This is a genomic window from Flavobacterium sp., from assembly GCF_047602195.1.
Classification (GTDB): domain Bacteria; phylum Bacteroidota; class Bacteroidia; order Flavobacteriales; family Flavobacteriaceae; genus Flavobacterium.
The window spans coordinates 2,595,218-2,650,475 of the sequence record NZ_JASGHW010000004.1 but is presented as its reverse complement, the minus strand read 5'-3'; the positions used below and the strand labels follow the sequence as shown (position 1 = coordinate 2,650,475).

General features: G+C 33.6%; 71 protein-coding genes (2 of these 71 cut by a window edge). 3 read left to right on the top strand and 68 right to left on the bottom strand.

The window, feature by feature from the left end:
* The 3 genes from QM717_RS18055 to QM717_RS18045 all read right to left on the bottom strand — a co-directional run.
* A protein-coding gene (locus tag QM717_RS18055; protein WP_415039621.1) for a hypothetical protein crosses the window boundary here: on the bottom strand, positions 1-326 show its start. The gene continues 574 nt to the left of window position 1, outside the view; only the first 326 of its 900 coding nucleotides appear in the window; its start codon is at positions 324-326; its stop codon lies off the left edge, out of view.
* A gap of 632 nt (positions 327-958) precedes the next feature.
* Positions 959-1,363, bottom strand: coding sequence for a hypothetical protein (locus tag QM717_RS18050; protein ID WP_415039620.1), 405 nt, complete (start codon positions 1,361-1,363; stop codon positions 959-961).
* A gap of 1 nt (position 1,364) precedes the next feature.
* Entirely contained in the window at positions 1,365-1,631 is a 267-nt protein-coding gene (locus QM717_RS18045; RefSeq protein WP_415039618.1) for a hypothetical protein, read from the bottom strand.
* A 499-nt stretch (positions 1,632-2,130) separates the two neighbouring features.
* On the opposite strand from QM717_RS18045, the gene QM717_RS18040 reads away from it, so the two are divergent.
* Positions 2,131-2,352: a hypothetical protein gene (locus QM717_RS18040; protein WP_415039617.1), complete on the top strand. Its 222-nt coding sequence runs from the start codon at positions 2,131-2,133 to the stop codon at positions 2,350-2,352.
* 176 nt (positions 2,353-2,528) lie between these two features.
* Here the strand turns inward: QM717_RS18040 and QM717_RS18035 are convergent, their stop codons facing one another.
* From QM717_RS18035 to QM717_RS18005, 7 genes are all read right to left on the bottom strand, one after another.
* Complete coding sequence (locus tag QM717_RS18035; RefSeq protein WP_415039616.1) at positions 2,529-2,774, bottom strand: hypothetical protein; 246 nt, start codon at positions 2,772-2,774, stop codon at positions 2,529-2,531.
* Positions 2,775-2,778: 4 nt separating this feature from the next.
* A complete protein-coding gene (locus tag QM717_RS18030; protein WP_415039615.1) occupies positions 2,779-3,054 on the bottom strand; it encodes a CPCC family cysteine-rich protein in 276 nt (91 codons plus the stop codon).
* Between the two features lie 177 nt (positions 3,055-3,231).
* A complete protein-coding gene (locus tag QM717_RS18025) occupies positions 3,232-3,633 on the bottom strand; it encodes a hypothetical protein (RefSeq protein WP_415039614.1) in 402 nt (133 codons plus the stop codon).
* Positions 3,634-3,785: 152 nt separating this feature from the next.
* A complete protein-coding gene (locus QM717_RS18020) occupies positions 3,786-4,190 on the bottom strand; it encodes a hypothetical protein (RefSeq protein WP_415039580.1) in 405 nt (134 codons plus the stop codon).
* Between the two features lie 168 nt (positions 4,191-4,358).
* Positions 4,359-5,294, bottom strand: a complete 936-nt coding sequence (locus QM717_RS18015; protein ID WP_415039612.1) for a hypothetical protein — start codon at positions 5,292-5,294, stop codon at positions 4,359-4,361.
* 180 nt (positions 5,295-5,474) lie between these two features.
* Positions 5,475-6,737, bottom strand: a complete 1,263-nt coding sequence (locus QM717_RS18010; protein ID WP_415039611.1) for a hypothetical protein — start codon at positions 6,735-6,737, stop codon at positions 5,475-5,477.
* A gap of 172 nt (positions 6,738-6,909) precedes the next feature.
* Entirely contained in the window at positions 6,910-7,356 is a 447-nt protein-coding gene (locus QM717_RS18005; protein WP_415039609.1) for a hypothetical protein, read from the bottom strand.
* On the opposite strand from QM717_RS18005, the gene QM717_RS18000 reads away from it, so the two are divergent.
* On the top strand, positions 7,345-7,536 hold the full coding sequence (locus QM717_RS18000; protein WP_415039607.1) for a hypothetical protein: 192 nt from the start codon (positions 7,345-7,347) through the stop codon (positions 7,534-7,536). The two genes, QM717_RS18005 and QM717_RS18000, sit on opposite strands and share 12 nt — an antisense overlap.
* Positions 7,537-8,154: 618 nt before the next feature.
* Here the strand turns inward: QM717_RS18000 and QM717_RS17995 are convergent.
* From QM717_RS17995 to QM717_RS17915, 17 genes are all read right to left on the bottom strand, one after another.
* The gene (locus QM717_RS17995) at positions 8,155-8,595 is read right to left on the bottom strand and encodes a hypothetical protein (protein ID WP_415039605.1); all 441 of its coding nucleotides are present in this window, start codon (positions 8,593-8,595) and stop codon (positions 8,155-8,157) included.
* A 186-nt stretch (positions 8,596-8,781) separates the two neighbouring features.
* Positions 8,782-9,075: a type II toxin-antitoxin system RelE/ParE family toxin gene (locus QM717_RS17990; RefSeq protein WP_415039603.1), complete on the bottom strand. Its 294-nt coding sequence runs from the start codon at positions 9,073-9,075 to the stop codon at positions 8,782-8,784.
* A gap of 1 nt (position 9,076) precedes the next feature.
* On the bottom strand, positions 9,077-9,319 hold the full coding sequence (locus tag QM717_RS17985) for a type II toxin-antitoxin system ParD family antitoxin (protein ID WP_415039601.1): 243 nt from the start codon (positions 9,317-9,319) through the stop codon (positions 9,077-9,079).
* Positions 9,320-9,534: 215 nt separating this feature from the next.
* Positions 9,535-10,257 carry a hypothetical protein gene (locus QM717_RS17980; RefSeq protein ID WP_415039599.1) on the bottom strand — a complete coding sequence of 241 codons (723 nt, stop codon included), beginning with the start codon at positions 10,255-10,257 and terminating at the stop codon, positions 9,535-9,537.
* Between the two features lie 637 nt (positions 10,258-10,894).
* Positions 10,895-11,272: a hypothetical protein gene (locus QM717_RS17975; RefSeq protein ID WP_415039581.1), complete on the bottom strand. Its 378-nt coding sequence runs from the start codon at positions 11,270-11,272 to the stop codon at positions 10,895-10,897.
* Between the two features lie 404 nt (positions 11,273-11,676).
* Positions 11,677-12,183, bottom strand: coding sequence for a hypothetical protein (locus QM717_RS17970; protein WP_415039597.1), 507 nt, complete (start codon positions 12,181-12,183; stop codon positions 11,677-11,679).
* Positions 12,184-12,378: 195 nt separating this feature from the next.
* Positions 12,379-12,855: a hypothetical protein gene (locus tag QM717_RS17965; RefSeq protein WP_415039595.1), complete on the bottom strand. Its 477-nt coding sequence runs from the start codon at positions 12,853-12,855 to the stop codon at positions 12,379-12,381.
* Between the two features lie 173 nt (positions 12,856-13,028).
* Positions 13,029-13,658 carry a tetratricopeptide repeat protein gene (locus QM717_RS17960; RefSeq protein ID WP_415039593.1) on the bottom strand — a complete coding sequence of 210 codons (630 nt, stop codon included), beginning with the start codon at positions 13,656-13,658 and terminating at the stop codon, positions 13,029-13,031.
* Between the two features lie 179 nt (positions 13,659-13,837).
* On the bottom strand, positions 13,838-14,338 hold the full coding sequence (locus tag QM717_RS17955; RefSeq protein ID WP_415039571.1) for a hypothetical protein: 501 nt from the start codon (positions 14,336-14,338) through the stop codon (positions 13,838-13,840).
* Positions 14,339-15,856: 1,518 nt separating this feature from the next.
* Entirely contained in the window at positions 15,857-16,438 is a 582-nt protein-coding gene (locus QM717_RS17950; RefSeq protein ID WP_415039591.1) for a nuclear transport factor 2 family protein, read from the bottom strand.
* Between the two features lie 166 nt (positions 16,439-16,604).
* Positions 16,605-17,207 (bottom strand): hypothetical protein, encoded by a 603-nt coding sequence (locus QM717_RS17945; protein ID WP_415039589.1) that lies wholly within the window; start codon positions 17,205-17,207, stop codon positions 16,605-16,607.
* Between the two features lie 169 nt (positions 17,208-17,376).
* A complete protein-coding gene (locus tag QM717_RS17940; protein WP_415039587.1) occupies positions 17,377-17,856 on the bottom strand; it encodes a hypothetical protein in 480 nt (159 codons plus the stop codon).
* A gap of 145 nt (positions 17,857-18,001) precedes the next feature.
* Positions 18,002-18,469: a hypothetical protein gene (locus QM717_RS17935; protein ID WP_415039586.1), complete on the bottom strand. Its 468-nt coding sequence runs from the start codon at positions 18,467-18,469 to the stop codon at positions 18,002-18,004.
* Positions 18,470-18,618: 149 nt separating this feature from the next.
* Positions 18,619-19,206, bottom strand: coding sequence for a hypothetical protein (locus tag QM717_RS17930; protein WP_415039585.1), 588 nt, complete (start codon positions 19,204-19,206; stop codon positions 18,619-18,621).
* Positions 19,207-19,613: 407 nt separating this feature from the next.
* Complete coding sequence (locus QM717_RS17925; protein ID WP_415039583.1) at positions 19,614-19,961, bottom strand: hypothetical protein; 348 nt, start codon at positions 19,959-19,961, stop codon at positions 19,614-19,616.
* Positions 19,962-20,124: 163 nt separating this feature from the next.
* On the bottom strand, positions 20,125-20,502 hold the full coding sequence (locus QM717_RS17920; RefSeq protein WP_415039581.1) for a hypothetical protein: 378 nt from the start codon (positions 20,500-20,502) through the stop codon (positions 20,125-20,127).
* 173 nt (positions 20,503-20,675) lie between these two features.
* On the bottom strand, positions 20,676-21,080 hold the full coding sequence (locus QM717_RS17915; RefSeq protein WP_415039580.1) for a hypothetical protein: 405 nt from the start codon (positions 21,078-21,080) through the stop codon (positions 20,676-20,678).
* A gap of 708 nt (positions 21,081-21,788) precedes the next feature.
* Between QM717_RS17915 and QM717_RS17910 the strand changes: the two genes are divergently transcribed.
* On the top strand, positions 21,789-22,013 hold the full coding sequence (locus QM717_RS17910) for a hypothetical protein (RefSeq protein WP_415039578.1): 225 nt from the start codon (positions 21,789-21,791) through the stop codon (positions 22,011-22,013).
* A gap of 673 nt (positions 22,014-22,686) precedes the next feature.
* Here QM717_RS17910 and QM717_RS17905 read toward each other — a convergent pair.
* The 41 genes from QM717_RS17905 to xerA form a co-directional block, all read right to left on the bottom strand.
* On the bottom strand, positions 22,687-23,181 hold the full coding sequence (locus tag QM717_RS17905) for a VOC family protein (RefSeq protein ID WP_415039576.1): 495 nt from the start codon (positions 23,179-23,181) through the stop codon (positions 22,687-22,689).
* Between the two features lie 178 nt (positions 23,182-23,359).
* The gene (locus QM717_RS17900; RefSeq protein ID WP_415039575.1) at positions 23,360-23,947 is read right to left on the bottom strand and encodes a hypothetical protein; all 588 of its coding nucleotides are present in this window, start codon (positions 23,945-23,947) and stop codon (positions 23,360-23,362) included.
* Between the two features lie 229 nt (positions 23,948-24,176).
* Positions 24,177-24,452 (bottom strand): hypothetical protein, encoded by a 276-nt coding sequence (locus QM717_RS17895; RefSeq protein WP_415039573.1) that lies wholly within the window; start codon positions 24,450-24,452, stop codon positions 24,177-24,179.
* Between the two features lie 609 nt (positions 24,453-25,061).
* Complete coding sequence (locus tag QM717_RS17890; protein ID WP_415039571.1) at positions 25,062-25,562, bottom strand: hypothetical protein; 501 nt, start codon at positions 25,560-25,562, stop codon at positions 25,062-25,064.
* Between the two features lie 186 nt (positions 25,563-25,748).
* A complete protein-coding gene (locus tag QM717_RS17885; protein ID WP_415039569.1) occupies positions 25,749-26,066 on the bottom strand; it encodes a hypothetical protein in 318 nt (105 codons plus the stop codon).
* A 304-nt stretch (positions 26,067-26,370) separates the two neighbouring features.
* Entirely contained in the window at positions 26,371-26,739 is a 369-nt protein-coding gene (locus QM717_RS17880; RefSeq protein ID WP_415039542.1) for a hypothetical protein, read from the bottom strand.
* 166 nt (positions 26,740-26,905) lie between these two features.
* Positions 26,906-27,379 carry a hypothetical protein gene (locus tag QM717_RS17875; RefSeq protein WP_415039567.1) on the bottom strand — a complete coding sequence of 158 codons (474 nt, stop codon included), beginning with the start codon at positions 27,377-27,379 and terminating at the stop codon, positions 26,906-26,908.
* Between the two features lie 169 nt (positions 27,380-27,548).
* Positions 27,549-27,986 (bottom strand): hypothetical protein, encoded by a 438-nt coding sequence (locus QM717_RS17870; RefSeq protein WP_415039565.1) that lies wholly within the window; start codon positions 27,984-27,986, stop codon positions 27,549-27,551.
* Positions 27,987-28,699: 713 nt separating this feature from the next.
* On the bottom strand, positions 28,700-29,644 hold the full coding sequence (locus QM717_RS17865; RefSeq protein ID WP_415039563.1) for an NUDIX hydrolase: 945 nt from the start codon (positions 29,642-29,644) through the stop codon (positions 28,700-28,702).
* Between the two features lie 165 nt (positions 29,645-29,809).
* On the bottom strand, positions 29,810-30,211 hold the full coding sequence (locus QM717_RS17860; RefSeq protein ID WP_415039562.1) for a hypothetical protein: 402 nt from the start codon (positions 30,209-30,211) through the stop codon (positions 29,810-29,812).
* A 213-nt stretch (positions 30,212-30,424) separates the two neighbouring features.
* The gene (locus QM717_RS17855; RefSeq protein WP_415039561.1) at positions 30,425-31,231 is read right to left on the bottom strand and encodes a hypothetical protein; all 807 of its coding nucleotides are present in this window, start codon (positions 31,229-31,231) and stop codon (positions 30,425-30,427) included.
* Between the two features lie 159 nt (positions 31,232-31,390).
* Complete coding sequence (locus QM717_RS17850; protein WP_415039559.1) at positions 31,391-31,678, bottom strand: type II toxin-antitoxin system RelE/ParE family toxin; 288 nt, start codon at positions 31,676-31,678, stop codon at positions 31,391-31,393.
* Positions 31,675-31,923 carry a type II toxin-antitoxin system ParD family antitoxin gene (locus tag QM717_RS17845; protein ID WP_415039557.1) on the bottom strand — a complete coding sequence of 83 codons (249 nt, stop codon included), beginning with the start codon at positions 31,921-31,923 and terminating at the stop codon, positions 31,675-31,677. Before QM717_RS17845 ends, QM717_RS17850 begins: the two co-directional genes overlap by 4 nt.
* 203 nt (positions 31,924-32,126) lie before the next feature.
* Positions 32,127-32,759, bottom strand: coding sequence for a hypothetical protein (locus QM717_RS17840; RefSeq protein WP_415039556.1), 633 nt, complete (start codon positions 32,757-32,759; stop codon positions 32,127-32,129).
* Positions 32,760-32,961: 202 nt separating this feature from the next.
* Complete coding sequence (locus QM717_RS17835; protein ID WP_415039554.1) at positions 32,962-33,552, bottom strand: hypothetical protein; 591 nt, start codon at positions 33,550-33,552, stop codon at positions 32,962-32,964.
* A gap of 187 nt (positions 33,553-33,739) precedes the next feature.
* The gene (locus tag QM717_RS17830; RefSeq protein ID WP_415039552.1) at positions 33,740-33,973 is read right to left on the bottom strand and encodes a hypothetical protein; all 234 of its coding nucleotides are present in this window, start codon (positions 33,971-33,973) and stop codon (positions 33,740-33,742) included.
* Positions 33,973-34,269, bottom strand: a complete 297-nt coding sequence (locus QM717_RS17825) for a hypothetical protein (RefSeq protein WP_415039551.1) — start codon at positions 34,267-34,269, stop codon at positions 33,973-33,975. The genes QM717_RS17830 and QM717_RS17825 overlap by 1 nt, the downstream gene beginning before the upstream one ends.
* A gap of 205 nt (positions 34,270-34,474) precedes the next feature.
* Positions 34,475-34,897, bottom strand: coding sequence for a hypothetical protein (locus QM717_RS17820; RefSeq protein ID WP_415039549.1), 423 nt, complete (start codon positions 34,895-34,897; stop codon positions 34,475-34,477).
* Positions 34,898-35,570: 673 nt separating this feature from the next.
* The gene (locus QM717_RS17815) at positions 35,571-35,765 is read right to left on the bottom strand and encodes a hypothetical protein (protein ID WP_415039547.1); all 195 of its coding nucleotides are present in this window, start codon (positions 35,763-35,765) and stop codon (positions 35,571-35,573) included.
* The gene (locus QM717_RS17810) at positions 35,749-36,306 is read right to left on the bottom strand and encodes a hypothetical protein (RefSeq protein WP_415039546.1); all 558 of its coding nucleotides are present in this window, start codon (positions 36,304-36,306) and stop codon (positions 35,749-35,751) included. Before QM717_RS17810 ends, QM717_RS17815 begins: the two co-directional genes overlap by 17 nt.
* A gap of 176 nt (positions 36,307-36,482) precedes the next feature.
* The gene (locus QM717_RS17805; protein WP_415039544.1) at positions 36,483-36,983 is read right to left on the bottom strand and encodes a hypothetical protein; all 501 of its coding nucleotides are present in this window, start codon (positions 36,981-36,983) and stop codon (positions 36,483-36,485) included.
* 181 nt (positions 36,984-37,164) lie between these two features.
* Positions 37,165-37,533, bottom strand: a complete 369-nt coding sequence (locus QM717_RS17800; protein ID WP_415039542.1) for a hypothetical protein — start codon at positions 37,531-37,533, stop codon at positions 37,165-37,167.
* Positions 37,534-37,896: 363 nt separating this feature from the next.
* Complete coding sequence (locus QM717_RS17795) at positions 37,897-38,595, bottom strand: hypothetical protein (RefSeq protein WP_415039540.1); 699 nt, start codon at positions 38,593-38,595, stop codon at positions 37,897-37,899.
* Between the two features lie 146 nt (positions 38,596-38,741).
* Positions 38,742-39,329: a hypothetical protein gene (locus QM717_RS17790; RefSeq protein ID WP_415039538.1), complete on the bottom strand. Its 588-nt coding sequence runs from the start codon at positions 39,327-39,329 to the stop codon at positions 38,742-38,744.
* A 242-nt stretch (positions 39,330-39,571) separates the two neighbouring features.
* Complete coding sequence (locus QM717_RS17785; RefSeq protein WP_415039536.1) at positions 39,572-40,024, bottom strand: hypothetical protein; 453 nt, start codon at positions 40,022-40,024, stop codon at positions 39,572-39,574.
* Positions 40,025-40,160: 136 nt separating this feature from the next.
* Complete coding sequence (locus tag QM717_RS17780) at positions 40,161-41,006, bottom strand: hypothetical protein (protein WP_415039534.1); 846 nt, start codon at positions 41,004-41,006, stop codon at positions 40,161-40,163.
* Positions 41,007-41,166: 160 nt separating this feature from the next.
* Positions 41,167-41,847 carry a hypothetical protein gene (locus QM717_RS17775; RefSeq protein WP_415039532.1) on the bottom strand — a complete coding sequence of 227 codons (681 nt, stop codon included), beginning with the start codon at positions 41,845-41,847 and terminating at the stop codon, positions 41,167-41,169.
* A gap of 182 nt (positions 41,848-42,029) precedes the next feature.
* On the bottom strand, positions 42,030-42,692 hold the full coding sequence (locus QM717_RS17770; RefSeq protein WP_415039530.1) for a hypothetical protein: 663 nt from the start codon (positions 42,690-42,692) through the stop codon (positions 42,030-42,032).
* Positions 42,693-44,012: 1,320 nt separating this feature from the next.
* Positions 44,013-44,510, bottom strand: a complete 498-nt coding sequence (locus QM717_RS17765) for a DUF6438 domain-containing protein (protein ID WP_415039528.1) — start codon at positions 44,508-44,510, stop codon at positions 44,013-44,015.
* Positions 44,471-44,815, bottom strand: coding sequence for a hypothetical protein (locus QM717_RS17760; protein WP_415039526.1), 345 nt, complete (start codon positions 44,813-44,815; stop codon positions 44,471-44,473). The genes QM717_RS17765 and QM717_RS17760 overlap by 40 nt, the downstream gene beginning before the upstream one ends.
* 342 nt (positions 44,816-45,157) lie before the next feature.
* Entirely contained in the window at positions 45,158-45,616 is a 459-nt protein-coding gene (locus QM717_RS17755; protein WP_415039525.1) for a hypothetical protein, read from the bottom strand.
* Between the two features lie 167 nt (positions 45,617-45,783).
* The gene (locus QM717_RS17750) at positions 45,784-46,224 is read right to left on the bottom strand and encodes a hypothetical protein (RefSeq protein ID WP_415039523.1); all 441 of its coding nucleotides are present in this window, start codon (positions 46,222-46,224) and stop codon (positions 45,784-45,786) included.
* Between the two features lie 80 nt (positions 46,225-46,304).
* On the bottom strand, positions 46,305-47,279 hold the full coding sequence (locus QM717_RS17745) for a hypothetical protein (protein WP_415039521.1): 975 nt from the start codon (positions 47,277-47,279) through the stop codon (positions 46,305-46,307).
* Positions 47,280-47,518: 239 nt separating this feature from the next.
* Positions 47,519-47,938, bottom strand: coding sequence for a hypothetical protein (locus QM717_RS17740; RefSeq protein WP_415039519.1), 420 nt, complete (start codon positions 47,936-47,938; stop codon positions 47,519-47,521).
* A 628-nt stretch (positions 47,939-48,566) separates the two neighbouring features.
* On the bottom strand, positions 48,567-49,637 hold the full coding sequence (locus QM717_RS17735) for a type I restriction endonuclease (protein WP_415039517.1): 1,071 nt from the start codon (positions 49,635-49,637) through the stop codon (positions 48,567-48,569).
* 670 nt (positions 49,638-50,307) lie between these two features.
* A complete protein-coding gene (locus tag QM717_RS17730) occupies positions 50,308-51,108 on the bottom strand; it encodes a TIR domain-containing protein (RefSeq protein WP_415039515.1) in 801 nt (266 codons plus the stop codon).
* A gap of 151 nt (positions 51,109-51,259) precedes the next feature.
* Complete coding sequence (locus QM717_RS17725) at positions 51,260-51,775, bottom strand: hypothetical protein (RefSeq protein ID WP_415039513.1); 516 nt, start codon at positions 51,773-51,775, stop codon at positions 51,260-51,262.
* 185 nt (positions 51,776-51,960) lie between these two features.
* The gene (locus tag QM717_RS17720; RefSeq protein WP_415039511.1) at positions 51,961-52,584 is read right to left on the bottom strand and encodes a hypothetical protein; all 624 of its coding nucleotides are present in this window, start codon (positions 52,582-52,584) and stop codon (positions 51,961-51,963) included.
* Entirely contained in the window at positions 52,547-52,969 is a 423-nt protein-coding gene (locus QM717_RS17715) for a hypothetical protein (protein WP_415039509.1), read from the bottom strand. The genes QM717_RS17720 and QM717_RS17715 overlap by 38 nt, the downstream gene beginning before the upstream one ends.
* 939 nt (positions 52,970-53,908) lie before the next feature.
* Entirely contained in the window at positions 53,909-54,220 is a 312-nt protein-coding gene (locus tag QM717_RS17710; RefSeq protein WP_415039507.1) for a hypothetical protein, read from the bottom strand.
* A gap of 180 nt (positions 54,221-54,400) precedes the next feature.
* Positions 54,401-55,258 carry the 3' portion of a site-specific tyrosine recombinase/integron integrase gene (xerA, locus tag QM717_RS17705; protein WP_415039505.1) on the bottom strand. The gene runs 297 nt beyond the window's last position, so 858 of the gene's 1,155 nt are visible here — the last part of the coding sequence; its start codon lies beyond the right edge, outside the window; its stop codon occupies positions 54,401-54,403.

The following is a 55,258-nucleotide window of genomic DNA, read 5'->3' as shown; positions in this document are numbered from 1 at the left end:
GAAATTTCTAAATTTGGAGTTGGACAACAACAATATGAGGTTTTTTCTGAACTTTCTAATAAATCTTCAAAAGTAGAAATTTGTGTGCTTTCAAAAAGCATTAGTGGAGAAAATGGAGGAAAACGTTCCTTGCTTTTTTTAAGACTATTGATTAAAATTTTGGTACAATATGATTTATTGTCTTCATAAGGTTTGAATACATAATTTTCAGAAATATCGCTATACTCTTCGCTTGTGATTCCATCACTTAAATTTTCTTGTTTTTCTGTTTCCTCTCTACATCCAAAGATTAAAAAAAACAAAAGTATAGATGATAGTTTCTTCATATGCGAGAGTTTTCAAAAATTTCAGCCAACGTTTCGCGCAACTACGCGGGCGCGAAAAAGCGAACTGCGTTCTCTCTGACGAATATAATGTTTCTTCGTGAAAATAGAACGTTATAGCCTTGAAAATCTAGCGCTCGCTTAGTTGCGCTGTTATATGGCGGCGCACCAAAATAAATCTACACGCAATGCAATTTTTTTAAACCTGGGAATTTTAATTTTTAGGAAAAAAGCCCTTTAGTTGACAAATCTTGCTGAAAAAAATGACATAGAAACTCGACAAAGGAATTGACAAAGAAACTCTACAAAAGTAATTCGACAAAGTTTTAATTTTCAATTTACACAATCCAGAAGGAATGTTCTATTTTAAGTAAACTTGCTTGTAGGCACTAAACACCCCGGCTTGGATTCTACGCAAAGAAATTAAAAAAATGACAAAGAGATTTAAGTAGCAACCGATGAGAAATTTCAATTTTGATGACGAAGTTCAGCGCTGTCATATAACGTTTCGCGCAGTTACGCAGGAGCGGAAAAGCGGACTGAGTACTCTCTGCCAAGATAAGACTTTCTTCGTGAAAAACGGACGTTCAACCCACGAAAAACCAGCTCTTGCTTAACTGCGCTGTTAGCGGTAGTTATTCAACAATATCAATGCTTTCGTCGTCTTCGACCCTTTGAGAATTTTCTTCTTTAAGACGATTTTTTATCTTCTTAATTGTATCCGTAAATGAGTCGTTTGATTTTATCCAAAGTATAAAACATACTAGGCCAACCAAAGTGGTTAAAATTGCCACTACTAAAAAGACTATAAATTTTACCAACATTGGCTCTTGATCTTTTGGGAAAAAGTCAAAAGTAAAAATTGTAACAAAAAAGGATATAGCTATTGATAAAAGAAAGATTGCAAAATTTAAAAATATGGAATTTGTCGAACCTCCTTCTATGATGTTTAATTCTTGCTCCGAAACTTCGTATAGAGTTAGCGAATCGAATTTCCCTCTTCTTACTGAATATGATTCATTCTGTTCTCCTGGAGCCATATTACAAGTTTTTTTTAAACCATTCATTACTCGCTTTCGCTCTGCGCCAGGCTGCTTCAACTCCTGATTTTACGATAAATATACGTCCAGTGCTTCCAATAAATTTTTCTAATTCATTTCTTAAGTCTGAAGCCTTTTTTTCAGTTACTATAGCCCAAGATGATTCAGTAATTTTGGCCCAACCAGAATACGATTTTAAGCTTTTATATAATTCGTCGTAATCTCCGTCATCACTAACATCATAAACTACTATATAGCATTTTTTCATTTAAATTTATTGTATTAATTCCTGATAAATATACGGATTCATTCTTAATAATTACCGCTAACGTTAGGCCGCTAAAGCGAATTTGTGAAGCCAGCGGACCGAGTTGCTTCAGCCGAAGATAGAGTTTTTTCGTGAAGAAAAAACTTTCCGCAACTACAAAACGAACAAATTAGCTTAGCGGCGGTTAGCTTGCAGGTTGCCGAGCTTTTAAAACGGCAAATTTTGCGTTAGCCAAAGATTGCAAAATTTAAGTTTGGAAAGCGTCGCAATTTGCAGCTAACGTGTCGCCTGTAAGCGAATTCGCTACCAAGCGGATTGAGTTTTCTCTGCCGAAGATAAAAGTTTCTTCGTGAAGAAACAACTTCCGGCAACTAAAAACCAGCGCAATTCGCTTACAGGCTGTTACATGGCGGCGCCCTCAAAGTGATTAAAAGATTATGCGCAAAACAAAAAAATGCTAATTAGTATTCCAGTCACACTTCTTTAAAATTAATTTCATTTGAAGAATGAAGTTATAAAAAGACAAAGTTTGGGACAAAGTAATTCGACAAAGATTTTCCGCAAGCATTTCGTCAAAGATTTTCGGTCCCAGTTTTGCGCAATCCAAGAAGTGGAAAGTTTCTACTTTGAAGAAACTTGCTTGTGTGCACAAAATTCACCGGCTTGGTTCAGCGCAAAGAAATTAAAAATGGCAGAGAAATTCGACAAAGAAACTAAATGAAAGTTTCCAGTTTTGACAAATGTTGCTTGTTTAGATCAGCGCTGTCATGTAACGTTAGGCCGCTTCACGACGTTGCCGGAAATGCGGACTGAGTTCTCTCTGCCAAGATAGAACTTTCTTCGTGAAAACCGAACGTTCAACTTGCCGAAATCTCGGCAATGTCGATGAAACGGCGGTTATACGGCGTTTATTATCTCAATTTTATTACAGCTACAGCACCACCAATAAATTTTATTCTCATCTTCGAGTTTCATTTTAGAGAATTTTTTACAATCATCACAATTCCCTTGTTGTGATTCATCTTCTTTAGCAGAATACCCGCATGAACAACCCCAAGTTGTTTCTAGATTGTTGTTTTCATCTTCATCGGTTGTCCAAGTAAATGAGTCGGCTTTGCAATTTGGACAGATTTGAGTGGCCATTTTACTAATCTATTAATTTCCAATTTTTATTTCTTGCTTCATGAGCGCCAGGCTGACGAACATATTTAATCATTTCTTTTTCACACGCTCCAAAGTTTTCAAAATTTATTTGAGCTTGACGTAAAGAAACTCTATTTGCGCCACTAATGTAATCTGGATTTTCTAGTTGAAAGGGATCATCTTCCCAATAACAAACTGTACAAATTGAATAAGTACCGTCTGGTTTTTCGTGAAATGTTTTATAACCACAACAAGGGCAAGCAAATTTTTCTGTTATCATTATAAATTCTCTTTTGATTGCGATTTTCGGAAATGCCGTATAACGTTTCTCGCATTTACGCAGGAGCGGAAAAGCGAACTGCGTTTTCTCTGTGCAATATAATGTTTCTTCGTGAGAAAGAAACGCCCGGCGACCTAAAAACCAGCTCTTGCTTAAATGCGGTGTTAGCGGCTGCCTTTAATTGAAACAAAGCTCAAACTTTTCTTTGTCCATTGACTTATTTTCTTTTTCTCTCAAATAAATTCCTTCATCGTCACAACCAAACCAAATATATCTTTTAGCGTAAACATGATCAACTTTGTTATTTCTATCTAGATTTACCCAAAGCATCGGGTAATTTTTCGAAAAACTTACTGGTCGAGAATATTCCATAACGGTTAACGTTTTTGATTGTCTCACTTTGATAGGTTTACCTAAAATTGAAATAACTTTTTCATATGACATTCCTGGTTCAATGCTTTCAATTTTCTCACGAGTTATGTTTTTAGCCAAATCTGAATTAGTTCCAAAAACTCTAATTATTAAAGAAAAAATCAGCACAATCAGTAAAAACGATAAAATTGCTTTTTTAGTTGTCATATTTAATAATTTGTTGTGAGGTTGCCGCTAACGTTTCGCGCAGTTACGCAGGAGCGTCAGAGCGAACTGAGTTCTCTCTGCCAAGATAAAACATTCTTCGTGAAAGACGAGCGTTCAACTTACCGAAATCTAGCTCTTGCTTAACTGCGCTGTTACCGGCTGGCTTTTTTGCATTTAATTTTTTCAGTTGTCTTATAAATTTCTCCTGGGAAAGCATCTGAAGAATAATATGTTTTCTGTACTTCACATTCACAATTATCTTTTTTCAAATTCAACACAACAATTCTTGGTCCCAATGGATGATTTCCACGTCCCCAATTTGTAATTGTAAAGCCTTTCTTTTTCAATATTTGCACTAGAATAAGCTTTTCATCTTCATCTTTGCTCACAATTTCTTTTGACTTCAAATCATATAAATCCTCAAGTTCTATAAACTTGTCATTAGAATTTTCAATTGCAAAGTCTACAACTTTTTCATTAAATTCTGTTGATTGCTTTTTAGTCTTTTCATTACACGAGAAAAAGAAAACGGATATGAATATTAATATGTATTTCATTTTGAAATGTAGGGTTTAAAGCTTGCCGGTAACGTTAGGCCGCTTTGCGCAGTTGCTGATAAAAGCGGACCGAGTTGTCTCTGCCGAAGATAGAGTTTTTTCGTGAAGAAAAACGTCCCGCAACCACAAAACCCAGCAATTGCTGCAAAACGGCGGTTGGTGGCAGTTTCAATTGGTTTTTACAAGATAACTTTTAAAATTACTGAAATTTTCTTCTACAGTAACTGAATACTGTTTGTTTGAATTTACAATTTTAATTTCAAGACTGTTATTAGTTTTTGAATATTTAAACTCATTAATTATATCACGATCATAAAATTTGAATTCTCCCTTTAATTTACCTTTTAAAATTTGGCTATTGTGACCTTCGTCACCCATATATACAGTTGTTTCGGTAATTTTTGAAATTTGATTTTGTTCGTTATAGTATATAAAATTATTTTGAATTAACTTGTCATTTCGAGTTACATTCCCAAATAAATAGCTTTTAATCAAATTGTTTTTTGCATCATATTTAAAAAATGTGATTACTTGGTCTTCACAAGTTCCAGATTGAAAATTGCATTTTCTTTTCCAAACGCACTTAACAACTCTTCCATTTTTGTCATATTCAAAAAGGCGCTCATCAAAGATTTCTCCATCAAATGAAAAATTTCTTATCCGCTCAATTTGAGAATTACCGTTGGTTTTAATTTTATTATATTTTGATTCTCCTAAATATTCATCACTATGATTTTTTAATGTGTCAATTTCGGACCGGCTTAAAAAGTTTGTTTTTTGGGAATTCAAATCAAAATAGGTAGTAATAAGTTTATTAGTTGGATAATCTTCAGTAGAATACTTTCCAATAAATATCAATTTACCTTGATCATCTATACAATTATATTGTAGAAGAGAAGGTTCGCGTAATTTCTTGGCTTCAAACTCAAAATAAATCTCCTGCTCTTTTATAATAATTGACTGGTTTTCATCTTGGAATACTAAAAGATTTAGAACAGAAAGTTTATCATTTAGGATTAGAGAATTTATATAATTGGTTTTTTTGCTTTGTGAAAAGCTCAATATTGGAATTAAAATAAAAGCTATATAATATTTAATCTTCATTTGTATTGAATTTACCCGATTTGTTTGGAAATTGCCACCAACGTTAGGCCGCTTTGCGCAGTTGCTGATCAAAGCGAACCGAGTTCTCTCTGCCGAAGATAAAGTTTTTTCGTGAAGAAAAACGTCCCGCAACCACAAAACCCAGCAATTGCTGCAAAACAGCGGTTGGCAGTAGTGATGCTAGAAATTATCTAATAAAAACTCATGTAAAAAATTTGCGCTCGTATGACATGCATACTCTTGCCTCACTATTGGTGCTTTGCATTCTGGTGAATAATTTGGGACATGTTCAGCATAGTCGGAAATAGATTTTATGGAGGCAAATTTCGGTTGATTTTCAGTTAAGGTGTTAGTACAAGCATAGTAAAAACCATAGGTTTCCATATCGAGTCCAATTAAACCAGGATTTTTTTGAGCGATTTCTTCAAATCGTGTAGCTGACCGTAATAATGCACTTCCTGAAACCGTTTTGCCAGAATATGCTTTAAGTTCGTCTGGAAATGCGGCATTATTAGCATGTTTTGATTTTATATCGTTCAAAGTAACTTGAATCTGTGAAAACAAATTCAATCGCGTTTTAAGCCATGAGTCAATAAGGATTGAAATTTTTCTGTCTTTTTCCTCTATCACTTCTTCATCTCCTTTGCGTTGAATGATTTCTGTTTGTTGATAGTCAACGCATTCGTCACAAATCAAGATATGTCCAAGTTTATGAGTTCGTTGTAAAGCTGGATTGCCAGCTTGATGACCAATCATAAAAATAAATTTTGGCCTATATTTAAGTATTAATTTTGTAGTGGTAGTGGACGCGGCTGGTAATCCTTGGTGATGAGTTTTTGTTACAACAATTGGAATACGTTTGTCATCTTTCTCAAAATAACCGGAATAATAAACATTTGAATCTTGAGGATCATAACCCTCGTCTTTTTTTTCTTTCAAAAGATTAATGACCGCATCAAATTCCGTTTGAGTTGCTACAATAATTCCAAATTTATCACCAAATGTAAGAGGCTCGGGTTTTTCAGCATCTAAATCTTTAGTTGCTAATTCTATCACTTCAGAAAGTTTTTCTTTTGCTTTTAAAAACAAGTCATAAATAAGCGTTTCCGCCAAACCAATGATAGAATCTTTATGAGCCTCGAATAAAGGGTTTATTAACAACTTTTCGGCTAGTTCAAGATAATCAAATGAACCCCTAAACGAACTTATTATTTCAGTGTCGGTTGCGGGATGAGATTCGGTGAGTTTAGGATATATTCCTTCGTATAGCTGGCCATGCATGTTCTCAACTAACACATAAAGCTCATTTTCGAAATAGGGAATTTTCCAACCTTCGCCCGGTTTGATTGATCGGTACAAACTGTCATAATCAGTTTGATAGTAGTCTAGGAAATTTTTAAATTCTGTTATTGATCGACGTATTTTTGTGTTGCTAGAAGCCATTTTGTACGATTAGGTTTTTATCATTACTGCCAACGTTAGGCCGCTTCACGCCGTTGCGGATCAAAGCGAACTGAGTTCTCTCTGCCGAAGATAATCTTTCTTCATGAAATAGGGATTTCCGGTGATGAAAATCTCCGCAATGGCTTGAAACGGCGGTTATGCGCGCCCGGTTTTAGTAATCTCCCCAACGATAATAAAGAATCATTTTATTTTTATTTAAAATTATAAAACAATTCTCTTGCGTTGATAAATTTTCATCTTCATGAATAGTTAATAAATCAGTTTTGAAAATCAAGATTCGAGAGTTTTTATATTCATCTAAATCAAATTTGTCACTTAAAATTCGAGAAGACAGATTATTTGCTTTCTGTATCTCGGCGCTATTTTTTTCACCAACAAATTTCCAGTTATTTTCTTCAGCGAATTTTACTATCTCTGACTTTTTAAAATTTTCATTACTTTTCCAAATTATCTCGCTAGTTCCTCCATATGGACCATGATCAAAATTTTCAGTTTTGATTTCTTTAGATTTAAAGTCTTTCCAAAAGTTTCCAGAAATCGAATTTCCACAAGAAGTAAATATTAAGATTGAAAGTAAAACAGTTAAATGTCTTTTCATGTTATCGACGAATTTTCTCTAGGGTTGCGCATAACGTTAGGCCGCTTTGCGCAGTTGCTGATCAAAGCAAACCGAGTTCTCTCTGCCGAAGATAGAGTTTTTTTTGTGAACGAAAAACGTCCACAAAACCCAGCAATTGCTGCAAAACGGCGGTTAAATGATGGTTTTGACGTTTTCTAATCCATATACCAATATAGAATGTCAGAGAAAAAAATCACAATTGAAATTAAAAAAGATAGGCCAGCAAATACAAATGGTTTATCAAAACTGCTTCTTCTATTTTTGATAACGTAAATTATTGAACAAATAACCCAAACACAAAGCGCATATCCAGTTGCTACAAAAGTCATCAAAACTATTGGAGAATAAAATGAATTAATTTCTAAGTTTTTAGGATCATTTAAGCTAGGAATAGGTAAGTGGTTTAAAATTGTAGCTGTATGAAAGTAAAAGGAAAGGATCGAGATATTGAATAACAAAGGAAAAATTCCTAAAAGATAAAATGTAATTTTCCAAAGTTTCAAGTTCATTTTTCTCTTTTACTTGGAAACGGAAAAACGTTTTGGTTATTACATCTCGTCAACAAAACTATCATTTAACGTTAGGCCGCTAAGCGAAGCGGCGGAAATGGGAGCAGAGTTCCCTCTGCTAAGATAATATTTTCTTGGTTTTGACAAACGCTCAACAACCACAAAACTAGCCGGTTCGCTTAGCGGCGGTTGTAGGCAGTTGCGTTCATTTACATTAATCCCAATAATGAATTGCTATATGTAATAATAAAAAGCTTATCTCTATTCTTTACTTTTCTCCCATTTTAATACTATCTGAAACTAATCCAGAAGATATTAAATATTCCCGCTTACGATTGACATAAATGTATTTATACTTTTGTGCAAAATTCCTTTTTACAATGATTTTTTTTCCAGTTGAATTGTCAGTTATTTTAGTGTCATATAAGTTATTTATTCGAATGTATTTTGCGTGACCATAATTCGGATTTGTATTTAAGATACTATCGTAAATTATCTCGCGATTATTTATAATTGTATATTTTTCTCCCGAGAATCCATTACCAAACTCCAGCACTGAATATTTCGATTCTTCAGCATTATAAAAATTCAGGAATTTCTTTTTGACATGATCGAAAGAATCACCTTCATAATCTTTAAATTCATTTCTATAGCTTTTGCAGTTACATAAGAAAGCTAAAAAGACAAAATATGACAAATACTTTTTCATATTACTTTTTTGAAGATTTCGTTTTTACACGGATTTTCAGCAATTGCCTACAACGTTAGGCGCATTTGCGCGGTAGCGACAAAGCGAACTGAGTTGTCTCTGCCGAAGATAAATGTTTTTCGTGAACTAACAATTTTCGGCTATAAAAATCCAGCTACTGTGTAAATGCGCGGTTATGTGAGGTTCCTAGATTTTACTTTTTAAATCCATCATTCCGTGCAAAACTCTAGCTACCTCAATTTCATTTTTCGAAATTTCTCTGTAGAAAATAATATGTTCACCACATTTATAGCCAAGAATATCTATCGAAGTAATTTTATAGGATTTCCCAAGTTGTGGATTATTTGCCAAATCCATGCAAGAAGCCATTATCAAATTGTAATATTTCTCAGCCTGGTTTTGTGACCATTCTTCAACTGTATAATCCCAAATATCAATTAAGTCGTTCAGCGCTCTGTTTGTAAAATGATATTTTGCCATTTTACTTTTTTCTAGCTTTCAGTGATTCCAGGAATTTTTTAGGATCAAAATCTTTGGCGATTCCGCTATCAATTCCTTCTTGAAGCGCATTTCGTAAAGCAACGATTTTATTTTCTTCATCTTCTAGCAGACGTAAACCCGCCCGAACTACTTCGCTTGCGTTATTGAATCGACCATTACTGATACTATTTTCAATGAAATCTTCGAAATGATTTCCTAGCGATATTGATGTGTTCTTTCCCATGGCTGAATAAATTTTAGGCAAGTTACCAAAAAATGGTAACAAGCGCAATTTTCAACGTAAAGTTTTTCGGAATCTCACATAACGTTTCGCGGCTTCGCGTCAGTAGCGGCAAGTTAAGAAAAAATAGTAAGCAGAAGACAAGGTTTCAGGAATCCGTTAGGATTCCGGCGCAATGCTTGCCAGCTATTGCGCGAAACCGCTGTTAGCGGTAGTTATTATAATGGAATTGTATGCTTCTCAATAATTTTTTTGTTCTTTCTATAAAAATCATCAATATACTCATTTTTTGAAAAAAATATATTTCTTACGTCATTGAATATTTCTTTATATCTTGAGATGGCAGTACCACGATTAAGGTAGATAGCAAAAATATCAGATGAGTTTAATCCTTCGTAGTTATTCATTCTGATTAGGGTTTCTAAATAAGTTTCGTCCAATAGATTCAAAATTTTTAACCAATCAACTTCTATTCTATTTATAACAGAAGTGTCTGAATAACCAAATATTTGATGCCCATTCACTCCTTTAATTTTTTGGGAGTATTCATTACAAAATGTTTTAAGAATTGGATTTTGATAATAGTTATCTATGCCTTCGCAAGTTTCTCGTAATTTATTTAGGCTATGTGAAAAATTCTTTACATCGATGTTTGGATTATATGATAATAAAAACAATTTCAATAGTTTTTCTATGCAATCGCCAGCAGTTTTTACGAGTTTACTAATTATGAAAAATTGATTTCCAGTTAAGTACAATGCTCTGAATGTATAATAATCTTGATAAGCACTTTCTGAAAAATAAATGCTTTTCATATAAGGTTCTAATTCGTGATTTGTATTATCCTGAAGAGTTATTCTTAAAATTGGATTGCTGTCTTCTGATTGTAAAACAATGTCTTTGGGAGGTTCAGATTTTTTTATTGTTGACGGAATTTTCATTAATAACTGTATTTGAATTTTGAAACGGTGAAATAATTACCGCTAACGTTTCGCGCAACTACGCGGGCGCGAAAAAGCGAACTGCGTTCTCTCTGACGAATATAATGTTTCTTCGTGAAAATAGAACGTTATAGCCTGGAAAATGTAGCGCTCGCTTAGTTGCGCTGTTATATGGCGGCGCACCAAAATAAATCTACACGCAATGCAATTTTTTTAAACCTGGGAATTTTAATTTTTAGGAAAAATGCCCTTTAGTTGACAAATCTTGCTGGAAAAAATGACATAGAAACTCGACAAAGGAATTGACAAAGAAACTCTACAAAGTAATTCGACAAAGTTTTAGTTTTGAATTTCCGCAATCCAGAAGGAACGTTCTATCTTAGACTAACTTGCTCGTTGGCACTAAACACCCCGGCTTGGATTCTACGCAAAGATTAAAAAATTGACAACAAGATTCAAACAACAACCGATGACAAATTTCAATTTTGACGACGAAGTTCAGCGCTGTCATATAACGTTATGCCGCTAGGCGAAGTCGCGGCCATGCGGACTGAGTTCGCTCTGCCGAAGATAACATTTTCTTCGTGAATACAAAACGCTGACGCTACTGAAAACCAGCCGGTTAGCTTAGCGGCGGTTAGCTGCTGCCACTTAATTTCAATAAGTCTTTAATTTCTTCTGACGTTTTTCTATCCCTTTCAAGTTTCTTGTGCAACTTTATCAGTGTGTCTAAATCTTTATCCGCTAAAAGTAAATCACTATTTTTTAAATCTACGTCTGAATTAGCTAATATTAGTTCTTTCTGTATTAATGTTTTTATTTCATCAATTGTATATTGTTTTTCAACTTCTTGTTCAGCACTTTCAATTTCATCAATTTTATAGTGTCCGAGCGATTTTTTTACTAGTAAACGAACAAATGCTAAAACAATGAAAATGCATACTAATAAAAATAAAATTATTGTACTGGTTCCGTTGTCATAAACTTCGTCTCCTCTAGACATTCCTTCGTGCATACTTTCTATTTTTTAGTTTCTTCCGTTGCGGTTTCTCGGTGGTTGCAGCTAACGTTAGGCCGCTAAAGCGAATTTGTGAAGCCAGCGGACCGAGTTGCTTCAGCCGAAGATAGAGTTTTTTCGTGAAGAAAAAACTTTCCGCAACTACAAAACGAACAAATTAGCTTAGCGGCGGTTAGCTCGCAGGTTGCCGAGCTTTTAAAACGGCAAATTTTGCGTTAGCCAAAGATTGCAAAATTTAAGTTTGGAAAGCGTCGCAATTTGCAGCTAACGTTAGGCCGCTAGGCGCAGTCGCGGCCAAGCGAACTGAGTTCTCTCTGCCAAGATAATATTTCTTCGTGAATAATGAAAGTTCAACTTACCAAAAACCAGCGCACTGCGCCTAACGGCGGTTATGCGGCGGTTTATGGTAAATCTTGTAAGCCTATCTTTTTATCGCCACAATTTACATCATAGCCATTTAAAGGATTCTTGTTTCTGTTATAAAAGAACTTTATTAAAACGGATGTGTATGAACTTGAAATCTCATAACAGAACTTTTTTCTTTCACAAAAATCTAAAACTTTGATAATTGCTTCATCCAGTTGTTTTCTAGTAGATAAATCAAGTATTTCAAAATTGTCTTTTTCTACTAATACAAAATATACTTGTTGATGGCTTGCTAATGGAGCAAACTGGTAAAGACCATCTTTTAAATCTCCTTCTTTTTGTTGATTTATTGATCCAGTTAGAATAAAAGTATTGTATTCTCCAGATTTATATTTTTCAGCCATTTCAAGTTGCATATTTTTATTCGCAACCATAAAATCTATGACTTCGTTCTTAAGTTCATTGAAAGTCAATTTTTCAGATTTTTGACTTAAACCAGAGAAAGTAATCATGAAGACTAACGCAAGGGTTATATTTTTCATACACATATTTTTTGAAAAATGTTATTCCTACTGATGGAGTTCTAAACTGTCGCATAACGTTATGCGCATTTACGCAGCCGCGACAATGCGGATTGAGTTTTCTCTGCCGAAGATAGAACTTTCTTCGTGAAGATGAAAGTTCAACTTACCGAAAACCAGCGCGCTGCTTAAATGCGCGGTTATGCGCTTTTGAAGCTAATCCTCATCTTCGGTTTGATAATGTTCAATCATACTCATCAATGAATCTGGGAGATAAAGATAGATTTCATTTTGATCATAGAAATATCCATCATGCATTGCTCTATTCCAATATTGCCTCGCTTCTTCATAATATGGTATAGTTAATCTTCGCATTAGTTCTGCGAATTCCGCGAAATCTGTAACTTCGGGGCCTGAATAATCCCTTTCATGAAACCTTCCAACATCTAATAAACTTGCTAGGTGAACAGCAGCTTTTGCGCCAACAAATTCACGAAGTGGTAAATCAGCACAATCAGGATGCTTTGCTAGTTTTTGGCAAGACATTTTATGATGACAGATTCTAAAATTTGTACTTCTTCTTTTTGGTACAGTACCATCATACTTTGAAAGCCACTCAATCCAGCCTTGATCAGGATTTTCGATTACACCATGGCATGTGTCACATAAAAATTGGGTTAATGGTTGCAGCATATTTTTAATTTTAGGTGGATGTTCAATTCAATTGCGCATAACGTTAGCTCGCTAACCGAAGTGGCGGAAATAGGAGCAGAATTCTCTCCGCTAAGATAATATTTTCTTGGTTTGAACAAACGTTCAAGCCACAGAAAACCAGCCATTTTGGTTAGCGAGGGTTACCTGCAGTTTTAATAATTAAATACTTTTTTTAGCCAAGTTTCTTTGTCTTGTAGAATTCCCAATTTCTTATGATAAGTAAATCCAGAAGTTTCCTCGCTAGCATTTTTCTCAGCCAATTCAGCATGAATTTGAGCTAAATTATTTATTCCTTGAAATTCATACATTACTGATAAAATAAAATTTACTTTAAACTTTTCAATCGGAAAAACCATCGTATTTTGTCTTTCAAGTAATATATTTTTCAGTTGGTCATATTGTGAAGTGTAATTAAGTTTGACAATTAATTCTGCGTAATTTAAATATGCTTGAGTTTTTACATTTGGGTAAATTTTTTCAAAATCAATTGCTCTTTTATAATATTCAATGGCGATATTCTCGTTTCCAATTTTACTATAAATGTCACCTAATATTTTTAATGCTGTACTTTTATTAAAACTGTCATCAGGATATTCTGTCAACATTTTATTTAATAAGGATTCGGCAACCTTTAATAATTTTTCATTTTCAGTTTCGACTAACTCAATTGCTTGTATTTTTAAATATTGTGCTCGGCCATCTTTTCTGGTTTTTGAAAGTTTTGCAAAGAATTCTTCTTCGTCGATTTCTGTCCAGGTTTTTCTTCTATACCATTCTGTCATGTTGTTAGTTGTTGTAAGCGTGTTCAAAAATTGCAGGTAACGTTAGGCCGCTAAGCGAAGCGGCGGAAATAGAAGCAGAGTTCTCTCTGCTTAACTGAGCGAAGTTATGAAAACTTCTCGTTCAATCACCAATGAACCAGCCGGTTCGCTTAACGGCGGTTGTAGGCAGTTGCGTTCATTTACATTAATCCCAATAATGAATTGCTATATGTAATAATAAAAAGCTTATCTCTATTCTTTACTTTTCTCCCATTTTTAATACTATCTGAAACTAATCCAGAAGATATTAAATATTCCCGCTTACGATTGACATAAATGTATTTATACTTTTGTGCAAAATTCCTTTTTACAATGATTTTTTTTCCAGTTGAATTGTCAGTTATTTTAGTGTCATATAAGTTATTTATTCGAATGTATTTTGCGTGACCATAATTCGGATTTGTATTTAAGATACTATCGTAAATTATCTCGCGATTATTTATAATTGTATATTTTTCTCCCGAGAATCCATTACCAAACTCCAGCACTGAATATTTCGATTCTTCAGCATTATAAAAATTCAGGAATTTCTTTTTGACATGATCGAAAGAATCACCTTCATAATCTTTAAATTCATTTCTATAGCTTTTGCAGTTACATAAGAAAGCTAAAAAGACAAAATATGACAAATACTTTTTCATATTACTTTTTTGAAGATTTCGTTTTTACACGGATTTTCAGCAATTGCCTACAACGTTTCGCGCAACTACGCGGGCGCGAAAAAGCGAACTGAGTTCTCTCTGACGAATATAATGTTTCTTCGTGAAAATAGAACGTTATAGCCTTGAAAATCTAGCGGTCGCTTAGTTGCGCTGTTATATGGCGGCGCACCAAAATAAATCTACACGCAATGCAATTTTTTTAAACCTGGGAATTTTAATTTTTAGGAAAAATGCCCTTTAGTTGACAAATCTTGCTGGAAAAAATGACAGAGAAACTCGACAAAGGAATTGACAAAGAAACTCTACAAAAGTAATTCGACAAAGTTTTAGTTTTGAATTTCTGCAATCCAGAAGGAACGTTCTATTTTAGACTAACTTGCTCGTTGGCACTAAACACCCCGATTTGGATTCTACGCAAAGAAATTAAAAAATTGACAACAAGATTCAAACAATAACCGATGACAAATTTCAATTTTGACGACGAAGTTCAGCGCTGTCATATAACGTTTCGCGCAACTACGCGGGCGCAAAAAAGCGAACTGAGTTCTCTCTGACGAATTTAATGTTTCTTCGTGAGAAACAAACTTTCTTGCCTGAAAAATCCAGCGCTTGCTTAGTTGCGCTGTTATAAGCTGTGCCTTTTAATATATCTTTCAATGCTTTTATAAATCAAAATAGCTAATAACAGAATAATCGATAAATAAGCACAAAGTTTTAAGATAATTTGAAAAAGATAACTTGGTGTGGATTTATTCAGGGCATAATTTTCTGCCTTTGAATATACGGATGATTGATCAATAAGTATGTAAGCAACAATCAGTACATTTAAGACAGCAATTAAAAAATGTATTTTGAAAAATTTTGAAAAAGTATGTTTAGGGCTTACCCTGTCTAATACAATCTTTATTAATAAAGGTGAAAGAAATATAAAGCATTCGTACCATATAATTGAAAATTCTGTAACTCTTATTGTATAATCATGATTTGATAGATATGTTTGATTACTTAGAGCTATTAAAATTAATATTGAACAAATGCAAGTTGCTGAGTATTGTATTATATCGTTTTTCAAATTTTGCATAGAAAAATATGTTTGAAGCAGATTAGTTCTTTGGCATTGCTTATAACGTTAGGCCGCTAAAGCGAATTTGTGAAGCCAGCGGACCGAGTTGCTTCAGCCGAAGATAGAGTTTTTCCGTGAAGAAAAAACTTTCCGCAACTACAAAACGAACAAATTAGCTTAGCGGCGGTTAGCTCGCAGGTTGCCGAGCTTTTAAAACGGCAAATTTTGCGTTAGCCAAAGATTGCAAAATTTAAGTTTGGAAAGCGTCGCAATTTGCAGCTAACGTTAGGCCGCTTTGCGCAGTTGCTGATCAAAGCGAACCGAGTTCTCTCTGCCGAAGATAGAGTTTTTTCGTGAATAAAAACGTCCCGCAACCACAAAACCCAGCAATTGCTGCAAAACGGCGGTTGGGCGAATTCTTGCTAATCTAAAAATCATTTTTCTAAGCGATAGTCAATTGCATGGGCTGATTTAATTTTCCAATTGTTGTTTTCTTTTATATAAATATCAACCCAGGAGATGATTTCAGATTCGATTTCTTTGGTTTTCGAATTGACATTTTTGATACTGTTTTTATAACTCAGAATAGCAAGATTATCGTTTATAAATTCAAGGCAAACATTCTCATATTTTACAAATGTTATTTTCCAGTCATCGGGTTTGACTCTGTTTTCAATGTAGTCTTTTCGATTGAAGAACTCTCCAATTCCTTTGAATGTAAAATCTTTTGCTAGAATGGAATCAAATTCCGCTGGATTTTGAGATTGCATAGCTAAAGGCCATTTTCTCTTTACTGTTAGAATTTCTTTGGCTTCGTTTTTTAAATCATTTTCAGAGTTTTCAATCAAAGTGAATTTCTGAATGTCGACAGTTGGAGTTGAATTTTCAAGTTGAATTTCTGAGATTGAGAATAAATTTCGTGATTTTTGAATTCCACTTTTATTTTCTATCTGATTGTTGTTACATGATAGAGTAATAATTGAGATTGCGATGCCGACAAATTTCATTCTAATCATGATTTATTGATGTTGTTTTGAGAGTTCGCCCAACGTTAGGCCGCTAACCGACGGTGCGGCAAAGCGGGCTGAGTTCTCTCTGCCAAGATAAAACTTTCTTCGTGAATTCCTGATTTTCAACTTAGAAAAATCCCGCACTGTCGGTTAACGGCGGTTATGGGCTGGCTCAAGTTCCTATTTTTACTAGTTTAGGAATGCCAGTTTGAAAGTTTAATTTATAATGAAGTTTTCGTTCGCCATTCTGAAAATTAAATGTTCGATCCTTTATTGCGAATTTATAAGTCACAATAAATTCTCCGTTGTTTTTCAATTTTGTGATTTTAGCTGTAGAATCATAGTTATTTGGGCTAGAATCTATATCTTTTTCTTTCCAGATTGGAATTTCTTCAATTATATCTGGGGAAATTATAAAATCGTTCCATTCGTTTGAACTCATATCACCAATTATAAGTTTGTCAGAATTTCTAGAATTTTCTGTATGTAAAATTGTCCATTTTTTGATTTGAATTAGTTGTTCTTCTTTATTCCATCCCTTTTCAAATTTCCCTGAACCAAGATTATAATTAATTCCGTTTTTATCTACATAAGTATATTTTATTTCATGTACTGCTTGTTGGAAATCATCCCAATAATGGACATTACATATTAATTTTCCACCAATCTTTTGTGGTAAAGTCTCCACGTACGTTTTATCTTGTAACAAATCTTCAACTTTTCCTTGGCAGGAAATTAATATTGATATAAATAATATTGAAATATATTGTTTCATGTTTCTTATGATGATGTTTTCGGAGCTTGCCCATAACGTTTCGCGCAACTACGCGGGCGTGAAAAAGCGAACTGAGTTCTCTCTGACGAATATAATGTTTCTTCGTGAAAGTAGAACGTTGTAGCCTGGAAAATCTAGCGCTTGCTTAGTTGCGCTGTTACTGGCTGTGCTAGTTATTAAACTTTTTAAGAATAAATGTTTTTTCAAAAATTCCTTCATCACCAACTTTCATTGTGCTCCAATCAGCTTGTGGTAAATCTTCCACAGAGACTTTTTTTTCTGTCATTGAGAATGATAAAGAGCCATCTTCTAGGAGCTCAAATTTAAATATCCTGAATTGTGTTGATGGAACTTTTTCCCATTTTCCTTTTGACCAAGCATCTATAGCCGAAAAATTTTTTACCCACGAAATCAAAATTTTATTGTCATTGATTTTATACGGTTTGATAAAGAAATAACTCGCATTTTCATTTTTAGAATAAGCCCAATTTTCATTCTTGTTTAACAAAATCATCTTACCGCATTGTAATTCAAATCCAAAATCTGGATTAGCCCATTTTCCAAGGAAAATTTCTACGGGGCAATCATTTTGAGCATAAGCCGCGCTTACAAATAATAAGGTTAAAAAATAAAATTTGATTTTTTCCATAGGTTTTGAGGCATTGCCAGTAACGTTAGGCCGCTTCACGCCGTTGCCGATCAAAGCGGACTGAGTTCTCTCTGCCAAGATAATGTTTATTCGTGAAAACGAATGTTCAATTTAAAGAAATCTCGGCAATGGCTTGAAACGGCGGTTATATGCCGTTTCTTCTTCTGGGATCATTTTTTTTAACTCCTCTTAATTTCTTTTTCAGTTCCTCTTTGGTTAAATATTTTGTGTATCCTGTTTCCAAATATTCTCTCCAATGTCTAAAATTTTCTAATGATAAAGCAAACCCCATTTGTGGGTTATCCCAATCATAAATTACTTCTGCAATTAATTCATGTTCCTTTGTATTTCCACCCCAAACGAAAAATTCAGAAAAAGATAGGGCAGAAGCTATAGTGTTAACATCTATGGCTGAGAAATTCCCATCAATAAAATCATCACAAATTTTAATCAAATGAGTTTTCGTTATTTCAAATTCTCCATCTTCAATTTGCTCAATATAAATAGAACTTACATCATAACTCGTTTGCTTTTGGCTGCCATCTAAATCTTTAAATAATTCTTCGGCAGTTATTAAATTTTCGAAGTATTCTTTGAGTTTTTGTTCTTTCATATTGCGGTTTTTGAAATGGCATATAACGTTAGGCCGCTTCACGACGTTGCCGAAAATGCGGGCTGAGTACTCTCTGCCAAGATAAAACTTTCTTCGTGAAAACGAGCGCCCAACTCACCGAAATCTCGGCAATGTCGATGAAACGGCGGTTAGCGGCTGGCAATCTTTCTTGTTATAAATCTCTTTCTCCAAAAGCTTAATTTCAGATTTGATATAATCTCGAAAATAAGTTTGTTTCGTTCCTCAAATTGTAATTTTCTATTTTCTAAAGTTAACGATGCAAGCCTAACCTTTTCAAAATCTATAGTTTTATTGAGTTGTATTACTTTTAAAATTCTCGGATAACCGTTTAAGACGATTGTTACATATTGTTCATTTTTTAAAAAAGATAAATTTTGACTTTGTATAAAATCTCCATTTGCATTGTAAAAAGGCAACCAATCTATCATTCCATCTATCCATTCAATTGCGACATCAACAGGTAAATAATTTTTTTCTAAATAAAATAGTTCTTCGTTAACCAAGTCAATGTACTCGAAAGCAAGTGTTTCATCAGCTTCGCCATAGCATTTTAGAAATTCTCTAAAGTCATTTATACATTTACTCATTGTAGAAAAATGAATTTGCTTTTTTGACCAGGCATAAGTAATCCATATGCCAATTAGTGAAAAACTAGTAATAATATATGATATAAATTCTATTAAATCTTTATAATTGTTAATTCCAAAGTTCATCATGTCATGATTATTTCTAATTGCTTGCCGCTAACGTTAGGCCGCTAAAGCGAATTTGTGAAGCCAGCGGACCGAGTTGCTTCAGTCGAAGATAGAGTTTTTTCGTGAAGAAAAAACTTTCCGCAACTACAAAACGAACAAATTAGCTTAGCGGCGGTTAGCTCGCAGGTTGCCGAGCTTTTAAAACGGCAAATTTTGCGTTAGCCAAAGATTGCAAAATTTAAGTTTGGAAAGCGTCGCAATTTGCAGCTAACGTTAGGCGCATTTGCGCAGTCGCGGCAAAGCGGTCTGAGTTGTCTCTGCCGAAGATAGAGTTTTTTCGTGAAGAAAAAACGTCCCGCTACCTAAAAACCAGCGCACTGAGTAAATGCGCGGTTATATGCCGTTTCTTTAATTGATTTTGTATAGTTTCATTTTACTTTTTTTAAGTAAAAACTTTTGCTGTAAACTATTCCATTTTTTTCGAGAAACATTTTCTTTCCAATAATTTTCAAAATCAGAGTATCAGCTGAAAATCCGGTCTCTGTTGGTTGAAAATAGCAAGTTACCTTTCCGTTTTCTTTTTTCCACGTTCCTTTGGAATCAATTCTGATTGTATGAATTTCATTTTTCTCAACAGTATAATTTGGATTCAATTTGATTTGAAACAATGCACTTCTATCTTTTGAATGTTCAGTATTATATATTCCATAAATGCTTTTATTGCATGAGGTAAGCATAAGCAATACAAAAATAGTAATTGGAAGCTTTAGTTTCATTTTCAATGGAATGTTGAGTTTCTAGGAAATGGCATATAACGTTAGGCCGCTTTGCGCAGTTGCTGATCAAAGCGGACCGAGTTCTCTCTGCCGAAGATAAAGTTTTTTCGTGAGGAAAAACGTCCCGCAACCACAAAACCCAGCAATTGCTGCAAAACGGCGGTTAGCTGCTGCCACTTAATTTCAATAAGTCTTTAATTTCTTCTGACGTTTTTCTATCCCTTTCAAGTTTCTTGTGCAACTTTATCAGTGTGTCTAAATCTTTATCCGCTAAAAGTAAATCACTATTTTTTAAATCTACGTCTGAATTAGCTAATATTAGTTCTTTCTGTATTAATGTTTTTATTTCATCAATTGTATATTGTTTTTCAACTTCTTGTTCAGCACTTTCAATTTCATCAATTTTATAGTGTCCGAGCGATTTTTTTACTAGTAAACGAACAAATGCTAAAACAATGAAAATGCATACTAATAAAAATAAAATTATTGTACTGGTTCCGTTGTCATAAACTTCGTCTCCTCTAGACATTCCTTCGTGCATACTTTCTATTTTTTAGTTTCTTCCGTTGCGGTTTCTCGGTGGTTGCAGCTAACGTTTCGCGCAGTTACGCAGGAGCGTCAGAGCGAACTGAGTTCTCTCTGCCAAGATAAAACATTCTTCGTGAAAGACGAGCGTTCAACTTACCGAAATCTAGCTCTTGCTTAACTGCGCTGTTACCGGCTGGCTTTTTTGCATTTAATTTTTTCAGTTGTCTTATAAATTTCTCCTGGGAAAGCATCTGAAGAATAATATGTTTTCTGTACTTCACATTCACAATTATCTTTTTTCAAATTCAACACAACAATTCTTGGTCCCAATGGATGATTTCCACGTCCCCAATTTGTAATTGTAAAGCCTTTCTTTTTCAATATTTGCACTAGAATAAGCTTTTCATCTTCATCTTTGCTCACAATTTCTTTTGACTTCAAATCATATAAATCCTCAAGTTCTATAAACTTGTCATTAGAATTTTCAATTGCAAAGTCTACAACTTTTTCATTAAATTCTGTTGATTGCTTTTTAGTCTTTTCATTACACGAGAAAAAGAAAACGGATATGAATATTAATATGTATTTCATTTTGAAATGTAGGGTTTAAAGCTTGCCGGTAACGTTTCGCGCAACTACGCAGGCGCGAAAAAGCGAACTGCGTTCTCTCTGACGAATATAATGTTTCTTCGTGAAAGTAAAACGTTGTAGCCTGGAAAATCCAGCGCTTGCTTAGTTGCGCTGTTATATGGCGGCGCACCAAATAGATTTACGCGTAATGCAGTTTTTTTAAAACCTGTTGATTTTGAATTTTTAGAAAAATGCCCTTGATTTGACAAATCTTGCTGGAAAAAATGACAAAGAAACTCTACAAAGGAATTGACAAAGAAGCTCTACAAAGTTTTAATTTTCAATTTCCGCAATCCAGAAGGAACGTTCTATTTTAGACTAACTTGCTCGTTGGCACTAAACACCCCGGCTTGGATTCTACGCAAAGAAATTAAAAAATTGACAACAAGATTCAAACAACAACCGATGACAAATTTCAATTTTGACGACGAAGTTCAGCGCTGTCATATAACGTTTCGCGCAACTACGCGGGCGCGAAAAAGCGAACTGCGTTCTCTCTGACGAATATAATGTTTCTTCGTGAAAGTAGAACGTTGTAGCCTGGAAAATCCAGCGCTTGCTTAGTTGCGCTGTTACATGGCGGCGCCCTCAAAGTGATTAAAAGATTATGCGCAAAACAAAAAAATGCTAATTAGTATTCCAGTCACACTTCTTTAAAATTAATTTCATTTGAAGAATGAACTTGTGGAAAGACAAAGTTTGGTACAAAGTGATTCGACAAAGATTTTCCGCAAAGTATTTCGCCAAAGATCTTCGATTCCAGTTTTGCGCAATCCAGGAAATGGAAAGTTTCTACTTTGGAGAAATTTACTTGTGCGCACAAAACCCACCGGCTTGGTTAAACGCAAAGAATTTAAAAAAAGGCAAAGAAATTCGACAAAGAAATTAAAATGAGAATTTCCAGTTTTGACTAATGTTGCTTGTTTGAATCAGCGCTGTCATGTAACGTTTCGCGCAACTACGCGGGCGCGAAAAAGCGAACTGCGTTCTCTCTGACGAATATAATGTTTCTTCGTGAAAATAGAACGTTATAGCCTTGAAAATCTAGCGCTCGCTTAGTTGCGCTGTTATATGGCGGCGCACCAAAATAAATCTACACGCAATGCAATTTTTTTAAACCTGGGAATTTTAATTTTTAGGAAAAAAGCCCTTTAGTTGACAAATCTTGCTGAAAAAAATGACATAGAAACTCGACAAAGGAATTGACAAAGAAACTCTACAAAAGTAATTCGACAAAGTTTTAATTTTCAATTTACACAATCCAGAAGGAATGTTCTATTTTAAGTAAACTTGCTTGTAGGCACTAAACACCCCGGCTTGGATTCTACGCAAAGAAATTAAAAAAATGACAAAGAGATTTAAGTAGCAACCGATGAGAAATTTCAATTTTGATGACGAAGTTCAGCGCTGTCATATAACGTTTCTCGCATTTGCGCGGTCGCGGCCAAGCGGAACGAGTTTTCTCCACCGAATATAAAACGTTTTTCGTGAACTAACAATTTCCGGCTACAAAAAAGCCAGCGATCGCGTAAATGCGGTGTTAGCTGTAGCCCGAATTGTTTTCAGTTTATTTGTTGTTCAATTTTTCGGCAAATGCAATTATGTGTCCGTCAATGTCTGCAAAATAGCAAACTTTGTCGCCCCAATCTCGGTCTTCAATTTCACTTATTAGTGTTGCTCCAATTTTTGTTGCGTTTTCAAATTCGAGTTCAATGTTGTCAACATAAAAATATAATTCACATCTTGGTATTCCGTTTCCTTGGTCTGGATGTGGTGTTTTGTCCGAAAGTATTTTCGCAATTCCTTTGTTTGGCATTAATCCCAATTTGCAGTTTTCGGCAAGTTTGAATTCTGTCATTCCAGGAACATTCAAGTCAGGTTTTTGTCTGAAAAGTTTTGTGTAAAAGTCGGCACTTGCTTGTTGGTCGTTTACGTAAAGAATTGTTTCTATTAGTTGAATATGGTTCATTTTATGTGTTGAATTTTTCTCATTGTTATTTGTCGTTTGGTGGCAACTATAAAAAGCAATTGCAAAGACCATCAATATTATTATTTTCTTCATTTTTCAATTTTGGTACTCGCTCGGAACGGGTTACAGCTAACGTTAGGCCGCTTCACGACGTTGCGGATCAAAGCGGACTGAGTTCTCTCTGCCGAAGATAAACTTTATTCGTGAAACAACAATTTCCGGCTACCTAAAACTCCGCAATGGCTTGAAACGGCGGTTATGAGCCGTTACACTATTGACCTTGTTCTCTTCTTTGACTTTCCTCGACAAATTTTTTATGAAATTCTTCATTATTCGGTTCTTTAATCGTATTGATTAATGCATCACGATATTTTGGGTCATTTCTATATTTAATTTCAGCTAGCATTGTATATGGAACAAACATTAATACAATTCCAATTATTCCAAAAATCATGGACCGATTTAAAATCTTACTATAATATTCTGACTTTTGATTAGAGTTCTTTATAAATGAAATTATACATACAACAGCCAATCCAATTAAGCCGAGCATTAGATTCGCCCCTGAACCCGGCCAAAACATAGCTGTAAAAAGTATCCCAATCATTGTAAGTGAAATTGAAACTCCAGCGCCAACAGCACCAATTATTTTAGACTGGCTTATATTTCTATAACTTTCCCTGTTGAATATTTTTCGAAAACCGATGTTATTAAATATTGCGAACCCTAACCAGAAATACAATATTGAGAGTATCATAAATGCAAAAACAAATAATAGATTTTGTCCAGGAATTGAACTAAAACTTAAAAGGAATGACAGGATTGCAATAATAACTAAAATTGGCTCAGTTTTATTCATGTCTAATTTTTTGGTTGTTGTCTTTAGTAATGGCTCATAACGTTTCGCGCATTTGCGCAAACGCGGCGCAAGCGGAAATAGTTTTCTCTGCCTAAGATAGTGTTTCTTCGTGAATTCTAGAAGTTCAATTTACCGAAAACGAGCGCTTTGAGTAAATGCGTTGTTATATGGCGGCGCACCAAAGCAAATCTACGCGCAATACATTTTTTTAGACAGAAAGTTTGTGATTTTAGGATAAAAGCCCTTGAACTGAAAAAACTTGCTGGAAAGAAATGACAAAAAAACTCGGCAAACTATAGAGAAGAAGCACGACAAAGTAATTCGACAAGGTTTTAGTTTTTAATTTTCGCAGTCCAGAAGAAAACGTTCTATTTGGATAAACTTGCTCGTTGGCACTAAATACTCCGGCTTGGATTCTGCGCAAAGAAACTAAAAATAGACAAAGATATTCAAGCAGCAAACGATGAAAAAATTCAATTTTGACGGCGAAGTTCAGCGCTGTCATATAACGTTTCGCGCATTTGCGCAAACGCGGCGCAAGCGGAAAGAGTTTTCTCTGCCGAAGATACAGTTTCTTCGTGAAATCTAAAAGTTCAATTTACCGGAAACGAGCGCTTTGAGTAAATGCGCTGTTATATGGCGGCGCACAAAATTAGATTTATGCGCAATTCAATTTTTTTAAATTTTGATAGTTTTGACTTTTAAAACAAATTCACTTTAGTTAGATAAACTTGTTGCGAAGAAAGGCAAAGAAGCTCGACAAAGAATTAGACAAAGAAATTCTACAAAGTTTTACGTTTTTGATTTTGCGCAAACCAAGACAAAACATTCTATTTTCGATAAACTAGTTTAGTATTACAAAACACACCGGCTTGGATTGATCGCAAAGAAATTTAAAAAATGCACAAAGAATTTCAAAGCAATTAAAAGAAGAATTTTAATTTTTACGACGAAGTTCAGCGCTGTCATATAACGTTAGGCGCATTTGCGCAGTCGCGGAAATGCGGACTGAGTTTTCTCTGCCAAGATAAAACTTTCTTCGTGAAAATGAAAGTTCAATTTACCGAGAACCAGCGCACTGAGTAAATGCGCGGTTGTAGGCAGTTGCGTTCATTTACATTAATCCCAATAATGAATTGCTATATGTAATAATAAAAAGCTTATCTCTATTCTTTACTTTTCTCCCATTTTTAATACTATCTGAAACTAATCCAGAAGATATTAAATATTCCCGCTTACGATTGACATAAATGTATTTATACTTTTGTGCAAAATTCCTTTTTACAATGATTTTTTTTCCAGTTGAATTGTCAGTTATTTTAGTGTCATATAAGTTATTTATTCGAATGTATTTTGCGTGACCATAATTCGGATTTGTATTTAAGATACTATCGTAAATTATCTCGCGATTATTTATAATTGTATATTTTTCTCCCGAGAATCCATTACCAAACTCCAGCACTGAATATTTCGATTCTTCAGCATTATAAAAATTCAGGAATTTCTTTTTGACATGATCGAAAGAATCACCTTCATAATCTTTAAATTCATTTCTATAGCTTTTGCAGTTACATAAGAAAGCTAAAAAGACAAAATATGACAAATACTTTTTCATATTACTTTTTTGAAGATTTCGTTTTTACACGGATTTTCAGCAATTGCCTACAACGTTTCGCGCAACTACGCAGGCGCGAAAGAGCGAACTGAGTTCTCTCTGACGAATATAATGTTTCTTCGTGAAAGTAGAACGTTGTAGCTTGGAAAATCCAGCGCTTGCTTAGTTGCGCTGTTAGCCGCAGAACTAATTTTTTTTATCCAAATCTAAATTATATAGTTTGGCAGCCTGCTCAATTTCTTCATCTATACTTGAATCAATTGAAAACTCATAGAGAGTCCATTTGTCATTAGGCTTATATAACTTAAAGATAAATCTCATTGGCTGCCTATCATATTTCACCAAATAGGAGTAAAGAATCAAGCTTTCGGAAAATTGTTTCTTTGCAATTAACTCATTGCCATAATATTTTCCAATATAGTCAATCGTATATTTGCCGACCTCGTTTTTTATTTGTTCAATTCCATCTTTGATTCTCGAAGTCCAAGGATTTGTAGCATACATTTCATCAATCGCTTTCGAAAGGGTTTTTAGGATATTCTTTAAAAAAATTGTTGACTATATCTTCGGACTTAGTTTGTCCAATTGAAAAAGATGTTGAGAAAATTAAAATTAGAAGTAATACGGATTTTTTCATGTTTGTTTGATTTTCAGGTTTTGCGGCTAACGTTAGGCCGCTACGCGAGGTTGCGGAAAAGCGGACTGAGTTGTCTCTGCCGAAGATAAAACTTTCTTCGTGAAAATGGAACGTTCAAGCTACGAAAATCCCGCAATCTCGTCGTAGCGGCGGTTGGCCGAAGTTCCTTGACTAATAAGGAATATTTCTAATAACTTTTCCCTCAGAATTTTTTATATTAAATTCTTCTGTAGTCAATTTTTCAATTTTATATTTCCATTTTGAATTTTGATATTCAATAGTAATTTCTCGATTTACTGTATCCAAAAAATATTTAGATTTAATTGTTTCACTAAGTTCCGGAGAATTCATTTGAGTGATTACTTCTCCATTTATTTTATAAGTTGTCTTCTCAGAAATCGGATTGTTTTGATCATTTGTGACATCTCTTAATTTCCAACTATGATTTGTCAATTCTTTATATTGAAAATTATTCTTCTCACATGATATAAGTGTGAAAATCAATATTGTGAGCGAAAATATTTTTGAAACTTGATTCATGTTACGATTTCGTTTTTGGAATTTCGGCCAACGTTAGGCCGCTTCACGCGGTTGCGGATCAAAGCGAGCTGAGTTGTCTCTGCCAAGATAATATTTCTTCGTGAACTAGCAATTTCCGGCTAAGAAAAACTCCGCAATCGCTTGAAACGGCGGTTGAGCGCTGTGGTTACTTTTCAAAATAAGATCCAATTATAATTTCATCTTTTGTCAAAATATCTCTGATACTAGAATTCCATTCAATTAACCATTCTGCCGCATAACTTCCCGCACCATCTGAAAATTGACCTTTAAGAATATGATCATTTGGGCTTCCATGTATAATTCTAAAAAATCTTTTATTCACATCATCTCCAAGCCAAGGATTATACATGTTATCGATTTGAAGATTATAAGTTTTGTCACCAATTTTCAGGATTGCTTTGGAGAGTTTATATTTTGGTATTTCTCCATCTGAGCCAAATAATGGAGCGCCATCAATTCCAATAACATATTTACCATCATAATCTATTTTATGCTCTTTTGGATTAAATACTTCGCGTTTCAATTCTAAAGAGCAATTTTCTTCTAGTTTAATGACGACGGAATTATTTTGGGCTTTGGAAGCTATTGTGAAGAATATTAGTAAAATTATCGTTCTCATGGTTTCTGGTTTTCTGCCATAGCGCTCAACGTTAGGCGCATTTGCGCAGTCGCGAAAATGCGGACTGAGTTTTCTCTGCCAAGATAAAACTTTATGCGTGAAAATGAAAGTTCAACTTTCCGAAAACCAGCGCACTGCTCAAATGCGCGGTTACCTGCTGGCATCTTGTTTAAACAAAAGTTCTTGGTCCACCTTCAAATTTCCATTTTGAAATAGGTTTAGGTATTTCCAAAAACCAATTTTCTGTTTGGTGAATTTCTATTGTCCATTCATAAGTATACTTTTCCATTAACTCTGTTTCCAAATGTATGGTGGCGCTCGTCCAATAAAGTTTCTTTAATACGTCTTCAAATTTATCCAGCCATTCACTCCAATAGTCTTCAACCGATTTGTAAGATGCTCCAAAAACGATTATTTGTTCTCGATACATTTTATCTTTTTCAGGATCGGGAACCAAAAACATATTTCGCGTAATCCATGGAAATACATTATCGTCTGAAGGTAAATTTGAAATGATAGTTTTATTCAGTCTTTGAAGTTTATGATAGTCCTCGGTTTTCCAAGTTGCACCAACAATATTTCCATATACTTTTGTAATATGTCCCATTTAAGTTGTTGTTAGACGTTTGGTTGTTATGCTTGCAGGTAACGTTTCGCCTGTAAGCGAAGCGGCGAAAATGGGAGCAGAGTTCTCTCTGCTCATTGCAGACGAAGTTATGGAAAAAAGTGTTTCGATTTACCGAGAACCCGCCGTTTCGCTTACAGGCTGTTATATGGCGGCGCACCAAAGTTGATTTACTCGCAATTCAATTTTTTAAAATATGAATATTTTGCTTTTTAGAATAAACGCACTTTAGTTAGATGAACTTGCTAAAAAAAAAGACAAAGAAACTCTACAAAGAAATTGACAAAGTATTTCGACAAAGTATTTCGACAAAGTATTTCGACAAAGTATTTCGACAAAGTATTTCGACAAAGTATTTCGACAAAGTATTTCGACAAAGTCTTCACGTTTGATTTTGCGCAATCCAGGAAAATCGTTCTACTTTGGATAAGCTAGATTAATTGTTCAAAACGTACCGGCTTGGATTAAGCGCAAAGAATTTTTAAAAAATTGACAAAGAATTTCAAAGTGATTAAAAGAAGAATTTTGATTTTACGACGAAGTTCAGCGCTGTCATATAACGTTTCGCCGGTAAGCGAAGTTGCCGACCAAAGCGAGCCGAGTTCTCTCTGCCGAAGATAATATTTCTTCGTGAAATCACAACTTCCGGCTACCAAAAACCGGCAATTTTGCTTACCGGCTGTTAGCAGCAGTCGTTAGATGATTTCTGGGAGATAATTTATAAATATTATAGAAATCAGAAGTAAGAGCCACAACAAGATAAATAAATATGTAATTCTGTAGTCCATGCCTCGTCGTGTCTTATCATCTAACATGCTTTTACCAACTTCGTCACTTTGAAAATACTCAATTTTTTGTTTGTATGAAAGCTCCATAAAGTTGTGAAGATCAATAGTTAGTGAATTGGTATTGAAATTTAGGTTCTTGTCTAGTTTATGTAAATGTAGGATACAATACCAAACACCAAATCCTCTTTTTTTAGTTATTCGAAATCCAAAGAATAGTAAATAAATTCCAATTGGAAAAAGTAGCATCGAAAAATAAGGTTTTTTTGTCGTTGCAATGAACACTGCGATAGAGAACAAAATCGATTGAGTCGTTAAAAAAAGAGATCTATAAGTTTGTAATAAAGATTCTTGAACAGACCACAATGAAATCAATCTGGAGTAAATTTCATTTTTTTCTTCGGTTTTAGATATTTTTTCTTTCATATGATTTGCTGCGATTATCACCCTGAAATCTTCTATGTTTCTTAAAGAGACTTCATTGATAAGTGTTTTGAGTGTCATTGAAATAGGTTCGAATTCTGAACTAGATGATTTACTAGTTTTCTCGACTTTACAAATAAAAATATATACTAATTCGTTAGTTATTCCGGCCGAGGTAGTATATTTTCCGATAAATTCATTCTCAATCACGCTGAACCCTATTTCCTCCTTAATTTCTCTTTCGAGAGCTTGTAAAGGGCTTTCGCTTTTTTCAATTACACCACCTGGAAGTTCTAGATGATATGATTTATTATTCCTTCTAGAATTAATTAAAATTACGTCATTGTCAGTTACGCATAAAGCACAAACACTTCCTGGATGAATAATATATCCATTGAAATTTTCTCTTTCGATTTTTGTGATGTGATCCATATCGTTAATGCGATTGCTGCTAACGTTAGGCCGCTAAGCGAAGCGGCGGAAATAGAAGCAGAGTTCTCTCTGCTTAACGGAAACGAAGTTATGAAAACTTCTCGTTCAATCACCAATAAACCAGCCGGTTCGCTTAACGGCGGTTATGGGCAGCCGATTCATAGTCTATTCTGGATCAAGTTGTAAAATTATCCTGTCTGAGTTTTCAATAATTTTGACTTTTCGTTTAAAATGAAAATTTGTTATTGCAGCGAGTTTGTTTGCAAAATTTGTGTCCTGTTCAAAAGAATTAAAAACCATCTTGCCTGATTTGATACTTATTTCATTTTTATGATTTTTCAACGCTTCATCGTATTTTTTCAAAAAAAGGCTACTAGTTAAAGATTCACAAGATCCAGAACTTGAAACTCTGAACATGTAATCGCCTTCAATGAAATGCATTATATAAAATTTACAATTTGAATCAATTTTGATATCGATGAATTTCCAATTTTCTGTGGCGTGCTCTAGTTTATTTTTACAGCTAATCACAATCATTATGCACAAGAGGTATAATATTTTCTTCATGATTTTGATTCTATGAATTAGACGTTTTTAGTTTATGGCTGATTTCGATTAGCTAGGTTGCCCATAACGTTAGGCCGCTTTGCGCAGTTGCTGATCAAAGCGGACCGAGTTGTCTCTGCCGAAGATAGAGTTTTTTCGTGAAGAAAAACGTCCCGCAACCACAAAACCCAGCAATTGCTGCAAAACGGCGGTTATAAGTAGTTTTATTGTGGATTAAACTTTCTTTTCCCGCAATTCAATTTTTTCAATAGTTTTTATTCCATCAAGAATTAATTTGATTTTGATTCCAATAAGAGATAAGTATTTACCTTTTCGGAATTCAGTCATAATCCCAATTAATCGATAATCAATTGACAACTTATTTTCACTTTCATCCAATATCATTAGCCAAACTCCGCAGCCACTGATACCATAAAAGTGTGTTCCTGTTTTTTCAATTTCGCCTGTTTTAATGTTTTCACCTTTACCTTTCATTTCAAACATATAAAAGTGTTTTGGATCAAACTTATAGTAATCATAAACTTTTTGAGAACTTGGGTTGACATAATACGCTTTTGCGACTGGCTCAATTTTATCATCTATGTTTGCTAAACTTTTTTCCGGATAGCCCATCACGCAATAATTTGTCCCTTCAACAAGTTGATTGTGATTTCTAATTTTTGATATAGGTAAAAATATATATGGCTTCTGTAGATCCGGCAAAATTCTTTCGTCAATTTTTACATATGCCAAATCTATTTTATCATCTCTTTCCAAATCAGTTTCTCTCAACTCGCCAACTAGGGAAACATAATTAGTTTCATTAATTCTGATGTAAAGTTGATTTTCATCCGACCAATCTTTCGTGACATGAGAAGCGGTTACGAGAAAATGTATATCGCCAACGACTATAAAGATTCCTGAGCCATGTGGTTGAAGTTTTCCATTTTTATCTTTGACTAATAGCTGACATGTATGACGTAGAATATTTTCACCAGTCATTTTATTAATTAAATCGTCAATTTCTTTGGTAAATTTCACGTCTTGATAAAATTACTTATAACGTTTCGCGCAATCTGCGCCGTTGCGGAAATAGGAGCAGAGTGCTTTCTGCTAAGATAAAACTTTCTTGGCTTTGACCAACGCTCAATTGCCTAAAAACCATCAATGGCGCAGTTGCGCTGTTAGCTGCTGCCACTTTTATAGATGACTTTCAATATCCATCATCTCGTGCAATACTCTTATGATTTCTATTTTTGTTTTCTTTATTTTATAAAAGACAAAATGTGAATTGACTTTTGCGCGCCAATAGTCTTTTCTAATTTTCCCAAAGTCAATTCCCGAATCTGGTTTTAAGCATAAATAATCAAATTCGTCAATTAGCAAATTTAGATACCTATCTGCCTGCTCGATTGACCAATTTTCAAATGTGTAAAGCCAAATCTTTTCCAAATCACTTTCAGCTTCTTTGGTTAAGATGTAATTCATTTGTTCAAATATTTCTTATGCATATCGTTCAAGAAAGTTTCACGATTGAAATTTTCCACAAAACCTGATTTTTCCCCTTTTATAAGTTCTTTGATTAGTTCTGACTTTTTTGTTTCCTCCTTTTCGAACATTCTTAACGCAGCGCGAACAACTTCGCTTGCGGACGAATATTTTCCAGTTTTAACTTGACCATTAATAAAATTGTCAAAATAATCTCCAAGTAGAATTGATGTGTTTTTTGCCATGATTTAAAAATTTGAATCAAATATACCAATTCATGGTATATATTCAAAATTTACTAAGAAGTTTCTGTGGTTGCAGCTAACGTTAGGCCGCTTCACGACGTTGCGGATCAAAGCGGACCGAGTTCTCTCTGCCGAAGATAATCTTTCTTCGTGAAAGCACAGCTTCCGGCTACCAAAATCTCCGCAATGGCTTGAAACGGCGGTTAGGAGCCGTTATTGTAAATAGATTGATCAATTTCTTTAGTTTGAATGTCTTGAGCTTCCCATGTCACTTTCATAAACTTATTTTCAATAATATATTTTAGATATGGTCTTTCAGAGGTTTCGTAATATTCCTTCATAAAGAAATCTTTACATTCTTTAAAATTGCGGTAATCAATTTTTGGAGTTTTTGAACTGAAGCAATAAGTGAGCTTATATATTAAAGCACTTCTATCCTCGGTTTTGTATTCAAAACATTCACAATCTTTTCCTATGATATTTTCATTAGCAATTTTTCTTTTTTCTAAAAAAGCTAATTCTATTGTTGAAGACTTTTTTACATTTTCTACCCCTTTATTTTTGAAGTGTGTTGTCATAATTCCTGTTGTAGGAGAAAATTTTGAATAGTATAATATTTTTCCATTGTTGTCTAAATAATTTACGCTTAAGGAAGCATTTTTAAAATAATACATTGAGATATCCTCTCCATATTTATCAATTAATTTTCTATTCAATTCGATACTATCCTTATGAGTCTCAATTTTAACTTTGAAATTTATTATGCCTTCAAAACTGTTTTGAGAATTTACTTTGAGAATGGAAAGTAAGAATAGAAATTTTAATATCCTTTTCATTTGATTGATAGTGTTCTAAATAATGGCTCCTAACGTTTCGCGCAGTTACGCAGGAGCGTCAGAGCGGACTGAGTTCTCTCTGCCAAGATAAAACATTCTTCGTGAAAAATGAATGTACAACTTACCGAAATCTAGCTCTTGCTTAACTGCGCTGTTAGCGGCTGCCCATATTTTTTATTTAATTAGAGTAATTTATTAACTATTAATCCCAATTAACTCTTTCCCAAATTTCGCCTTTAAAAGTAATGTACTTGATAATTCCGTATTTTTTATCCCAACATAGTATTTCAGGGTCATCATCTGTTCCTCCATTGAATTTTGGTCTTTTATAAACCAATTCATAAACATTATTGAAATTCTTCTTTGACACGGTTAAGGTTTCCGTAGATTTAGTCTCAGTGTCGTTGAAAATCTTGAAATTTGATTTTAGATATGTAAAACTAATGCAATATTTTGTATCATTTTCACCAATGCAGTAACCAAACATTGACTCTGATTTTTCTTGATAGCCAGGATATTTGTATTTACTGTTTTTATAATCGATATTCACACAATGAACTTTATTGTCGTGTCTTAACCAATCGTATTCGTGATATATTCTTTTAGAATAGATAACGCTAGTATCTCTCTCTTTGGTTGTTAGATTTTGAAAAACTAAAACATCATTCGTATTATATACATTAAAAAAATCTAACTCTTCTTTTGTAAAGTTTATTTTTTTTACAAATAATCCACAGGATGTAAAACTGAATATAGTTGCTAAAATTATAAATTGGATTATATGGTTTTTCATGATATTAGCCGTTGAAATAATCACGTATAGTTTTCCGGGGTTGCCGCTAACGTTTCGCGCAGTTACGCAGGAGCGGAAAAAGCGGACTGAGTACTCTCTGCTAAGATAGAGCTTTTTCGTGAAGAAAAAGCGCCAAACTCACTACAGACCAGCTCTTGCATAACTGCGCTGTTAGTGGCTTTGCGTTTTAGATAAACTTAATTTCATTTTTTGAAATCTTCTCAAACATGTGTTTATATTTACTTGAGGAAATTGAAGTTCTAAGTTTTATTTGTTCACTCAATAATATTCCACCTTTTCTTTCCGGAAATAGATTTCGTTTTTCTATTTCTTCAGCAATCTTTTCATACGTTGCAGTTCTATTTGGTTGTTTTATTAAAACCAATATCACAGCTTCATGTAGGGTTAAAAGATTTTTCATTAGCTTTTTGAATTATTTTGATTGATCTTTTTCATATATAGGTCATTCAAGCTTAATTTTTCATCAGTCTTTAATTCAGTTTTATCACTTATTGCGTTTAATTGATTTGGCTGGGTTGTGGTTTGAGAATTTAAAATTTGTCTCAATAAAGAATTTGTTTCTTCTTGAAGCTGAATACTTTTATTAATCTTCCAGTACCACAAAATTAATTCTCTAATGATTAAGAAAACTCCAATGTTGACAGCAATTATAATTAGCAAGACAATAACTAGTTCACCGAAACCAAATGAATTCATAAGATTAAATTTTAAAGATTAATGTTGCTGGTTTTGACAAAACGTTTACGCATTGCCACTAACGTTAGGCCGCTTCACGACGTTGCCGATCAAAGCGGATTGAGTTCTCTCTGCCGAAGATACTGTTTCTTCGTGAAATCGCAACTTCCGGCTACCGAAAACCCGGCAATGTCTTGAAACGGCGGTTAGCTGCTTTAGTTTTGTCCTAGCATATCTTTTCAATGCGAGAACGAATAGCGCCTTTTGTTCTTTCAAAAATTTCACTCAATTCTTTAATTGATTTACCTTGACGAAATAACATTGCTAACTTTTCATCATCTTCGGTTGACCATGTTGCGTATGCTTGTTTATGATTCTTTCTTGCTTTTTGAACAAAGTCAGGGTGTCCAGATTTCTCAAATTTTGGATTGTCACGAGTTGGCTTTCCATATTTTGGGTTTTCAATATTTTTAGATTCCCGATTATTGCCAAAAAAATAGCTAAAAATTCCAAAGGTTACTTTTCCATAGGATCCATTCTTTTTGCGATTAGAAATTGGCATTGAAAATCCTGTTCCGCCATTCCAAATACTTAGACGCGTACCACTTTTACCAAATGTAAAGGGACCAATTCTAAATCTTAAACTCATAATTTGAGATTTTAAATTTCACGATATTTTCTCGTTTTTGGAAACGTTCTGAAAACTATTGCAGCTAACGTTTCGCCTGTAAGCGAAGCGGCGAAAATAGGAGCAGAGTTCTCTCTGCACATTGAAAACGAAGTTATGGAAAAAAGTGTTTCGATTTACCAAGAACCAGCCGGTTCGCTTACAGGCTGTTATATGGCGGCGCACCAAAATAAATCTACACGCAATGCAATTTTTTTAAACCTGGGAATTTTATTTTTTAGGAAAAATGCCCTTTAGTTGACAAATCTTGCTGGAAAAAATGACAGAGAAACTCGACAAAGGAATTGACAAAGAAACTCTACAAAGTAATTCTACAAAGTTTTAATTTTCAATTTCCGCAATCCAGAAGGAACGTTCTATTTTAGACTAACTTGCTCGTTGGCACTAAACACCCCGGCTTGGATTCTACGCAAAGATTAAAAAATTGACAACAAGATTCAAACAACAACCGATGACAAATTTCAATTTTGACGACGAAGTTCAGCGCTGTCATATAACGTTAGGCCGCTAAGCGAGGTTGCCGAGCAAAGCGGACTGAGTTCTATCTGCTAAGATAGAATTTCTTCGTGAGAAAATAACGTGAAGCCACTACAAACGCGGCAATCTCGTCTTAACGGCGGTTGTGCGCTGGCACTTACTTGTCACCTTTTTTATTCTCCGTTTCGGACGATTGATTTGTGGGATTATTGATATTTGATGCGTTTTGATTTGTCAATGTGCTTGGTGGTTGTCTCAAAAACATCGCTTTTTCGAATATATTATCTTGATTGGTTTTTTGTTTAAGAATTTCATTTAATTCTTCATTGCTGAATTTATTTTTGTCTTCCATTTTTAAAAATTTTTATTGTTGTTTTCTTATTTAGCGTATCACTATAATTAAATTGATCTAGAGAACCTTTAATTAAAATTTTTTCGCCATTTCCAATTTCCTTTTCTACCGTAATTTTAGGAGCATTTTTATCATGTGTTTCTTGTCTTTTATTTTCGATATTGATTACACAATATGCTACTAAACAAAGTATTCCAAAGGTAAGCGAGAAAACAACTGTTAAGTTAATTATTGGGATTACTTTATCAACTTTTATTTCTGAAATCCTATCACTGTCAACTTTTTCAATCGATTTAGAAATTTGCCTTAAACTCAAATAATGGCCAATAAATCCTAAAGTCAATGTTATTATAAAAAAAGCTAACGCGAAGTAGAAAAAGATAATACACTCAGATTCCTCGAAGGGAACAATTTCTTTGATAAAAGTTAATGACAAACCTAACGCACCACTACTTATCGCTAGCGACTGACTGTCGAATTTAGACAAGCTATATTTCAAGTCTTCAAATAAATCTTTTTTATATTGATCTTTTTCTGTCATTTGATTTCAATTTGACGTTACTGTTTTTGGTGCTTGCGCACAACGTTAGGCCGCTAAGCGAAGCGGCGAAAATAGTAGCAGAGTTCCCTCTGCTAAGATAATATTTTCTTGGTTTGAACAAACGTTCAAGCCCAACAAAACCAGCCGTTTCGTCTTAGCGGCGGTTGGTGGCAGTTTCATGCGATTGCATTAAGATCATTGCATAAATTATTCAGTTTTGCCTTGATATATTCACAACTTTCATTTGATAAAAATCCTAATGGACAAAAGTTCTGATAAGTCTTAACAAACTCATTTTTTTTAAAGATGAAACCTTCAACATCTGGCTTACTACTTAACATAATTGAAGCATAATATTCCTGTTTGATATTATTTGCGATATTGGAAATTCTAAATAAAAATGGTTCTATCCAAGTCGCCGTATCTTTATTATGTTGCAATGCCCAAAAAGTGTAACTATTAATTGAGCTGCAAATACTAAAAGCTTTAGAGCTGAATTTATCAATGACTTTGAATTCGTAATCATCAGAATTATAATTTAATTCGATGTTTAATCCTAATCTAGAATTATAATCATCAAGATTTTTCGTTCCAATTTCTAATTTTTGTTGTTGAAGTTCAGGGTTTACGAATGACGAAAAGTCTTTCTCAACTTTAATGTTTACACTATGATTCATATGTTTCTTGTTTAGTACGATTTTCCGAAATTGCCACCAACGTTAGGCCGCTACGCGAGGTTGCGGAAAAGCGGACTGAGTTGTCTCTGCCGAAGATAAAACTTTCTTCGTGAAAAAGGAACGTTCAAGCTACGAAAATCCCGCAATCTCGTCGTAGCGGCGGTTGGCCGAAGTTCCTTGACTAATAAGGAATATTTCTAATAACTTTTCCCTCAGAATTTTTTATATTAAATTCTTCTGTAGTCAATTTTTCAATTTTATATTTCCATTTTGAATTTTGATATTCAATAGTAATTTCTCGATTTACTGTATCCAAAAAATATTTAGATTTAATTGTTTCACTAAGTTCCGGAGAATTCATTTGAGTGATTACTTCTCCATTTATTTTATAAGTTGTCTTCTCAGAAATCGGATTGTTTTGATCATTTGTGACATCTCTTAATTTCCAACTATGATTTGTCAATTCTTTATATTGAAAATTATTCTTCTCACATGATATAAGTGTGAAAATCAATATTGTGAGCGAAAATATTTTTGAAACTTGATTCATGTTACGATTTCGTTTTTGGAATTTCGGCCAACGTTAGGCCGCTAAAGCGAATTTGTGAAGCCAGCGGACCGAGTTGCTTCAGCCGAAGATAGAGTTTTTTCGTGAAGAAAAAACTTTCCGCAACTACAAAACGAACAAATTAGCTTAGCGGCGGTTAGCTCGCAGGTTGCCGAGCTTTTAAAACGGCAAATTTTGCGTTAGCCAAAGATTGCAAAATTTAAGTTTGGAAAGCGTCGCAATTTGCAGCTAACGTTTCGCCTGTAACCGCCGTCGCGGATTAAAGCGAACTGAGTTCTCTCTGCCAAGATAAAACTTTATTCGTGAACTAACAATTTCAAGCTACCGAAATCTCCGCGATGGAGGTTACAGGCTGTTACCAGAGGTTGACCTTTCTTGTTCTAATTTTTTCTTTACAAGCAAAGTCGCATTAGATAAGTCCTTTTGAAAATGGTTTTTATAATATTTATAGTAATCGCGGTCACCAATATTTTTATACCCCAACTTCATTTCAAAAATTATCTGGTCTACCATCTCAGCGATTAGAAATTTCATTTCTGGAGGCTTTGGAATTATTGTATATGCTTGTTTATTACTCAATTTTCCATCGAAGTTTACGTAACTGAACATTGCAAAATATACGTCCGCAATCGTGAGCGATTTATTTTTTAAATTTTTTTTGTTTGGCAAATATGCTTTCGTTAAAACATTTAGTCTTGAAACTTTATTTATTAATGTTTGATAATCGAATAATTTTATAAAACTTTCTTTATACTTGGTTAAATCATTCAAATATTTAGATGATTCTTGTTGATTTTTTGGAAACTCCACTTTATGCTCAGTATCTTTAAAGAGCATAAATAAACCTTGATAATGTGATTCTAAAAATAAAAGTATTTCGAGAATTTCTTCGAGTTTGCTTAATCGTAATTGTCTTTTTAAATTTTGCCTTGTAAAGAAAATAGTAGCAATTGAAATGATAATTGCTATTGATGAAACTCCAATAGGTATTGCTTTGTAAAGATCAATTTCCATAATGACATCTGAAGATAAAGTTTCTATCAATCTCTGGTAACGTTATGCCGCTTTGCGCAGTTGCTGATCAAAGCGGACCGAGTTCTCTCTGCTGAAGATAAAGTTTTTTCGTGAAGAAAAACGTCCTGGAACCACAAAACCCAGCAATTGCTGCAAAACGGCGGTTATAGGACGTTTTATCGTAATTCGGTTTTTAAATTTTTCAAAATCTTATTAAAAAGCATAACAAATTCAGTCATTTGTTTAGCATCTATCAATGGAAAATCTGTCTGTCCTAGAATAAACTTTTCTCTAATAGCATTGAAATTTTCATTGATTTTTTGAGACAAATCTACAAGGTTTTCGAAATCATTACAATTGAAATCATATTTGTAGAGATGACCATACTGAAGTTCAAAAGTGGCAATGGAACTGAAAATTTCAGTCATTACTCTTGAATGTTGTCCGAATATTTCTATTTCAAGATTAGCAGAGTCTTTATTTTTTAATTTATGTAAAATATGTGTTGTAACTACCTTAATTTCTTGTACAGCTAAAATTAATTTTGGTACAAATTGAGATAATCGATCATAGCTTTCAATTCTCTTTAAGAGCAAATTAGTTTTTTTATTTTCTGAATTAGCTTGATTTGCTACTATTAAAGTTATAATTGCCAGTATTATGAGACTAAAAAGAGATATTATTGTATTGATAATTCCACCAAAAAAATCAGAAATTTTAGACCAATTATCAATTTTTGATAAATCTGTTTCTTTTACTGTCATTAGATAATATGTGGAAAATATAATTACAATAGTTATTAGTATTCCAAGAGTTGCTAATAAAATTATGTTTACTGTTTTTTCCTTCATAGTTTCTAAAAATGTCCTATAACGTTAGGCCGCTTCACGACGTTGCCGACAAAGCGAGCTGAGTTCTCTCTGCCAAGATAGAACTTTCTTCGTGAAAAACGAACGTTCAACTCACCGAAATCTCGGCAATGTCGATGAAACGGCGGTTAGCGGCTTTAGCCACGTCTTGTAATTAAATTTTCGAATTCAATGTTGGATCTTTTTAAAGCTGAAATTATCTTTTTTAAATCCTCACCAAAATATGTAAGAGCAAATTCATTTTCACCTTTGTCTGATACAATTTTTAAAACATAGTGCATACCTCTTGCCATTTCAAATTCATAGAATACTATTTTTTGAATAAGATCAGTTTTAAATATTTCTGATTTTAGAAAAGGTCTTTTTACGATAAAGTATTCGGAGCCTATCTCAAAAGTTTTGAGAGTTCTTAGAATCAAGAAGATTGACATTGAAAAGCATACACTAAAAATCACATATGCTATAAGTTTATTGCTGTAAGTCTGAGCAAATAAGAATATACCAGGAACTAAAATAATACAGCTACGTAAAATGGCTGTGATAAATTGATTTGATTTTAATTCCGTCTTATGATATATTTTATTATTCATGTGATGTAGGCTATTGCCGCTAACGTTAGGCCGCTAAGCGAGGTTGCCGATGCAAGCGGACCGAGTTCTTTCTGCTAAGATAGAATTTCTTCGTGAGAAAATAACGTGAAACCACTACAAACGCGGCAATCTCGTCTTAGCGGCGGTTGTGCGACGTTTTTATAAATTCTCTAACTTGTTCCTCCTTATCTGGAAATAAATATCCGTATGGTTTAGTTGGGGCATACTGGTTAAAACAATAAAGTCGATCTAAATTGAATTTTTTCTTAGTTCCAAACTTGGTGTATTCGCCAACCATATGAAATAATATAAGTTGATTGGTAATTTTATTTGGAATTAATATTTCCGGACTCATTGATTTATTTTTTCCAACAAAAATATTTTTATTACTGAGAACATTTTTACCTATGTACTGATATTTTCCGGGAGAAACTTCAACTATGACATCAATGGCAAATGTAATTTTTTCACTGGCAGCGTCATTTGAACAGATTTTTATTTCTACACTTTTTGAACTTAGAGTATCTTTAATTTTTTTAATATCACAAATTCCAAAATCAGGGTCATCTCCGTTCATAACATTTATTTTCGCCGAATCTTTGATTATTTTTCTAATTCTAATTTGTGCGTTATTTAATGAATCTTGAATTTCTAAATTATATTTGGCTAGCGCTTCTTTTGTGGCAATATCATTCTTCTTATTTTCACGTTGATTAATCGAATCTCGTCTTTCTAGTTTTTTATTTAGTTGGACTTCATTTTGAAAAGAAATTTTGTTTGTTATTTTTATTTGTAAACATGTACAAATGATAAGTAAAATACCTAAAATCAATAACATATAACCTCGAAAAGAAAAGCGGTTTAATGGCCTTTTTCTTCGATCATACAACGCTTTACTTCCCAAAAAAGGAATAAGCACAATGAAGAATTGAATTATTAAAATAATAACTTGTAAAATAAAATTTTGATTTTCTAAATCCATTGTCTTCTGAAATGTCGCACAACGTTAGGCCGCTAGGCGAATTCTTGAAGCCAGCGAACCGAGTTTTCTCTGCCGAAGATAAAATATTCTACGTGAAAAATGAATGTTCAACTTACTGAAAGCGAAAGCAATTTGCCTCGCGGCGGTTACCAGAAGTGCTCTACTTTATTTGATGAATCTTGTTATAGATATATTCAAGAACATATATTTTATCAAACTTACTTTCAAAACTAGAAATAGGCTCTTTCTTCATTATGTACGAACTTTCACCAGTTTCATTTATTACTAACAAAAGCCAAATTTGCCCATTTACATTTTCTCTATAGCTCGGGAGTTTTTCCTCTTTATTTCTGATTGAAGATAAAATTTCTTCGTCCGATATTCTTTTCTGCCACCAAGCACCAAGTTGCGGATAAATAAAGAAGAAGTCGTCTGGATTCCAATCTATATCATAAATTATTGGATTTTCTAAAGTATTCGCATTTACAATACATTCTCGAATTACATTTTTTACAATTTCTTTTAATTCATTTTTGCGATATAAACTATGATCAAAGTTTTCATGAATATAGCATGTTGCGAAAAACGGAAGCAATTCAGGATTTTCATTTTGTAATTCTTCTTGGGCTAGCACAAATATATTTTTTAAATATCCTTCGCGCTCTCTTGCTTTTGAATTTACGATGATTTGATGTTCAAGTCCAATAATCTCATTTTGCTGTTTTAAAATAAAATCAGGTTTCTCAAAACTTTTTTCTATCTCTAGATTTTCGAAATGACTCAAAAATTTCTCGACATGAATAGTTTCAATCTCTTTTTTTGACGTTGAATTTTTATTCATGTTTTTGTTTTTACGAACGGTTTCTCAGCATTTCTGGTAACGTTAGGCCGCTTCACGACGTTGCCGGCAAAACGGACTGAGTATTCTCTGCCAAGATAGAACTTTCTTCGTGAAAACGAACGTTCAACTTACCGAAAACTCGGCAATGTCGATGAAACGGCGGTTAGGCGATTCCCTAGCAGTTATTTTCTAAAGAACTTTATTTGATTTAATCTTATTTGGGCTTGTTCTTCATCAAATTCTGATTTGTTCAAATGTTCTATTTCTTTGTAATTTCCGAATTTCAATTGTTTTATATTTGGCCCAGTTGAAAGCAAATTATATTCGTTACAGCTATTACATTGAATAATTCTCCAAGAATGATCAGGAATTCCTTCTTGTTTCTGTAAAATATATGTTTCCAATTTTGCGTCACACTTCGTACAATTCTGAGACAAAGTTTCGATAATTTTTTCTTTGCCTTTTAAGAATGAGGTTACTTTGAACAAAGTGTTTAAGATTTTCCCGTAAAGCCAAGTATTTAGATTGTCCTTGAAATCTACGCTTATAATTTTCGAAATTTCAAAAAAATAGTCGCAAATAAATTCTCTTTCCTCTGTGTCATAGATTGAACTGTCAAAATTACTAAGTGCACTTTTTAGGATGCTTTTCAGTCGTTTTGGATTATTGTTATTCTGAATTTCGCTAGCTAGATTATCTAGACAAAGATTGAATTTATTTTCAAGATCAAGGCACATTTGACTATCTGAAGGGTTCAATCCACGATCTTCCCAAGCTGAAGAAGAAAATTTATTTCTACTTCTTAGATCAGATATTTTTTCTAAAATATTTTCTTGTGTATTCATTTTCTCTTTTGGGATTCGCCTAACGTTTCGCGCAACTACGCAGGCGCGACAAAGCGAACTGAGTTCTCTCTGACGAATATAGTGTTTCTTCGTGAAAATAGAACGTTATAGCCTTGAAAATCTAGCGCTCGCTTAGTTGCGCTGTTATATGGCGGCGCACCAAAATAAATCTACACGCAATGCAATTTTTTTAAACCTGGGAATTTTAATTTTTAGGAAAAATGCCCTTTAGTTGACAAATCTTGCTGGAAAAAATGACAGAGAAACTCGACAAAGGAATTGACAAAGAAACTCTACAAAAGTAATTCGACAAAGTTTTAGTTTTGAATTTCTGCAATCCAGAAGGAACGTTCTATTTTAGACTAACTTGCTCGTTGGCACTAAACACCCCGGTTTGGATTCTACGCAAAGAAATTAAAAAATTGACAACAAGATTCAAACAATAACCGATGACAAATTTCAATTTTGACGACGAAGTTCAGCGCTGTCATATAACGTTAGGCGCATTTGCGAAGTCGCGGAAATGCGGATTAAGTTTTCTCTGCCAAGATAAAACTTTGTTCGTGAAAACAAAAGTTCAATTCACTAAAAACCAGCGCACTTCGTAAATGCGCGGTTATAAGCTGGCCAAATTAGTTATCGCTAGGTATTGTTAAATAATCAAATCCAAAATTTCCTTTGAAAGTGCAAACATGAATTCTCTGGCTTTGTTGAATATACTTCCAGAAATTAAATGAAGTATATATCTTTTCAATTTCATTATTGTGAGTTATGTTTACCCAATAACTATGGCCTTTACCAATTGTTTCTCCTTTATTTTCAATTATAAAATTATCACACAAAGAATCGGAAGTTTTTCGATTGATTATTTCTGAAAAAGATATAGTCAACATCCATATTCCAAAGAATAGAGATACTTTTGAATCAATTGTCTTTTTATCAAGCTTTCTTTTAAAAAAGTGCTCTACTAGATAATTTATTGCTTTTCCTAATAGAATTCCAATTAGACTAAAAATAAAGCAAAATTTATAAGGTTCAGAATAGTTCTTTAATTTATCAATAGAATAGAAAATAAATAAATAAAAAAGTTCCAACCAAGAATATCACTACACCTAAAAGGTATAATATTTTGTTTCGTAATGATAAGTTCTTTTTTTGCACTGGTTTTATGGCTTGCTTATAACGTTAGGCCGCTTTGCGCAGTTGCTGATCAAAGCGGACCGAGTTCTCTCTGCCGAAGATAAAGTTTTTTCGTGAGGAAAAACGTCCCGCAACCACAAAACCCAGCAATTGCTGCAAAACGGCGGTTACCAGCAGTATCTACTTCCAATTTTGATTAAAACGAATTTTATGAAGATAGTCATGTACTTTTTTTAAACCGTAAGTTCCTGACATTCCATAATCGCTGATGGTTTTTATTTTACCACCATCATAAGTTATTTTTAAAATACATTCACTGTCATCTGTCCATCCTACGCTATAATTGTCTTCTAAGTTTTCAAAATCTATGTAATTTAATAAATCTGACAGTTCCTTAAATGTTTCCTTTTTTAGATGGGTCTTAAAGTTACCTTCACCATTTTCACTATAACTTTCAATGTTATTATGGAAATTAAAATTATTTGCCTTAAAAATAGACTCTTTATTTGGAATAAGAGTTAATTCAAAAATTGGACAAGTTCCATAACAGCCCATAGTGGCATATTCTATCTTTTCGATTTTCCTATTGGAAATATTTTGATTGTATTCAATAAAACTATTGAAATTATATTTTAATACTAAGTTCTTGGTTTGCGTCTCTCTTTTTTTGTTCGCCAATGCAATATTGCTGGAATGTTGATTTCTAAAAACGGTTGTTTATTTTCATATATTATTCTAGGCACAATAAAAGAATGGTGATTGTTTTTTATATCGATTGCATTTATTGAATCTTTTTCAAAATTCATCAGCACAAAAGAACTGAAATCACATGATCCATTTGTACCCCAGCAGGTATGATTGTCACCAATTATGAGTAAATCGGTGTAGCCATTGTTGTCAAAATCAGCCTTGTAAAAATTTTTATTGATACCCAATGAGTCAGCAATTATTTTCCCAATACTATCTTGGGATTCATTTCTCATAAAGTCTTGTAGATTCTTTAGCTCAAATTTCGAGAAACTAGAATCTAAATTTCGGACAAAATTTTCGACGTCACTGATTGATTTTAAATTGTCAATTTTTGAAGGAATTAATTTGACTTTAATAAAATCACTATTTTTATTACACGAAAACAAAGTTATAAAAAGTAGAAAGATAGAATATCTCATAGGTTTCTGATATTGCTGGTAACGTTTCGCGCAGTTACGCAGGAGCGTCAGAGCGAACTGAGTTCTCTCTGCCAAGATAGAACTTTCTTCGTGAAAAATGAATGTTCAACCTACCGAAATCTAGCTCTTGCTTAACTGCGCTGTTAGCGGCGATCGTTATTTGTTATCCTGAATTAGACTGTTTCCAAGTTGAGTGTTTTTCTTTAAATATTTTCCTTGGATATAATATTCTCCCAGTAATTTAGAACATTCTCTATTTTTTAAATTACTTCCTTTAACTAAATAATTCATCGCATTTTTAATTTCATTATCATTTAGATCCTCTAAATTCATACGATCTGGTCGATGGTAATAATCAATTTGGCAGTAATATAGATTTAGATAAGCTTCAGGGAAGTTATATTTTTCAGCTACATTTTTAGAGGTTTGACAGAAATTCACATCATTCGGAGAATCCAAGTAAGCTAGACTCAAATCAGAATATGCATTTAAATCTCCTTTCAAAGCAAACTCATGCAGTTTCGGAATAGATGTAGTTACACCATTTATATTTACAGATTCCTTTTTGCATCCAATAAAAATAAGTGTCAAAAAACCGAACATTATTAATCTCATATTTCAAGTGATAATTTACTGTGATTTTCTAGATTGCCGCTAACGTTAGCTCGCTAAGCGCGGTTGTGGATCAAAGCGAACTGAGTTCTCTCCGCCAAGATAGAATTTTCTTCGTGAATGAACAACTTCCGGCTACCGAAATCCCCGCAATCGCGACTTAGCGAGGGTTAGCTGTAGTTTTGATTATCATTATCGTGTTCTTGTTGTTGTAAATCTAGAACTTTGCTTAAGATTAATACACATCGTGAAATCGTTAAAAGTATAATTCCTAGGCCAAAAACATTAAAGTAAAATGCATTTGGTTTGTATTCCGTAGGTAAAAAAAGTTTACATATGAAACCAACGACTGCAATAAATATTAGTGATTTAATACAATTCTTTAAATGCTTAACGGTTACAAAATAATAACCACTAGCAAAAAATAAATTGAATACAGTTTCGTCATTATCGGGTTCTATTTTTTTAATTTTTGAACCACTTTTGAATGTGATTAAAACGGTCAGCAAAGTTAATATGAAACCCGATAAAGTAAGACTAATATTTGTAACATCTGATGTGACTGCCATTGCATCTTCTTTACAAGGGAGTAAAATTTTTTCATAGTGCACGAGATATATTGACACAATACAAAATGCAGAGCATAACGTGTAGTCCCAAAATACAGGCTTTTGAAAATATTTATCTAAAATCATGGTGTTTCCATAAAATTATTGAACCCTTCTTTAATAAGTGCATACCAATCTTTTGATCTTGTAATTTTTTTCAAATCAACATTCAATACTATTTCTTTTTTACCAGTAAGTAAATTGAATAATTCTTCGTTTCCTTCTTTGTCTTCGTACTTGACCTGAAATGCATCAAATGCGTCGATGTTAAACGACCTACCTCTAAAACGATTTAGCATTTCTGTAAACATTTTATTAGCTTCTACATTCAGTTCTCTACTTGTTACTCCTTTTCCTGGAGATTGATAGTATGCTTCTAATCGAATAAATTTTGGCTTCAAAACTTGCCCGATATTGTTCATGCCAGAAAAATATTTGCTTTGTATATCAGGATCTAGTTGATATAAATTTCTTGGTTGAACTTTGATTTCAATATTTAATACATTTTTGAGTTTGGCCAAAGTTTCATCGATTGGCGCTTCAAAATGAGTAACTACTTCTGTCGCTCTGCTTTGTTTTAGCACTTTCTGTGCAACATTTCTAAAATAATATTCTATATCTGACATCCTAGGACCATGATGATGATATTCACAACATATCACAGCATGTGTTTTACTGTAATCGATGAAAAAGTGAGTTTCCTCTGCAATGCTGCCTATAGTATCTTCTGAGAGAGGAATAAGCTTAAATTGTTCTTTGGGTTTTAAAAAGGGTTCTCGACCACTTCTTAAGAGAGCCATTGAACATCTTATTCTCTTTTCAAGCGGCATAAAAACTGCTCTATTCATGAATAACTCTCTGCGACTATGTTGTTTTGTTTCGTGTCTATCGATTAGATGACCTTGTCGTTCTTCATGCAATTTGTTTGATATATAAGTAATGACATTTCTCATTATGTCATTGCTATTATATTTATCTTCCACAGATTTGAGTGGTGTAAATTTGAGTGAAAAAAAATGGTATCTAATCTCGGTCAAATTTCCTTCGTCAATTTCCATAAATAAAATGTGTTTGAAATACAGATTAAATGTAAAAAATGTTAATGCTTTGCAATAGTATCGATTTTTACGATATGTTCCAGAAAAATTACAGCTAACGTGTCGCCGGTAAGCGAAGTCGCTAACAAAGCGAACTGAGTTCTCTCTGCCAAGATAGTGTTTCTTCGTGAGAACAAAGCGCCAAGCTAGCAGATTCTCAGCGATTTCGTCTTACCGGCTGTTGTATGCAGGTTTAATCGTTAAGAATATTTCAAACAGATTCTCAATTCTTTCGCATTTTTTAAAATCAATTTTTCAATTTCAGTTGAAGGACTTATTTCTTTAAAATGCAAATTGTTTTCTAAAAAATCTATATCTGGATTATTTTTGATAACAGTTTCTGTAAATCTGTTTAGATGGATAGTTTTTGCTTTGTCGTCATATCTGGGTAATTGTCCATTTTCTAATTTGAATAGTATTACCAATAAATAATCCTGTAAAGTTTCTAAGGAAATTGATATTACGCTATCTTCTTTTTCAAAATTAATATCATAAAAGATATTTCCATTTGCTTTTTTATTCCCAACGCTATAATTAAATTCTTCGGTTAGAAATAAAAAAGTTCTTTGGACAAAATCCATATACTTTTCTTCACTAATTATGTTTTGTTCCGGTTTCATAAACTTGCATACAACGTTTCGCGCATTTGCGCAAACGCGGCGCAAGCGGAAAAAGTTTTCTCTGCCGAAGATACTGTTTCTTCGTGAAATCTAAAAGTTCAACTTACCGGAAACGAGCGCTTTGAGTAAATGCGCTGTTACAAGAAGGCCAACACAAACTTTCGACTTCTTTTATTTTTATTTATTTATTTATTTATTTATTTATTTGAAAAAGCGTGCTAATAAAACTCTTTTCTTGCTTAATCTGATAATAAGAAATATTGAATCAAGAAAACGATTGGTGTTATCGTAAGTATAGTTATTGTTGCATTTACATCGATATTATCTTTCAAAAGCTCTTTAATTGACTTCTTTCTATTTGAGAAAAACCATCTGATTGCAGCACCAGGATATTGTAAAATGTAAACAAATATAAATTCAAATATTATTTTCGAACATGATTACTGATTCTTAATTTTTTATGCGCAATCTCGGTCAGGCTTTCTTGTAACGTTAGGCCGCTAAGCGAAGCGGCGGAAATAGGAGCGGAGTTCCCTCTGCTAAGATAATATTTTCTTGGTTTGAACAAACGTTCAATAACCACAAAACCAGCCGTTTCGTCTTAACGGCGGTTATATGCTGCCGTTGTTTACTGATAATTTTTTACAGTTGAAAGTAGCTCATTCTTGAAAGTGTAAATGTCATCAAGAGAATTTAATTGTTTCCTTTCTCCGTTATCTTTTCCATTGTGAAAAAGCTCAATATACTTTGTGGAGAAATTAAAATGTAGTCTACATAAAGGTTTACGGTTATTATCATCTAGTAGTACCCCAAAATAAGATTGTGTATCTCTAAATGCAATCCTTGAAGCCGGTACAACTTCTCTCAAAATAGCTTTAACGATTTGTGATCCTTCAATTTCTTCTTGCGTGGTTATGAATTTTGGAGTTTCAACATTTTCATCAATTGGACTAACTACTTCCGCAGCCCTAACTGGAATACTTTCATTAATGTTTAGAGCATTTTTCAATCTAAAACTTATAGATTCATTTATTGAATTTGAAAATGCTCTCTTTGTATATTCTCTGAAAGTAGCCATTCTTGGAGCTGTCAATGGCTTATCAAAAAACCGATTCACTAAAAGTTTTACAATTTCATCAGATGGATCTTGTAATTCTTTTTCAAACTCACTCCTTATGGCTTTAATATACTTTAAAGCCTCTGCTGAATCTAAAATATTCTCTAGACTAAAACCATTTTTGGTGAAATTTTCGAGAATTTTTAGGCTGGAATCTTTGAGGTCGGATAAGTTTAAAGTAAAAAAAGGTTTTTCATCCATTATGTTTGGTCTTTCCAAATCTGCATAAAAATTATATATATGGCCGTTAGTTAATATACCAAATCTGGATTTAGAAACGTGATAATATCTATGGAGTTGTGAATTATGTGCATCTGCATCTTGTTTCCAATGTTTACACTCAATGATAAAAATTGGTTCGTTGTCTTTCTTAATTACATAGTCAATCTTTTCTCCTTTTTTAGTTCCGATATCACAAATATGCTCTGGAATTACTTCAGTTGGATTGAAAATGTCATATCCCAAAATTTGAATGAAGGGCATTACAAATGCATTCTTTGTTGCTTCTTCAGTATTGATTTGATCCTTTAGAGCATCCACACGTTGATGTAGTTGCTCTAACTTGAGTTTCAAGTCTTCCATGATGTTTTGTTTGATTGGTTATGTTGGTAAATATAAATATTTTTTGATGTCGTTTTGCGAATGTTCCAAAAACGGTTGCATATAACGTTTCGCGCAACTACGCGGGCGCGAAAAAGCGAACTGAGTTCTCTCTGACGAATATAATGTTTCTTCGTGAAAATAGAACGTTATAGCCTTGAAAATCTAGCGCTCGCTTAGTTGCGCTGTTATATGGCGGCGCACCAAAATAAATCTACACGCAATGCAATTTTTTTAAACCTGGGAATTTTAATTTTTAGGAAAAATGTCCTTTGGTTGACAAATCTTGCTGGAAAAAATGACAAAGAAACTCTACAAAAGTAATTCGACAAAGTTTTAGTTTTGAATTTCTGCAATCCAGAAGGAACGTTCTATTTTAGGCTAACTTGCTCGTTGGCACTAAACACCCCGGTTTGGATTCTACGCAAAGAAATTAAAAATTGGCAACAAGATTCAAAAAACAACCGATGACAAATTTCAATTTTGACGACGAAGTTCAGCGCTGTCATATAACGTGTCGCCTGTAAGCGAATTCGCTACCAAGCGGATTGAGTTTTCTCTGCCGAAGATAAAAGTTTCTTCGTGAAGAAACAACTTCCGGCAACTAAAAACCAGCGCAATTCGCTTACAGGCTGTTACTAGCAGTATCTTGTTAGAATGGTAAATCGTATTTATCGTCGATATACTTTTTTAAATCGCTTTCGTTTGCAAACAATTTTTTTACCAATGGATTTTGAGACATTTTTGAAACAAATTCGGAAAGGTGAGGATCGCTTGCAATTTCATATCTATTTAATAATGATTTTTGCTTCATATATCTTTCGACATAATGATCCATAATTTCTCGAACTTCTTTATTTGTCCACACATCATTAAATTTTTCTTTTAAAAAACGAATTCCCTCAAGAGTTTCTTCAATAAGTTCTCTTTCGCTTCGTATGTGAGTTTCTGGCTCGTCATTGTGTTCTAATAAAATCTCAGTAACTTCTCTTTCTAGTTTAGGCCAGAAAGTTTCATAAATGTCTTCCAGTGATTTTTCATTTAACGATTTGCCACCCTTGCTGTCTTTTATTTTTGAATTAATAGTTTTGCAAAGTTTAAAAATGTCGGCCTTGTTGAATTTTGTTGCTTGAAAAGAAGATAAAGGACCACTAACTTCGGTTGGAGATGAAATATCGGTTAAAAGTGTACAAACATAAGAATCAGATGTTTTAGAAATTGCGCCAGCTTCAAATAATATCCAGGGAGCATTTAGGTTTTCTCTAGTCAAACAGATAATTCCAATTTTTGATTCTTCGAGACGATCGGAAATTTCTTGAGACCATTTTCTTCCTTTATCAATTGAAGTTGAGATCCAAGGCTCCGTTGATTGGATGACTTGTTCAAGCCAATTTCTTAGCGCTTCAGCAATCTTATTGCTTTTAGTTCCTGACCAACTGATAAATATTTTCATGTGTACGGATTTTAAGATATTGCTAGTAACGTTTCGCCTGTAAGCGAATTCGCGAAGCAAGCGGATTGAGTTTTCTCTGCCAAGATAAAAGTTTCTTCGTGAAGAAACAACTTCCTGAGACCAAAAACGAGCGTAATTAGCTTACAGGCTGTTAGCTGGTGTGCATGAGGTCAGCAATTCTTCCGTCAGCGATTCTAAATGGTCCATCTAAAGTTTCATCATTTTGCTTCGCTAATTCTATCTGATGAAAACAAGTTTTAATATGATTCTCTAAAATTTCTTCGCTTTGAGTTTCCCAATATTCTCCTTCATCATAAACATGTAGTTGCTCAAAGTTGGATTGGATAGATTTTAAAAAATTAATCAGCTTAACATGGGTTTCGGTATCTGCAAATTGAGTTTTACAATATTCTTGGATATAATTGTCTTTGTCAAATTCTAAATTTAAAGGATCTGAATTTTCGTGAGGTTGAATTCTTATTCCTCGCACAAAACCTTGGTAATCCCAATCTTGCTCATCTTTTACTCTCAACAATAATTTATCAGCTTCTTCAAAAAGATTAAAATCCATTTTATTTTGTTCAGCAAACTTTATAGCAAATTCTACTACCGTTTTATAATCATTCTCGCTTTTAAGTTTTCCGTCAAAATGTATTGTAACACCCATGTTTATTGAAATTTTAATTTAGAGCAGGTTCTATGCATATCAGCTAACGTTATGCCGCTTCACGATGTTGCCGATCAAAGCGGACTGAGTTCTCTCTGCCGAAGATAATGTTTCTTCGTGAAACTGAAACTTCCGGCTACTGAAATCTCGGCAATATCTTGAAACGGCTGTTGGCTGCAGTATTGTTACGAAACGATATACAATAGTTTGCGTTTAAATCTATTTAGTAATTCAATTTCTTTTCCTGAGTTTAAAATTTCTAAATATTTTTTGTATTCCTCAATAACGCAATTATGGAAATTCGTTCGATTAATTTCAAAACCTTGTTTTTTATTTTTGACATCGATCCATTCAATCACTAAATCTTTCTTTTTTACATTTATTAGTGAACTTTTTTTGGTCATTGCTTGGTGAACGAGCCCGCTTCTTATGATGCCTAAAAAAATTCCTGCATCTTTAGCATTTTCAAATAACTGATTTAACTTTTCGTTTCTTGAAAAGAAATTAAAAAATGATTGGTTACTTAGTTTGATTTCATCTTCTCCTTCATAAAACTGTTCAATAGTTTCTATAAGAATACAGTCGATAGTTGTTACCAAAAAGCCACAGTTGTATTTAATCTTTAAATCTTTATGGTTTATTAGAATATCAAGTTGATCAAAATATCTTCGGTTAAATCTATCCTCAAAATATTTGATTGCCATTTTCCAATTTTCATCTTCAAAATTGCTTGAGTCAAGACTCAAAATTTGATTCCTATTCATAATGGATTTAAAATGCTTCTTTTTTAATCGTTGCATTTCCACCATATAGTTTGATTAAATGAAGTAAAGCATTTTCCATTCTCTTTTTGTAACCCGACTCAATGAACTCACTGCTCATAGTTATTTCTACACTATCGTTTTTACCGTAATAAAAGTAAACTGAAGACCAGCCTTCTTTGTCGTCATTGTCCCAACGTTCTTTTTTGATTTGAATTTTTTTAATATCCTTAATTTGAATTTTGTATAACGATTTGTAAGTTTTTATAATTAAGAATTCATTTTCAAAGTTTAAATCAAACTCGTTACTATATTCATTTACCCGTTTAAACTCATTATATTTTTCAACAATCCATTCCTTAGATTCAGTTTTTGATTGGGCGAAAGATAAACTTGAAAAAAATATGATTAGAAGTAACAACTTATGTTTCATTTGGATTGTGTTATGTTCATTAATATTGCAGCCAACGTTTCGCCTGTTTGAGAAGTTGCGGAAATAGGAGCAGAGTATTCTCCGGCGAGACAAGACGAATTTATGAAAAAGAATATTCAATTACCACAAAACCCGCAATTTCTTAAACAGGCTGTTAGCAGAAGCCCGATATAATTAGATTTTAGAAGTGAGCTTTTGCAGTTCGTCAATTACGCGCTTTCCTTTAAGATTGTTGTTATAATTAAAATTAATATTGATATTTTTTTTCCCTTCATAAATATCAGATTCCTCAAGTTCAAATTGATCAAGCGAAAAATTGATTGTTTCATTTTTTAGGTATACTGTAAATTCAAAAATGTTTGTTCTTTCAGTTACATATGGTATAATTTGCTCCTTGCCGTTTATATTTTGGATAAATTCGAAGTCTTTATATTTTTCGGTTTTTATAACATCAAAATTCGTTATTAAAGTTTGCCAAAATTCTGATGCATCTAGTTCTATGATTTTGGAAGACTCGTTGAAAGTTAATCTTTGGATTTTCGATTTGCCATTTTCTTTCCAAAGAATATAAAAATAATGATTTGAATCACTTTTTTCATTCCACCTTTGATAAACGCATATTGAATCAATACCTTTCGAAACTAATTTATTTGCAGCATTGTTTATATCTTTCGAAATAAGTAAACTCTACGTTTTGGGAGTTTACGTTACTAGCGAACAAAAGGAAAAGGAAAAGTAAAATTAATTTGAATTTCATATGCTCTTTGTATTGATGGTTCCTCAAGGGTTTCTGCTAACGTTAGGCCGCTTCACGACGTTGCCGATCAAAGCGAACTGAGTTCTCTCTGCCAAGATAGAACTTTCTTCGTGAAAAACGAAAGTTCAACTTACCGAAATCTCGGCAATGGCTTGAAACGGCGGTTGGCCGAAGTTCCTTGACTAATAAGGAATATTTCTAATAACTTTTCCCTCGGAATTTTTTATATTAAATTCTTCTGTAGTCAATTTTTCAATTTTATATTTCCATTTTGAATTTTGATATTCAATAGTAATTTCTCGATTTACTGTATCCAAAAAATATTTAGATTTAATTGTTTCACTAAGTTCCGGAGAATTCATTTGAGTGATTACTTCTCCATTTATTTTATAAGTTGTCTTCTCAGAAATCGGATTGTTTTGATCATTTGTGACATCTCTTAATTTCCAACTATGATTTGTCAATTCTTTATATTGAAGATTATTCTCTCTCACATGATATAAGTATGAAAATCAATATTATGAGCGAAAATATTTTTGAAACTTGATTCATGTTACGATTTCGTTTTTGGAATTTCGGCCAACTATCTTATCCCCGCAAACACCCAACCCATATTTTCCCAAACTAGACGGATAAGCGAAGATTCATGTCATTAATTTATTAGTACAATTATACTAAAAATTATGCTGCGACAGGGTATTTTCATGGGTTTGTTCCATCAGGTCAAAAGGATTACGGATTTTTTGAACGGCAACATCGCTGACGTGGGTATAAATCATTGTCGTTTTTGGGCTGTTGTGCCCCAAGAGATTTTGGATGTAGCGCAAATCCGTTCCACTCTCAAGCAAATGGGTGGCAAAACTATGACGCAGGCTGTGCGGGGTAATCCTTTTTTGTATGCCGGCGCGGATGGCGGCCTGTTTTACAACATTTTGTACCGAACGGGGCGAGTAGCATTGCCCATTCGCATTCTCAAAAAGATAGGTTTTTGGTGCATAGACCCGGTAATATTCCCGCATAATGGCCAGTGCTTTTTGGGAAAGCAAAGTATACCGGTCCTTTCGGCCTTTGGCGCTTTTGATATGGATCAGCATCCGGCTGCTGTCAATATCACAAAGTTTGAGTTGCAACGCTTCGCTCAACCGGAAACCACCAGAATAAATCAGGCTCAGTAAGGTTTTGTGTCGCAGATTGTGGGTACAGTCGATGATTCTTTTGACTTCTTCCATGCTCAAGACCACGGGCAGCTTCTTCTCGCGTTTGGGGCGTTCAATTTCACCAAATTCAACGGTAATGTTTCGGTATTCGAAATATTGTTTGATGGCATTGATGGCCTGGTTCTGGTAGGCAATCGATTTTTTGGGTTCCACGATGAATTCGTAATTGAATCGGGAAACAATCATCGGGGTCAATTCGGTACAATTTTTCCGAAGCAGGTACTTGCAAAAGAAAACCACAAGCCCACAATAAGTCATTACGGTAGCATCACTGTAGCGTTTGGTTTCGAGCCATTTTCTAAACCGATTGATGTG

What these genes read in the sequence shown, in the direction of transcription:
- QM717_RS17885 (WP_415039569.1), bottom strand. Translation starts at nt 26,066, where the DNA reads ATGTATGCTACAAATCCTTGGACTTCGAGAATCAAAGATGGAATTGAA.
- QM717_RS17730 (WP_415039515.1), bottom strand. Translation starts at nt 51,108, where the DNA reads ATGAAAATATTTATCAGTTGGTCAGGAACTAAAAGCAATAAGATTGCT.
- QM717_RS17935 (WP_415039586.1), bottom strand. Translation starts at nt 18,469, where the DNA reads ATGAAAGAACAAAAACTCAAAGAATACTTCGAAAATTTAATAACTGCC.
- QM717_RS18020 (WP_415039580.1), bottom strand. Translation starts at nt 4,190, where the DNA reads ATGAAATACATATTAATATTCATATCCGTTTTCTTTTTCTCGTGTAAT.
- QM717_RS18030 (WP_415039615.1), bottom strand. Translation starts at nt 3,054, where the DNA reads ATGATAACAGAAAAATTTGCTTGCCCTTGTTGTGGTTATAAAACATTT.
- QM717_RS18000 (WP_415039607.1), top strand. Translation starts at nt 7,345, where the DNA reads ATGTCTTTTCATGTTATCGACGAATTTTCTCTAGGGTTGCGCATAACG.
- QM717_RS17735 (WP_415039517.1), bottom strand. Translation starts at nt 49,637, where the DNA reads ATGGAAGACTTGAAACTCAAGTTAGAGCAACTACATCAACGTGTGGAT.
- QM717_RS17860 (WP_415039562.1), bottom strand. Translation starts at nt 30,211, where the DNA reads ATGAAGAAAATATTATACCTCTTGTGCATAATGATTGTGATTAGCTGT.
- QM717_RS17905 (WP_415039576.1), bottom strand. Translation starts at nt 23,181, where the DNA reads ATGAAGAAAATAATAATATTGATGGTCTTTGCAATTGCTTTTTATAGT.
- QM717_RS17870 (WP_415039565.1), bottom strand. Translation starts at nt 27,986, where the DNA reads ATGGGACATATTACAAAAGTATATGGAAATATTGTTGGTGCAACTTGG.
- QM717_RS17805 (WP_415039544.1), bottom strand. Translation starts at nt 36,983, where the DNA reads ATGAATCATAGTGTAAACATTAAAGTTGAGAAAGACTTTTCGTCATTC.
- QM717_RS18035 (WP_415039616.1), bottom strand. Translation starts at nt 2,774, where the DNA reads ATGGCCACTCAAATCTGTCCAAATTGCAAAGCCGACTCATTTACTTGG.
- QM717_RS18050 (WP_415039620.1), bottom strand. Translation starts at nt 1,363, where the DNA reads ATGGCTCCAGGAGAACAGAATGAATCATATTCAGTAAGAAGAGGGAAA.
- QM717_RS17770 (WP_415039530.1), bottom strand. Translation starts at nt 42,692, where the DNA reads ATGAATACACAAGAAAATATTTTAGAAAAAATATCTGATCTAAGAAGT.
- QM717_RS17865 (WP_415039563.1), bottom strand. Translation starts at nt 29,644, where the DNA reads ATGGATCACATCACAAAAATCGAAAGAGAAAATTTCAATGGATATATT.
- QM717_RS17980 (WP_415039599.1), bottom strand. Translation starts at nt 10,257, where the DNA reads ATGAAAATTCCGTCAACAATAAAAAAATCTGAACCTCCCAAAGACATT.
- QM717_RS17790 (WP_415039538.1), bottom strand. Translation starts at nt 39,329, where the DNA reads ATGACAGTAAAAGAAACAGATTTATCAAAAATTGATAATTGGTCTAAA.
- QM717_RS17990 (WP_415039603.1), bottom strand. Translation starts at nt 9,075, where the DNA reads ATGGCAAAATATCATTTTACAAACAGAGCGCTGAACGACTTAATTGAT.
- QM717_RS17810 (WP_415039546.1), bottom strand. Translation starts at nt 36,306, where the DNA reads ATGACAGAAAAAGATCAATATAAAAAAGATTTATTTGAAGACTTGAAA.
- QM717_RS17975 (WP_415039581.1), bottom strand. Translation starts at nt 11,272, where the DNA reads ATGCACGAAGGAATGTCTAGAGGAGACGAAGTTTATGACAACGGAACC.
- QM717_RS17930 (WP_415039585.1), bottom strand. Translation starts at nt 19,206, where the DNA reads ATGATGAACTTTGGAATTAACAATTATAAAGATTTAATAGAATTTATA.
- QM717_RS17715 (WP_415039509.1), bottom strand. Translation starts at nt 52,969, where the DNA reads ATGAAACATAAGTTGTTACTTCTAATCATATTTTTTTCAAGTTTATCT.
- QM717_RS17985 (WP_415039601.1), bottom strand. Translation starts at nt 9,319, where the DNA reads ATGGGAAAGAACACATCAATATCGCTAGGAAATCATTTCGAAGATTTC.
- QM717_RS17960 (WP_415039593.1), bottom strand. Translation starts at nt 13,658, where the DNA reads ATGACAGAATGGTATAGAAGAAAAACCTGGACAGAAATCGACGAAGAA.
- QM717_RS17875 (WP_415039567.1), bottom strand. Translation starts at nt 27,379, where the DNA reads ATGAGAACGATAATTTTACTAATATTCTTCACAATAGCTTCCAAAGCC.
- QM717_RS17970 (WP_415039597.1), bottom strand. Translation starts at nt 12,183, where the DNA reads ATGAAAAATATAACCCTTGCGTTAGTCTTCATGATTACTTTCTCTGGT.
- QM717_RS17780 (WP_415039534.1), bottom strand. Translation starts at nt 41,006, where the DNA reads ATGGATTTAGAAAATCAAAATTTTATTTTACAAGTTATTATTTTAATA.
- QM717_RS17740 (WP_415039519.1), bottom strand. Translation starts at nt 47,938, where the DNA reads ATGAAACCGGAACAAAACATAATTAGTGAAGAAAAGTATATGGATTTT.
- QM717_RS17840 (WP_415039556.1), bottom strand. Translation starts at nt 32,759, where the DNA reads ATGAAAAGGATATTAAAATTTCTATTCTTACTTTCCATTCTCAAAGTA.
- QM717_RS17725 (WP_415039513.1), bottom strand. Translation starts at nt 51,775, where the DNA reads ATGGGTGTTACAATACATTTTGACGGAAAACTTAAAAGCGAGAATGAT.
- QM717_RS17950 (WP_415039591.1), bottom strand. Translation starts at nt 16,438, where the DNA reads ATGATTAGAATGAAATTTGTCGGCATCGCAATCTCAATTATTACTCTA.
- QM717_RS17920 (WP_415039581.1), bottom strand. Translation starts at nt 20,502, where the DNA reads ATGCACGAAGGAATGTCTAGAGGAGACGAAGTTTATGACAACGGAACC.
- QM717_RS17835 (WP_415039554.1), bottom strand. Translation starts at nt 33,552, where the DNA reads ATGAAAAACCATATAATCCAATTTATAATTTTAGCAACTATATTCAGT.
- QM717_RS17955 (WP_415039571.1), bottom strand. Translation starts at nt 14,338, where the DNA reads ATGAAAAAGTATTTGTCATATTTTGTCTTTTTAGCTTTCTTATGTAAC.
- QM717_RS17880 (WP_415039542.1), bottom strand. Translation starts at nt 26,739, where the DNA reads ATGAATCAAGTTTCAAAAATATTTTCGCTCACAATATTGATTTTCACA.
- QM717_RS18005 (WP_415039609.1), bottom strand. Translation starts at nt 7,356, where the DNA reads ATGAAAAGACATTTAACTGTTTTACTTTCAATCTTAATATTTACTTCT.
- QM717_RS17895 (WP_415039573.1), bottom strand. Translation starts at nt 24,452, where the DNA reads ATGACAGCGCTGAACTTCGCCGTCAAAATTGAATTTTTTCATCGTTTG.
- QM717_RS17760 (WP_415039526.1), bottom strand. Translation starts at nt 44,815, where the DNA reads ATGAGAAATGAATCCCAAGATAGTATTGGGAAAATAATTGCTGACTCA.
- QM717_RS17785 (WP_415039536.1), bottom strand. Translation starts at nt 40,024, where the DNA reads ATGAATAATAAAATATATCATAAGACGGAATTAAAATCAAATCAATTT.
- QM717_RS17965 (WP_415039595.1), bottom strand. Translation starts at nt 12,855, where the DNA reads ATGCTGCAACCATTAACCCAATTTTTATGTGACACATGCCATGGTGTA.
- QM717_RS17830 (WP_415039552.1), bottom strand. Translation starts at nt 33,973, where the DNA reads ATGAAAAATCTTTTAACCCTACATGAAGCTGTGATATTGGTTTTAATA.
- QM717_RS17890 (WP_415039571.1), bottom strand. Translation starts at nt 25,562, where the DNA reads ATGAAAAAGTATTTGTCATATTTTGTCTTTTTAGCTTTCTTATGTAAC.
- QM717_RS17995 (WP_415039605.1), bottom strand. Translation starts at nt 8,595, where the DNA reads ATGAAAAAGTATTTGTCATATTTTGTCTTTTTAGCTTTCTTATGTAAC.
- QM717_RS18025 (WP_415039614.1), bottom strand. Translation starts at nt 3,633, where the DNA reads ATGACAACTAAAAAAGCAATTTTATCGTTTTTACTGATTGTGCTGATT.
- QM717_RS17815 (WP_415039547.1), bottom strand. Translation starts at nt 35,765, where the DNA reads ATGGAAGACAAAAATAAATTCAGCAATGAAGAATTAAATGAAATTCTT.
- QM717_RS17915 (WP_415039580.1), bottom strand. Translation starts at nt 21,080, where the DNA reads ATGAAATACATATTAATATTCATATCCGTTTTCTTTTTCTCGTGTAAT.
- QM717_RS17800 (WP_415039542.1), bottom strand. Translation starts at nt 37,533, where the DNA reads ATGAATCAAGTTTCAAAAATATTTTCGCTCACAATATTGATTTTCACA.
- QM717_RS17945 (WP_415039589.1), bottom strand. Translation starts at nt 17,207, where the DNA reads ATGAAACAATATATTTCAATATTATTTATATCAATATTAATTTCCTGC.
- QM717_RS17745 (WP_415039521.1), bottom strand. Translation starts at nt 47,279, where the DNA reads ATGGAAATTGACGAAGGAAATTTGACCGAGATTAGATACCATTTTTTT.
- QM717_RS17850 (WP_415039559.1), bottom strand. Translation starts at nt 31,678, where the DNA reads ATGAATTACATCTTAACCAAAGAAGCTGAAAGTGATTTGGAAAAGATT.
- QM717_RS17720 (WP_415039511.1), bottom strand. Translation starts at nt 52,584, where the DNA reads ATGGTGGAAATGCAACGATTAAAAAAGAAGCATTTTAAATCCATTATG.
- QM717_RS18010 (WP_415039611.1), bottom strand. Translation starts at nt 6,737, where the DNA reads ATGGCTTCTAGCAACACAAAAATACGTCGATCAATAACAGAATTTAAA.
- QM717_RS17940 (WP_415039587.1), bottom strand. Translation starts at nt 17,856, where the DNA reads ATGGAAAAAATCAAATTTTATTTTTTAACCTTATTATTTGTAAGCGCG.
- QM717_RS18045 (WP_415039618.1), bottom strand. Translation starts at nt 1,631, where the DNA reads ATGAAAAAATGCTATATAGTAGTTTATGATGTTAGTGATGACGGAGAT.
- QM717_RS17825 (WP_415039551.1), bottom strand. Translation starts at nt 34,269, where the DNA reads ATGAATTCATTTGGTTTCGGTGAACTAGTTATTGTCTTGCTAATTATA.
- QM717_RS17820 (WP_415039549.1), bottom strand. Translation starts at nt 34,897, where the DNA reads ATGAGTTTAAGATTTAGAATTGGTCCCTTTACATTTGGTAAAAGTGGT.
- QM717_RS17775 (WP_415039532.1), bottom strand. Translation starts at nt 41,847, where the DNA reads ATGAATAAAAATTCAACGTCAAAAAAAGAGATTGAAACTATTCATGTC.
- QM717_RS17755 (WP_415039525.1), bottom strand. Translation starts at nt 45,616, where the DNA reads ATGAGATTAATAATGTTCGGTTTTTTGACACTTATTTTTATTGGATGC.
- QM717_RS18015 (WP_415039612.1), bottom strand. Translation starts at nt 5,294, where the DNA reads ATGAAGATTAAATATTATATAGCTTTTATTTTAATTCCAATATTGAGC.
- QM717_RS17845 (WP_415039557.1), bottom strand. Translation starts at nt 31,923, where the DNA reads ATGGCAAAAAACACATCAATTCTACTTGGAGATTATTTTGACAATTTT.
- QM717_RS17900 (WP_415039575.1), bottom strand. Translation starts at nt 23,947, where the DNA reads ATGAATAAAACTGAGCCAATTTTAGTTATTATTGCAATCCTGTCATTC.
- QM717_RS17925 (WP_415039583.1), bottom strand. Translation starts at nt 19,961, where the DNA reads ATGAAACTAAAGCTTCCAATTACTATTTTTGTATTGCTTATGCTTACC.